At 67.0% G+C, this 56,335-nt stretch carries 50 protein-coding genes and 1 tRNA gene; 18 read left to right on the top strand and 33 right to left on the bottom strand.

The features are described from left to right. Positions 1-235: 235 nt before the first annotated feature. Together HF680_RS11705 and cpdR are read right to left on the bottom strand one after the other, a co-directional pair. Positions 236-310 (bottom strand) — tRNA-Val (locus HF680_RS11705). 136 nt (positions 311-446) lie between these two features. Next, positions 447-803 (bottom strand): cell cycle two-component system response regulator CpdR, encoded by a 357-nt coding sequence (gene cpdR, locus HF680_RS11710; RefSeq protein WP_017506825.1) that lies wholly within the window; start codon positions 801-803, stop codon positions 447-449. A 112-nt stretch (positions 804-915) separates the two neighbouring features. Between cpdR and HF680_RS11715 the strand changes: the two genes are divergently transcribed. Further along, entirely contained in the window at positions 916-1,740 is an 825-nt protein-coding gene (locus HF680_RS11715) for an N-formylglutamate amidohydrolase (RefSeq protein ID WP_185225202.1), read from the top strand. A 258-nt stretch (positions 1,741-1,998) separates the two neighbouring features. Here the strand turns inward: HF680_RS11715 and HF680_RS11720 are convergent, their stop codons facing one another. After that, positions 1,999-2,742 carry a DUF599 domain-containing protein gene (locus tag HF680_RS11720; RefSeq protein ID WP_317134059.1) on the bottom strand — a complete coding sequence of 248 codons (744 nt, stop codon included), beginning with the start codon at positions 2,740-2,742 and terminating at the stop codon, positions 1,999-2,001. A gap of 81 nt (positions 2,743-2,823) precedes the next feature. Here HF680_RS11720 and ppa point away from each other — a divergent pair, with 81 nt between their 5' ends. Both ppa and hslU read left to right on the top strand, forming a co-directional pair. Then, positions 2,824-3,384 carry an inorganic diphosphatase gene (gene ppa / locus HF680_RS11725; RefSeq protein WP_039246191.1) on the top strand — a complete coding sequence of 187 codons (561 nt, stop codon included), beginning with the start codon at positions 2,824-2,826 and terminating at the stop codon, positions 3,382-3,384. 185 nt (positions 3,385-3,569) lie between these two features. Next, entirely contained in the window at positions 3,570-4,871 is a 1,302-nt protein-coding gene (gene hslU, locus HF680_RS11730; RefSeq protein ID WP_185225203.1) for an ATP-dependent protease ATPase subunit HslU, read from the top strand. On the opposite strand, the gene HF680_RS11735 is transcribed toward hslU, so the two are convergent. Continuing rightward, positions 4,861-6,168 carry a YihY/virulence factor BrkB family protein gene (locus HF680_RS11735; protein WP_235968959.1) on the bottom strand — a complete coding sequence of 436 codons (1,308 nt, stop codon included), beginning with the start codon at positions 6,166-6,168 and terminating at the stop codon, positions 4,861-4,863. The two genes, hslU and HF680_RS11735, sit on opposite strands and share 11 nt — an antisense overlap. A 63-nt stretch (positions 6,169-6,231) precedes the next feature. On the opposite strand from HF680_RS11735, the gene prmC reads away from it, so the two are divergent. Continuing rightward, positions 6,232-7,143, top strand: coding sequence for a peptide chain release factor N(5)-glutamine methyltransferase (gene prmC, locus HF680_RS11740; RefSeq protein WP_045811073.1), 912 nt, complete (start codon positions 6,232-6,234; stop codon positions 7,141-7,143). Between the two features lie 393 nt (positions 7,144-7,536). Here the strand turns inward: prmC and HF680_RS11745 are convergent, their stop codons facing one another. Both HF680_RS11745 and clpB read right to left on the bottom strand, forming a co-directional pair. Continuing rightward, on the bottom strand, positions 7,537-7,875 hold the full coding sequence (locus HF680_RS11745) for a GIY-YIG nuclease family protein (protein WP_045811047.1): 339 nt from the start codon (positions 7,873-7,875) through the stop codon (positions 7,537-7,539). 236 nt (positions 7,876-8,111) lie between these two features. Continuing rightward, entirely contained in the window at positions 8,112-10,700 is a 2,589-nt protein-coding gene (clpB, locus tag HF680_RS11750; protein WP_185225204.1) for an ATP-dependent chaperone ClpB, read from the bottom strand. A 173-nt stretch (positions 10,701-10,873) separates the two neighbouring features. On the opposite strand from clpB, the gene HF680_RS11755 reads away from it, so the two are divergent. Then, a complete protein-coding gene (locus HF680_RS11755; protein WP_231576637.1) occupies positions 10,874-11,515 on the top strand; it encodes a LysE family translocator in 642 nt (213 codons plus the stop codon). A 21-nt stretch (positions 11,516-11,536) separates the two neighbouring features. Here HF680_RS11755 and HF680_RS11760 read toward each other — a convergent pair whose 3' ends face one another. Next, on the bottom strand, positions 11,537-13,828 hold the full coding sequence (locus tag HF680_RS11760) for a TonB-dependent receptor domain-containing protein (RefSeq protein WP_205196250.1): 2,292 nt from the start codon (positions 13,826-13,828) through the stop codon (positions 11,537-11,539). Between the two features lie 160 nt (positions 13,829-13,988). Between HF680_RS11760 and HF680_RS11765 the strand changes: the two genes are divergently transcribed. Then, positions 13,989-15,890: a BCCT family transporter gene (locus HF680_RS11765; protein WP_185225205.1), complete on the top strand. Its 1,902-nt coding sequence runs from the start codon at positions 13,989-13,991 to the stop codon at positions 15,888-15,890. A gap of 5 nt (positions 15,891-15,895) precedes the next feature. On the opposite strand, the gene HF680_RS11770 is transcribed toward HF680_RS11765, so the two are convergent. Both HF680_RS11770 and HF680_RS11775 read right to left on the bottom strand, forming a co-directional pair. After that, entirely contained in the window at positions 15,896-17,239 is a 1,344-nt protein-coding gene (locus tag HF680_RS11770) for a S41 family peptidase (RefSeq protein WP_185225206.1), read from the bottom strand. A gap of 28 nt (positions 17,240-17,267) precedes the next feature. Continuing rightward, positions 17,268-17,711, bottom strand: coding sequence for a MarR family winged helix-turn-helix transcriptional regulator (locus tag HF680_RS11775; RefSeq protein WP_235968960.1), 444 nt, complete (start codon positions 17,709-17,711; stop codon positions 17,268-17,270). A gap of 145 nt (positions 17,712-17,856) precedes the next feature. On the opposite strand from HF680_RS11775, the gene HF680_RS11780 reads away from it, so the two are divergent. Both HF680_RS11780 and HF680_RS11785 read left to right on the top strand, forming a co-directional pair. Continuing rightward, entirely contained in the window at positions 17,857-19,509 is a 1,653-nt protein-coding gene (locus HF680_RS11780) for a serine hydrolase (protein ID WP_185225208.1), read from the top strand. A gap of 89 nt (positions 19,510-19,598) precedes the next feature. Then, complete coding sequence (locus HF680_RS11785; protein ID WP_045811051.1) at positions 19,599-20,075, top strand: hypothetical protein; 477 nt, start codon at positions 19,599-19,601, stop codon at positions 20,073-20,075. Here the strand turns inward: HF680_RS11785 and HF680_RS11790 are convergent. From HF680_RS11790 to HF680_RS11805, 4 genes are all read right to left on the bottom strand, one after another. After that, entirely contained in the window at positions 20,072-20,827 is a 756-nt protein-coding gene (locus HF680_RS11790) for a DUF4893 domain-containing protein (protein ID WP_197071047.1), read from the bottom strand. The genes HF680_RS11785 and HF680_RS11790 overlap by 4 nt on opposite strands. Positions 20,828-20,887: 60 nt before the next feature. Continuing rightward, the gene (locus HF680_RS11795; RefSeq protein ID WP_045811053.1) at positions 20,888-21,562 is read right to left on the bottom strand and encodes a DUF4893 domain-containing protein; all 675 of its coding nucleotides are present in this window, start codon (positions 21,560-21,562) and stop codon (positions 20,888-20,890) included. Positions 21,563-21,601: 39 nt separating this feature from the next. Next, positions 21,602-22,909, bottom strand: a complete 1,308-nt coding sequence (locus tag HF680_RS11800) for a hybrid sensor histidine kinase/response regulator (protein ID WP_045811054.1) — start codon at positions 22,907-22,909, stop codon at positions 21,602-21,604. Positions 22,910-22,980: 71 nt separating this feature from the next. Then, on the bottom strand, positions 22,981-24,003 hold the full coding sequence (locus HF680_RS11805) for a DUF4167 domain-containing protein (protein WP_045811055.1): 1,023 nt from the start codon (positions 24,001-24,003) through the stop codon (positions 22,981-22,983). Positions 24,004-24,356: 353 nt separating this feature from the next. Here HF680_RS11805 and HF680_RS11810 point away from each other — a divergent pair, with 353 nt between their 5' ends. Together HF680_RS11810 and HF680_RS11815 are read left to right on the top strand one after the other, a co-directional pair. After that, positions 24,357-25,589: an NAD-dependent epimerase/dehydratase family protein gene (locus tag HF680_RS11810; protein ID WP_045811056.1), complete on the top strand. Its 1,233-nt coding sequence runs from the start codon at positions 24,357-24,359 to the stop codon at positions 25,587-25,589. Between the two features lie 8 nt (positions 25,590-25,597). Continuing rightward, positions 25,598-26,491 (top strand): Rossmann-fold NAD(P)-binding domain-containing protein, encoded by an 894-nt coding sequence (locus tag HF680_RS11815; RefSeq protein WP_185225209.1) that lies wholly within the window; start codon positions 25,598-25,600, stop codon positions 26,489-26,491. A 52-nt stretch (positions 26,492-26,543) separates the two neighbouring features. Here HF680_RS11815 and HF680_RS11820 read toward each other — a convergent pair whose 3' ends face one another. From HF680_RS11820 to HF680_RS11850, 7 genes are all read right to left on the bottom strand, one after another. Beyond that, on the bottom strand, positions 26,544-27,155 hold the full coding sequence (locus HF680_RS11820) for a DUF1134 domain-containing protein (protein ID WP_045811058.1): 612 nt from the start codon (positions 27,153-27,155) through the stop codon (positions 26,544-26,546). 124 nt (positions 27,156-27,279) lie between these two features. Continuing rightward, positions 27,280-28,620 (bottom strand): APC family permease, encoded by a 1,341-nt coding sequence (locus HF680_RS11825; RefSeq protein ID WP_185225210.1) that lies wholly within the window; start codon positions 28,618-28,620, stop codon positions 27,280-27,282. A gap of 44 nt (positions 28,621-28,664) precedes the next feature. Then, a complete protein-coding gene (gene pheT / locus HF680_RS11830; protein WP_185225211.1) occupies positions 28,665-31,088 on the bottom strand; it encodes a phenylalanine--tRNA ligase subunit beta in 2,424 nt (807 codons plus the stop codon). Then, positions 31,085-31,480 carry a hypothetical protein gene (locus HF680_RS11835; protein WP_185225212.1) on the bottom strand — a complete coding sequence of 132 codons (396 nt, stop codon included), beginning with the start codon at positions 31,478-31,480 and terminating at the stop codon, positions 31,085-31,087. The genes pheT and HF680_RS11835 overlap by 4 nt, the downstream gene beginning before the upstream one ends. Continuing rightward, a complete protein-coding gene (locus tag HF680_RS11840) occupies positions 31,477-31,890 on the bottom strand; it encodes a hypothetical protein (RefSeq protein WP_161638246.1) in 414 nt (137 codons plus the stop codon). The genes HF680_RS11835 and HF680_RS11840 overlap by 4 nt, the downstream gene beginning before the upstream one ends. Before the next feature lie 12 nt (positions 31,891-31,902). Beyond that, the gene (gene pheS, locus HF680_RS11845; RefSeq protein WP_091748933.1) at positions 31,903-32,979 is read right to left on the bottom strand and encodes a phenylalanine--tRNA ligase subunit alpha; all 1,077 of its coding nucleotides are present in this window, start codon (positions 32,977-32,979) and stop codon (positions 31,903-31,905) included. 41 nt (positions 32,980-33,020) lie between these two features. Beyond that, positions 33,021-33,995: a polysaccharide deacetylase family protein gene (locus HF680_RS11850; protein WP_045811063.1), complete on the bottom strand. Its 975-nt coding sequence runs from the start codon at positions 33,993-33,995 to the stop codon at positions 33,021-33,023. 168 nt (positions 33,996-34,163) lie between these two features. Here HF680_RS11850 and HF680_RS11855 point away from each other — a divergent pair, with 168 nt between their 5' ends. Further along, positions 34,164-35,759: an ATP-binding protein gene (locus HF680_RS11855; protein WP_045811064.1), complete on the top strand. Its 1,596-nt coding sequence runs from the start codon at positions 34,164-34,166 to the stop codon at positions 35,757-35,759. Between the two features lie 91 nt (positions 35,760-35,850). Here HF680_RS11855 and rplT read toward each other — a convergent pair whose 3' ends face one another. The 5 genes from rplT to HF680_RS11880 all read right to left on the bottom strand — a co-directional run bounded on the left by rplT (position 35,851) and on the right by HF680_RS11880 (position 39,672). Continuing rightward, complete coding sequence (gene rplT, locus HF680_RS11860; RefSeq protein ID WP_017506327.1) at positions 35,851-36,204, bottom strand: 50S ribosomal protein L20; 354 nt, start codon at positions 36,202-36,204, stop codon at positions 35,851-35,853. 110 nt (positions 36,205-36,314) lie between these two features. Next, positions 36,315-36,512 (bottom strand): 50S ribosomal protein L35, encoded by a 198-nt coding sequence (rpmI, locus tag HF680_RS11865; protein ID WP_003166435.1) that lies wholly within the window; start codon positions 36,510-36,512, stop codon positions 36,315-36,317. A 161-nt stretch (positions 36,513-36,673) separates the two neighbouring features. Beyond that, on the bottom strand, positions 36,674-37,978 hold the full coding sequence (locus HF680_RS11870) for an MFS transporter (RefSeq protein ID WP_185225213.1): 1,305 nt from the start codon (positions 37,976-37,978) through the stop codon (positions 36,674-36,676). A gap of 84 nt (positions 37,979-38,062) precedes the next feature. Further along, positions 38,063-38,584 carry a translation initiation factor IF-3 gene (gene infC / locus HF680_RS11875; RefSeq protein WP_026108595.1) on the bottom strand — a complete coding sequence of 174 codons (522 nt, stop codon included), beginning with the start codon at positions 38,582-38,584 and terminating at the stop codon, positions 38,063-38,065. A gap of 125 nt (positions 38,585-38,709) precedes the next feature. Continuing rightward, positions 38,710-39,672: a glycosyltransferase family 9 protein gene (locus HF680_RS11880; RefSeq protein ID WP_185225214.1), complete on the bottom strand. Its 963-nt coding sequence runs from the start codon at positions 39,670-39,672 to the stop codon at positions 38,710-38,712. A gap of 71 nt (positions 39,673-39,743) precedes the next feature. Between HF680_RS11880 and HF680_RS11885 the strand changes: the two genes are divergently transcribed. Next, the gene (locus tag HF680_RS11885) at positions 39,744-40,484 is read left to right on the top strand and encodes an alpha/beta fold hydrolase (RefSeq protein ID WP_185225215.1); all 741 of its coding nucleotides are present in this window, start codon (positions 39,744-39,746) and stop codon (positions 40,482-40,484) included. Position 40,485: 1 nt separating this feature from the next. On the opposite strand, the gene aguB is transcribed toward HF680_RS11885, so the two are convergent. From aguB to HF680_RS11910, 5 genes are all read right to left on the bottom strand, one after another. Then, the gene (gene aguB, locus HF680_RS11890; RefSeq protein WP_185225216.1) at positions 40,486-41,349 is read right to left on the bottom strand and encodes an N-carbamoylputrescine amidase; all 864 of its coding nucleotides are present in this window, start codon (positions 41,347-41,349) and stop codon (positions 40,486-40,488) included. Beyond that, positions 41,346-42,365, bottom strand: coding sequence for an agmatine deiminase family protein (locus HF680_RS11895; RefSeq protein WP_185225217.1), 1,020 nt, complete (start codon positions 42,363-42,365; stop codon positions 41,346-41,348). The genes aguB and HF680_RS11895 overlap by 4 nt, the downstream gene beginning before the upstream one ends. A gap of 133 nt (positions 42,366-42,498) precedes the next feature. Beyond that, complete coding sequence (locus HF680_RS11900; protein ID WP_185225218.1) at positions 42,499-45,012, bottom strand: TonB-dependent receptor; 2,514 nt, start codon at positions 45,010-45,012, stop codon at positions 42,499-42,501. Between the two features lie 172 nt (positions 45,013-45,184). Continuing rightward, complete coding sequence (locus tag HF680_RS11905; RefSeq protein ID WP_185225219.1) at positions 45,185-46,315, bottom strand: capsular biosynthesis protein; 1,131 nt, start codon at positions 46,313-46,315, stop codon at positions 45,185-45,187. A gap of 520 nt (positions 46,316-46,835) precedes the next feature. Further along, complete coding sequence (locus tag HF680_RS11910; RefSeq protein ID WP_185225220.1) at positions 46,836-47,990, bottom strand: OmpA family protein; 1,155 nt, start codon at positions 47,988-47,990, stop codon at positions 46,836-46,838. A gap of 155 nt (positions 47,991-48,145) precedes the next feature. Here HF680_RS11910 and HF680_RS11915 point away from each other — a divergent pair, with 155 nt between their 5' ends. Together HF680_RS11915 and HF680_RS11920 are read left to right on the top strand one after the other, a co-directional pair. Beyond that, positions 48,146-49,054 (top strand): SDR family NAD(P)-dependent oxidoreductase, encoded by a 909-nt coding sequence (locus tag HF680_RS11915; protein WP_185225221.1) that lies wholly within the window; start codon positions 48,146-48,148, stop codon positions 49,052-49,054. 225 nt (positions 49,055-49,279) lie between these two features. Then, entirely contained in the window at positions 49,280-50,482 is a 1,203-nt protein-coding gene (locus tag HF680_RS11920) for an acetyl-CoA C-acyltransferase (protein WP_039246050.1), read from the top strand. A 172-nt stretch (positions 50,483-50,654) separates the two neighbouring features. On the opposite strand, the gene HF680_RS11925 is transcribed toward HF680_RS11920, so the two are convergent. From HF680_RS11925 to HF680_RS11935, 3 genes are read right to left on the bottom strand one after another with little or no spacing between them, the layout of a single operon-like run. Beyond that, positions 50,655-51,218: a demethoxyubiquinone hydroxylase family protein gene (locus HF680_RS11925; protein ID WP_185225222.1), complete on the bottom strand. Its 564-nt coding sequence runs from the start codon at positions 51,216-51,218 to the stop codon at positions 50,655-50,657. A gap of 4 nt (positions 51,219-51,222) precedes the next feature. Beyond that, positions 51,223-51,768, bottom strand: coding sequence for a disulfide bond formation protein B (locus HF680_RS11930; RefSeq protein WP_185225223.1), 546 nt, complete (start codon positions 51,766-51,768; stop codon positions 51,223-51,225). Between the two features lie 39 nt (positions 51,769-51,807). Then, complete coding sequence (locus tag HF680_RS11935; protein ID WP_185225224.1) at positions 51,808-52,383, bottom strand: YqaA family protein; 576 nt, start codon at positions 52,381-52,383, stop codon at positions 51,808-51,810. An 87-nt stretch (positions 52,384-52,470) separates the two neighbouring features. On the opposite strand from HF680_RS11935, the gene HF680_RS11940 reads away from it, so the two are divergent. The 4 genes from HF680_RS11940 (at position 52,471) to HF680_RS11955 (ending at position 56,248) form a co-directional block, all read left to right on the top strand. After that, the gene (locus HF680_RS11940) at positions 52,471-53,115 is read left to right on the top strand and encodes an exopolysaccharide biosynthesis protein (protein ID WP_039246044.1); all 645 of its coding nucleotides are present in this window, start codon (positions 52,471-52,473) and stop codon (positions 53,113-53,115) included. Positions 53,116-53,197: 82 nt separating this feature from the next. Further along, positions 53,198-54,790, top strand: a complete 1,593-nt coding sequence (locus HF680_RS11945; protein ID WP_185225225.1) for a hypothetical protein — start codon at positions 53,198-53,200, stop codon at positions 54,788-54,790. A 159-nt stretch (positions 54,791-54,949) separates the two neighbouring features. Continuing rightward, positions 54,950-56,062, top strand: coding sequence for a 4-hydroxyphenylpyruvate dioxygenase (hppD, locus tag HF680_RS11950; RefSeq protein WP_084140345.1), 1,113 nt, complete (start codon positions 54,950-54,952; stop codon positions 56,060-56,062). Continuing rightward, positions 56,063-56,248 (top strand): hypothetical protein, encoded by a 186-nt coding sequence (locus HF680_RS11955; protein ID WP_039246041.1) that lies wholly within the window; start codon positions 56,063-56,065, stop codon positions 56,246-56,248. Positions 56,249-56,335: the final 87 nt, after the last annotated feature.

Genomic DNA, 56,335 nt, shown 5'->3' on the forward strand with positions numbered 1-56,335 from the left:
TCTGCACCCTGAACGAAGCGGCCCATACCCACCTCCTGCTGACCTCGGGAGAATAAGCTAATTCGCTCGAGCTGGAGGCGTTTTCACACAGCCTCAGTCTGTAGCGGGTGCTGGACGCACCGTCAGCGATTGCCGATCGACAAACTGCTGCCGACACGCCGTCACCACGCCCGAGTTCCTGGGCAGTTTTTGGCCAGCGGCTCTGGCCGAGGACCAGCTAAATCATTGAAGGAAATGGTGGACGCGACAGGGATTGAACCTGTGACCCCCTCGATGTCAACGAGGTGCTCTCCCGCTGAGCTACGCATCCGCCGTAGGGCTCCGAAAAACGTCTTCGGAGCGGGAAGAGCGGTCGTATAGCGGCGAGGCCGGTCGGCATCAAGCCGATTTAGCGGCAAGAATGCGATTTCTCGCCGAACACCGCTCGGCCCAGTCGCAGCGAAGGGTCAGGCGGCGACCATCCGCTCGACCTCATTGACCAGATCGCGCAGGTGGACGGGCTTGGACAACACCTTGGCGTCCGGCGTGGCTTGGGCGGCGGTCAGGGCGACGGCGGCGAAGCCGGTGATGAACATGATGCGCAGCCCGGGCTGGCGGGCGGCGGCGACGCGAGCGACCTCGATCCCGTCAGCGCCCGGCATGACGATGTCGGTCAGCAGCAGGTCGTAGGGACCGTGTTCCAGGGCGTCGATCGCGTCGTCGCCGTTCTCGCAGTCGATGACCTGGTGGCCTGCCCGCTCCAGCGCGCGCGTCAGAAATCCGCGCAGCGAACCGTCGTCTTCGGCCAGGAGAATACGCGCCATTCGAAAAACACCTTTGAAACAGACCGCAAACCTAGAGCCCGAACGGTAAACCGCCGATGAAATTCACCGCTCAGCCGACTTCCTTCCACAGCGAAACGCGCTAAGCGGGGGCATGACCGACGGCGGCGACAGCTTTTCGATCACCGCCCCTGCGGCGGACGCGCCCGCGACGGCGCTGGTGTTCGCCTCGCCCCACTCCGGCGACCTCTATCCCGACGACATGGGCGCCGCGCCGGGTCTGTCGCGCGCCAGCCTGAAAAGCGCCGAGGACGCCCTGGTCGGGCACTTGGTCGCAGAAGGACCGCACAGAGGCGCCGCGCTGATCGAAGGCCGGATCGGCCGGGCCTATGTCGATCTGAACCGCGATCCGTCCGAGTTGGACCCGGCCCTGATCGCGGATCTGAATGGACCGGTCGGGGCCAAGACGGCCGCCGGTTATGGCGTGATCCCCCGCCTGGCCGGCGACGGGACGCCGCTCTATGCGCGCCGGCTGACGCTGGCGGAGGCCAGACACCGCATCGCCAGGGTTCACGCCCCCTATCACCAGGCCCTGGGCGAACGGATGCAGGCGACGCGCGCAACGCACGGACGCGCGGTGCTGGTCGACTGGCATTCGATGCCGGCGCGCGCCGTCGGGGCCGACGTCGTGCTGGGCGACCGTTACGGCTCGGCCTGCAGTGCGCGACTCAGCCGGCGTTTGCGCGATTTGTTCGAGGGCTTGGGCTGGCGCGTGGCGCAGAACCATCCCTACGCCGGCGGCTGGTCGACCCAGAGCTGGGGCCGTCCTGACGAGGGCTATGAGGCCATCCAGATCGAGCTGAGCCGCAAACTCTATCTGGACGAGACGACGCTGGCCACCAACGCGGCGTACGCCAAGACGCAGAAGGCCCTGTCGCGCGTGATCGCCGCCCTGTGCGCAGACGACTGGTCGGCCTGACTGATCGCTGATCAGATCAAAAAAAAGCCGCACCCGAGGGTGCGGCATTAAAAGTCTATAGGGAGGAAACGCCCAGGAAGGGCAAGACGCCCGGAGGCGTCAGAGGTCAACTTAGGTTGCGATGCACAATGGGTCAAGGCCGATGCGCGCCCGGTCGGTCACGCCTTGTTACGCAAATATGGCGGATCGCCTGACAAGACGGCGCTCTTTCGACCAAAGTCGGACGGGCGTTCGATTTCGCAACTGCGAAGGGATGGATCAGTTGTCCAGCAGCCGCCGTGCGTTGCGGATGGCGCGGGCGGCGGGCGAGGCCTCCTGGCGATAGATCAACAGGCCGAATGAGGATGCGACGCCCAGCGCCAGCCACAGCGGTCCGAACAGCCAGGCCGCCGCCGCCAGGGCGAAATAATAGCCGCGCACACCCTGACTGAAGGAACTGAGCGCCGGGTTCAAAAGCTGGCCCGCCGCCTCGCTGAAGGCCTTGCGGTCGGTCTTGGTGTGGATCTCCGGCGCCGCGCCGATCAGCGCCAGAGCGTAGTTCATCTGGCGCAGCGCCCAGATGAAATCCAGAAAACCGCGCGCCAGACAGATCAGCACCAGCGCCAGCTTGGCCTCCAGAATCTTCATCGGCACGTTTTCGGCCCCGACGGCGGCGAACCCCTGGAGCGCGCTTTCGCCGCCGAACAGGATGCCCGCGACCGCCGCGATCAACAGCAGGTTGGTGGAGGCGAAGAAGGAGGCGGAGTTGATCGAATGGCCCATCAGCTGGCTATCGATCAGCTTCATCTCGCGATGCGTCATGGACTGCATCCAGGCCGCCCGGACATGCTCCATGTCCTGGTTCAGCGAGCCGCCCTTCCGGCTGATGAAGGCCAGGATGGGGCTGTATCCCAGCCAGCAGATGAAGAAGAGGGCCAGCGCCGCCCAATCGGTCCAGGTCATGATCCAGATGTCCGCGATGATGCGCCGCGACGCAAGCCCGCCCGCGCGGGCCTTCGCCACAGGTCGCCCTTGCCGTGACGGGCCGGGGAGCCTATCACCCTTCGCCTTTCAAAGTTTCGCAGTCGCAGCAAAGACCCCGCCATGAACCTCGACGCCATTCCCGTCGGCCCGAACGCTCCCTGGGACATCAACGTCATCATCGAAATCCCGCAAGGCGGCCTGCCGGTGAAATACGAGATGGACAAGGAATCGGGGGCCCTGTTCGTCGACCGCTTCCTGCACACGGCCATGTACTATCCGGGCAACTACGGCTTCGTGCCGCACACCCTGTCGGACGACGGCGACCCCTGCGACGTGATCGTGCTGAACCCGACGCCGGTCGTTCCGGGCTGCGTCATCCGTTCGCGCCCCATCGGCGTGCTGAAGATGGTGGACGAAGCCGGCGGCGACGAGAAGATCCTGGCCGTGCCGGTCGACAAGCTGAACCCCTATTACACCGAGATCGCCAGCTATCGTCAGCTGCCCGCCATCCTGATCGAGCAGATCGAGCACTTCTTCACCCGCTACAAGGACCTGGAGAAGGGCAAGTCGGTTAAGGTTGAGGGCTGGGGCGACGCCGGCGAAGCCGCCGACCTGATCGCCAAGGGCATGCAGGCCCACCAGGACAAGCTGGCCAAGAACAAGGCCGCCAACGCCGCCTGATACTAGCGACGAGCGCTTGAAGCCTTAAGGCGTCCTCCGATCGGGGGACGCCTTTTCGCTGGGCGATCTGCTATCGCCGCCGCGCCGAGCCCGGAGGAGGCATAGTCGGCAGCCCCGGCTTCAAAATCACGCTGCGACGCCCCGCCCCTCTCCCGCAACGGTTCGGCCTCTCCTATCTGCGTCGCATGACTGAACTGACCCCCCGCGAGATCGTCTCCGAACTGGATCGCTACATCGTCGGCCAGAACGACGCCAAGCGCGCCGTCGCCGTGGCCCTGCGGAACCGCTGGCGCAGGAAGCGCGTGCCGGCGGACCTGCGCGACGAGGTGACGCCCAAGAACATCCTGATGATCGGCCCCACCGGCGTCGGCAAGACCGAGATCGCGCGCCGGCTGGCGCGGCTGGCCGGCTCGCCTTTCCTGAAGGTCGAGGCCACCAAGTTCACCGAGGTCGGCTATGTCGGCCGCGACGTGGATCAGATCGTGCGCGACCTGGTCGAAAGCGCCCTGATCATGGTGCGCGAGCGCCGGCGCGGCGACGTGCGGGCCAAGGCCGAGGCCGCCGCCGAGGACCGGATTTTGGACGCCCTGGTCGGACCCGGCGCGGGGCCGGCGACGCGCGACAGTTTCCGAAAGAAGCTTCGCGCCGGCGAACTGGACGACAAGGAGATCGAGATCTCGCTGGCCGACACCGCTTCGCCGATCCAGGGGCTGGACATTCCGGGCGGCGGCAACGTCGGCCTGCTGAACCTGTCGGAGATGCTGGGCAAGATGGGCGGCGGGCGCAGCAAGACCGTCAAGCTGGCCGTGCGCGATGCGACGACGCCCCTGATCGCCGAAGAGGGCGACAAGCTGCTGGATCAGGACAGCCTGACGCAGGAGGCGCTGAAACTGGCCGAGAACGAAGGCATCGTCTTCCTCGACGAAATCGACAAGGTGGCGGCTCGTCAGGGCGCGTCCGGCGCGGACGTGTCGCGCGAGGGGGTGCAGCGCGACCTCCTGCCCCTGATCGAAGGCACCACCGTCTCGACCAAATACGGGCCGGTGAAGACCGACCATGTGCTGTTCATTGCCTCGGGCGCCTTCCACGTCGCCAAGCCCTCAGACCTGCTGCCCGAGCTTCAGGGGCGGCTTCCGATCCGGGTCGAGCTGAAGGCCCTGACTCGCGACGACTTCAAGCGCATCCTGACCGAGCCGGAAGCCAATCTGATCCGTCAGAACCAGGCCCTGCTGGCGACCGAGGACGTGACCCTGACCTTCACCGACGATGCGGTCGAGGCGATGGCCGATGCAGCGGTGGCGGCCAACAGCGCGGTCGAGAACATCGGCGCGCGCCGGCTTCAGACCGTGATGGAGCGGGTGCTCGAGGAAACCAGCTTCAAGGCCTCGGACCTGTCGGGCCAGACCGTGACCTTCGACGGCGATGCGGTGCGTGAGAAGATGGACGCCCTGACCAAGGACGTCGATCTGAGCCGCTTCATTCTGTAGCAGTCGGCGCCCCGGCGGCGTGGCGGTTGGGGCGGCGCATGATCCGGTCGGCCATCATCTCCGCATGACGCTGGGTGAAGGCTAGGGCGGCGGGGTTGCCGCGTCGCGGACCGATGCTGTCGGCGACCTTGGCGCCCCGCTCGCCGATCGGCAGGGGCTTGCCGGTTGTCGTGTCCACGGCGGTCTGGTGCTCGATCTCGGCGTTCAGCTCGGCGCCCATCAGGATCACCTGCACCGACAGCCAGGTCCACAGCAGGAAACCCATCATGGCCGCCAGCGGGCCGTAGCTGTCGGTCCGCACGAAGTTGGACAGATACCAGCTGAACAGGAAGGACACGGTCAGGCTGAGGATCGCCGCGAAGATCGCGCCCGGCGTGACCCAGCGCCAGCGCGCGCGCTGACGGCAAGGGCCATAGCGGTAGATGACGGTCAGGGCGGCGACATAGCCGACGAGCAACAGCGGCCAGCGCAGCGGCGCGATCAGGCCCCACTCCTCCTCCAGCCCGAACAGCCGCACCACCACCGGGACGCCGACCACCAGCGCCGAGGTCAGCAGGACCGCAAGGATGGCGCCTACGGTGAAGACCATGCAGATCAGGTTGTAGCGCACGATATTGCGGCGCTCGACCTCATGGTAGGCGACGTTCAGCCCGTAGAACAGCACCTTGACCGCCCCGTTGGCGGTCCACAGCGACAGGGCCAGGGTCCAGGCCAGGGTGAAGGTCAGCTGGCTGTTGGAGTTCTCGGCCAGCCGCTGCATCTCCCCGCCCAGGAACTCGGCGATGCTGTCGGGCAGCAGGGCGTAGAGGAACTGCAGCCGCCCCCACGCGTCGGTCGGATCGGCGAACAGGCCGTAGAGGGTGACGAACGTCCCCAAGAGCGGAAACAGCGACAGCAGGGTGAAGAAGGTCACGCCGCCGGCGACGAAGCCGACCCGGTCGCCGAAGTAGGACCCGCCGGTGCGCCAGACGATGTCGGACCAGCCCTTGTGCGGAATGTGCTCGGGCCGTTTGGCCATGCGGCCGCGACCGGGCTCCTGGGCCTCATAGTCCTCGGGCGTGGGGACCTTGGGCGGCAAGGGTTCGGGGCGGGGGGCGCGCAGCTCGACCCCGACCTTGTGCCCCTGGCTGTAAAGCAGGTGGGCGGCGCCGGCCCCGGCGGCCAGACCTCCGGCGGCGGCGGCCAGGAACTTCCACACCCGGCCGCGCTCGACCGGCCTGGGCGTCCGGGCGAACAGGTTGCGAAGCGGGGCGAGGCGGGAGGGGCGGCGCGCAGTCATCCCGACGCGAACGGTCAAGCTGGCCTGACGTTCCCTGCCGTCGCGCTTGAAATCGGCACCGGGGCGGGCCAATCAACGCCCATGACCGACCCCATCACGCCCAAGTCCGACACCGACGCCCCGACCCTGCTGACCGCCTGGAAGGCGGCGCAGGCCCGGCTGAAGACCGGCCGCATCGACAGCCCCGCCATCGACGCCCGCCTGCTGCTGGAGGCCGCCGCCGGCGCCAGCCGCATGGACATCCTGACCGACCCCTATCGGCCCATCACCGCCGACCAGCTGAGCGCCTATGAGGCCATGGTCGAGCGCCGACTGAAGCGCGAGCCCGTCTCGCGCATCGTCGGCAAGAAAGGCTTCTGGAAGATCATGCTGAACGTCACCCCCGACGTCCTCAGCCCCCGCCCCGATACCGAGACCCTGATGGACGTGTCCATGCTGGCCTTCGGCAAGAACGAGGCCTTCGACGCCATCGACCTGGGCACCGGATCGGGCGCGATCCTGCTGGCGCTTCTGGCCGAGCGCCCGGCCGCGCGCGGGGTCGGCACCGACATCTCGTCCGAGGCCCTGGCGGTGGCCAAGGAGAACGCCGCCAACCTGGACCTGAACGAGCGCGCGACCTTCCTGCGCACCGAATGGGCCGCGGGCTTCGGCGACGCCAGCTTCGACCTGGTGCTGTCCAACCCGCCCTATATCCCGACCGACCATATCGCGACCCTGGACCCGGAGGTCCGCGACCACGACCCGCACCTGGCCCTGGACGGCGGGCCGGACGGATTGCAGGCCTATCGCGATCTGGCGCCCGAGGTGAAACGCATCCTGAAGCCGCTGGGCGTCTTCGCCGTCGAGATCGGCTTCGATCAGGGCCCGCAGGTCAAGGCGCTGTTCGAGGCCGCCGGCTTCACCGACGTCAAGATCATCAAGGACCTGGGCGAACGCGACCGCGTCGTCACCAACGGCCCGGACCCGCGCACCAATCCCATCCCGCAGGACTGACTGAGATCAGACGGTCGGCGGACAAAAACACCGTCTAATTCGTCTAATTCGTCTGAATTGCCCCTCCCCGGCCGTGCACTGCGTCCCCTGCGGACGAACCGAGACAGGATCGCACGGTTTTGGGAGCGTGGGCAGGAGGATGACGCTGGCGGGCGGCAGGGTGTTGAAATCGTTGACGGGACCCATCTCGATTAAGACGGCTACCTCTTCTTTCGTCATCCTCCGGCCAGCCGCGCCTTCGCGGCGCAGACCGGGGGACCCAGCGGCGCCGAAGGCGATCCATCCGACTCGTGATGTTTCGACACCGCGTCCGCGACAGGTTCGCGCTCACGCGCGCCGCTGGGTCCCCCGGTCTCCCCTCGCTTTCGCGAGGGCGCCGGAGGATGACGAAAGTTAATCTTCAACCGGCGGTCGCCAGTTCGGATCGTTCACCGGAAACCAGTCGTCGGCCAAATCCCGCCATTCCGGGTTTTCCGCCTCGATCAGCTTCAGCTTCCAGTCCCGCAGCCACTTCTTGATCCGCTTCTCGCGCGCGATGGCCTCGACCACCCAGGCGTGCCGCTCAAACCAGACCAGCCGCGAGCATCCATGCGCAGCGGAGAAGCCGTCGAACACGCCGCTGCGATGCTTCCAGACCCGCGCCTCCAGGTTCGCCGTCATGCCGGTATAGAGCGTGCCGTTGCGCCCGCTGGCCATGATGTAGGTCGCGATGAACGTCCGATGCGTCGGCATCCGCACAACCTATGCCATACGCCCTCTTTCGTCATCCAGCACGCCGCTCTCTCCTTTCGTCATCCTCCGGGCCGCGCAGCGGAACCGGGGGACCCAGCGGCGCGCGAGAGCGCGACCCTGTCGCGGACGTGCCTTCCTGCATCGTGCGGCGGAAAGATTTCGCCTGACGGCGCCGCTGGGTCCCCCGGTCTGCGCCGCGAAGACGCGGCTTGCCGGAGGATGACGAAAGGATGGTCCTAATGCACCCGCATCTTACCGATCTCCAGCCCGCCCTCGCCCGCTGTTACCGCGATCACCCCGCCGTCCTCGATCTCGCCGGCCAGGAGTTTGCGCGCGATAGGGTCGACCAGATCCTTCTGGATGACGCGTTTCAGGGGTCGCGCGCCGTAGGCGGGGTCGTAGCCGCGGTCGGCGAGCCAGGCCAGGGCGCTGTCGTCCAAGTCCAGGGTCAGGCGGCGGTCGGCCAGCAGCTTCTCGAAGCGTGACAGCTGGATGCGGACGATGCCGCCCATCTGGTCGCGACCCAGGCGGTGGAACAGGATGATCTCGTCGATCCGGTTCAGGAACTCGGGCCGGAAGTGGGCGCGCACGGCGTCCATGACGAAGGGGCGCACGGCCTCCACATCGTCCCCCTCGCCCTGATCGGCCAGATACTGGCTGCCCAGGTTGGAGGTCATGATGATCAGGGTGTTCCTGAAATCGATGGTGCGACCCTGCCCGTCCGTCAGGCGGCCGTCGTCGAGCACCTGCAACAGCACGTTGAAGACGTCGGGGTGGGCCTTTTCGACCTCGTCGAACAGGACGACCTGATAGGGGCGACGACGCACGGCCTCGGTCAGGGCGCCGCCCTCGTCATAGCCGACATAGCCGGGAGGGGCGCCGATCAGGCGCGAGACGCTGTGTTTCTCCATATATTCCGACATATCCAGGCGGGTGATGGCCGCCTCGTCGTCGAACAGGAAGTCGGCCAGCGCTTTGGTCAGTTCGGTCTTGCCCACGCCGGTCGGGCCCAGGAACAGGAAGCTGCCCAGCGGACGGTTGGGGTCGTTCAGGCCGGCGCGGGCGCGGCGCACGGCGTCGGACACGGCGGCCAAAGCCTCGTCCTGACCCACGACGCGACCGCCGAGCGCGGTCTCCATCTGGAGCAGTTTCTCGCGTTCGCCCTCCAGCATCTTGTCGACGGGCACGCCGGTCCAGCGGCTGACGACGGCGGCGATCTGTTCGGCGTCGACGACCTCGGGCGTCAGGGGGCCCTTGCCGCTGGTCTCGTTGGCCTCGGCTTCTTCGAGCTGCTTTTCGATCTGGGGGATCTGGCCATAGGCGATCTCTGACGCCCGGCCCAAATCGCCGGCGCGCTGGGCGTTGGCGAGTTCCAGGCGCAGGCGGTCCAGGGTTTCACGCAGTTGCGCGCCTTGGCCGACCTTGTCCTTTTCGGCCTTCCACTGGGTGGTCAGGTCGTCGGACTGGCCTTCCAGATCGGCGATCTCGTCCTCCAGCTTTTCCAGACGGTGTTGGGAGGCTTGGTCGGTCTCCTTCTTCAGGGCCTCGCGTTCGATCTTGAGCTGCACCAGGCGGCGATCGATCTCGTCCAGGGCCTCGGGCTTGGAATCCACGGCCATGCGCACGCGGCTGGCGGCCTCGTCGATCAGGTCGATGGCCTTGTCCGGCAGGAAGCGGTCGGTGATGTAGCGGTTGGACAAAGTGGCTGCGGCCACAATCGCGCTGTCAGAAATGCGCACTCCGTGGTGGACCTCGTACTTCTCCTTCAGGCCACGCAGGATGGAGACGGTGTCCTCCACCGTCGGCTCCTCGACCATGACCGGCTGGAAGCGGCGGGCCAGGGCGGCGTCCTTTTCGACGTGCTTTCTGTATTCATCCAGGGTCGTTGCGCCCACGCAATGCAACTCGCCGCGCGCCAGCGCGGGCTTCAGCAGGTTGGACGCATCCATCGCCCCGTCGCCCTTTCCGGCGCCGACCAGGGTGTGCATCTCGTCGATGAACAGGATGATGCCGCCTTCGGCTGCAGAGACCTCGGACAGGACGGATTTCAGACGCTCCTCGAACTCGCCGCGGTATTTCGCGCCGGCGATAAGGCTGCCCATGTCCAGCGCCATGACGGTCTTGTCGCGCAGGGACTCGGGCACGTCGCCGTTGACGATGCGCAGGGCCAGGCCCTCGACGATGGCGGTCTTGCCGACGCCGGGCTCGCCGATCAGGACGGGGTTGTTCTTGGTGCGCCTAGCCAAGACCTGGATGGTGCGGCGGATCTCTTCGTCGCGGCCGATGACCGGGTCGATCTTGCCGTCGCGGGCGGCCAGGGTCAGGTCGCGGGCGTAGCGTTTCAGGGCGTCATAGCCGTCTTCGGCGCCGGCGCTGTCGGCGGTCTTGCCCTTCCTCACCTCGGCGATGGCGGCCTCCAGCTTGTCGGCCGTGACGCCCGAGGCCTTCAGCACCTCGGCGGCGACCCCGCCTTCCTTGGCCAGCGCGGCCAGCAGCCGTTCGGTGGTGACGAAGGCGTCGCCGGCGGTCTTGGAGGCTTCCTCGGCGGCGGCGAAGACGCGCGCGGTGTCGCCGTCCAGATAGAGCTGGCCCGAGCCGCCGGTGACCTGGGTGCGCTTCTTCAGCGCGGTTTCGACATCGGCCTCGGCGCGTCGGGCGTCGCCGCCGGCGGCGGTGATCAGATTGCGGGCCAGGCCGTCGCGCTCCTCAAGCAGCACCTTGAGCAGATGCTCGGGCGCGAACTGCTGGTGACGGCGGGCGAGCGCCAGCGACTGGGCGGATTGGACGGCCTGTTTGGCGCGGTCGGAATAGAGTTCGAGATTCATGGTGTCGGTCCCCTCGGGAGGCGGATGGATTTCAGCGCACCCTCTGCTAAGCAGCACGCCGTTGAGATCGAGGTGGGTGTGACGATCGGGTCACACAAGGGGTCCGCAAGGCGGCTTTCGGGGCTGTCCGTTTCGCCGCCGCGCGCCTAGGCTCGGGCGAACAGGAGCGCGTCGTGATCGCCCATTCCGCCTGGCCCGTCGATCCCGCCGTCGTCGGCCCCTTTCTGATCGCCGTGGGGCTGATCGAGCTGACGCCGGGGCCGAACATGGGCTGGCTGGCGCTGGTCGCCCTAGCGCGGGGACGGCTGGCCGGGTTCGCGGCGGTAGCGGGGGTGACCCTGGGGCTGGCGGTGTGGATGCTGGCGGCCGCCTATGGGCTGACGGAGGTCTTTTCCGTCTGGCCGCCGCTGTATCAGGGCCTGCGCTGGGCGGGCGTGCTGTTTCTGCTGTGGCTGGCGTGGGAAGCCTGGCGCGCGCCGACGATCGAGGCGGCGCCCACGCCGGACGCGCGCTCGCTGCGCGGCCTGTTCGTGCGCGGCCTGATGGGCAATCTGCTGAACCCCAAGGCCGCGGTCTTCTATGTGGCGCTGCTGCCGACCTTCATGCGGCCCGACTACGGCGCGCCGCTGAGCCAGGCCCTGACGCTGGGGAGCCTGCATCTGGCGGTCGCCGTCCTGGTGCACAGTTTGATCGTGATCGGTGGCGCGGGCGCGGCGCGGCTGGCGCCCCGGATGCAGGGTCGCGCCCTGCGCATGATGATGGCCGGCGGCCTGGTCGTGGTCGCCGCCTGGCTGGCCTGGGAGACGCGGACCTGAGCCCGCGTCCCCGTCAGGCCGTCAGCCCCCGGTCGGGCCGGTCGAGAAGTCGAACTGCTCCGGCTGGCGGCGCGGACCGCCGAAGTTCCAGGTCAGGCCGATGTAGAAGGCCCGCAGCTTGATGTCCTGCTCCGAGCGTTCGCGGAACTGCGGCGTCTCGTAGATGGTCGTAGTGTTGAAGGTGTTGAACAGGTCCCGTGCGGTGAAGTTGAACGACAGCTGCTCGCTCAGCTTTCTGCGATAGCCCAGATTGACCATGCCGCCGGCCTCGCGCCGGCCCTGCGCCAACAGGCTGTCGCCCTGCCAGAAGCTGGAGACCTGGACGAAGTCCTTGGCTGTCGGCTGCCAGTTCAGGCTGAGACGGCCGCTGGCCAGGGTCGCTTCGCGGTCGCCGCCGCCGACGACAGCGCCCGGGTCGATCTCCTGACGGAAGACGTTGACGCTGGCGCTGTAGCGCAGGGTCGGATGCAGACGCCCGTTCGCCGTCGCCTCCACGCCCAGGTCGCGACGCGAGCCCAGGTTTTCCGGACGGGTCAGGAAGACGCCGCCTCCGATGTCGGAGGCCACGTCGGTGAAGGCCTTGTCGGTGTTCCGCAGATAGGCGGTGGCCTGATAGAAGCTCTGGCCTTTTCGCATCTGCCACATGGCCTCGAAGCTGTCGGTCTCCTGCGGCTCCAGATCCGGATTGCCCGAGCGGACGTTCAGCGGGTCCTGATAGACGACGAAAGGATTCAGCTGGCTGGGCTGGGGCCGCTGGATGCGGCGCGAATAGCTGGCGCGCAGGGTCTGTTCGGGCGTCAGCTGATACTGGACGTGGGCGGTCGGATAGGCGCGGAAATAGTCCTGGGATGCCGAGGCGCCGCCGGTCAGATCCTTGATCTCGATGTCCGCCTGTTCCAGCCGCAGCCCCAGCTGGGCCGACAGCTTCTCGCCCAGCGGCCGCTCATAGGTGGTGTAGAGGGCATGCACCGTCTGGGTCGCTTCGAAGCGGTTGTTCAGGGCCGGGACCGGCGCCAGGGCCGCCTGCGAGGGACCGCGCAGGAACTCGGCGTCCTGCTCGGGCCGCTGGGCGTTCAGCTCATAGCCCAGGCGCAGCTTGCCGCCGTCGGACATCGGGCGAGTGTAGGCGCTGGTGAAGCCCCAGGTGACCTGATCGACCTCCGTGTTGGTCCGTTCGTACAGGGCCGCACCCGCCGGGGTCAGGAAGGTGGTCAGGGTCTGGCTGGTGGTGTCGTTGGCGTTGGAATCGTAGCGCAGCTCGTTGGACCACTCGTGGCCGTCGCCGTCGAAGCGGCGCAGCACACGCGCCGTGGCGCCCCAGTTGTTGAAGCTGAAATCGGAATCGCCGACCCGACGATAGGCGCTGGTCACCGCGCCGGCGGCGTTGCGGGTTTCATAAAGGCCGTCGCCCGACCCTGTGCCGTCGAAGGCCACGCCGCGCAGTTCGCCGGTCAGCTGGGTCTTGTCGTCCAGCTTGTATTCGGCGGTGAAGCGGGCGAAGGCGCCGTTCTGCTCGGACTCGACCGGCTGTTCGACGGTCGTGGTCGAAACCACCGCGCCGGTGACCGGGTCCAGCTGTTCGCGGACGCGGTTGAAGGTCAGTTCTGTCGGATCAGAGCGATAGCTGGCGTCGCCCGACAGGGTCAGGCGATCCTTCTGGTACGAGCCGCTGAGGCCCGCGTTCCAGCGTCCGTTGTCGCCGACGTTGACGCGCAGCGAGCCGGTCGTCTGGGTGCCCGGCTTGGGCGCCGTGGGCTTTGTGATCAGGTTGATGACCCCGCCCGAACCCTCGGGGCTATAGGCGGCGGACGGATTGGTCATGACCTCGATGCGGGCGTACTGGCTGGCCGGCAGCTGGATCAGGGCCTGGCCGCGACCGGGACCGGTCAGGATGCCCGACGGGCGGCCGTCGACCAGGATAGTGACATTGGCGTCGCCGCGAAGCGACACATTGCCCTCCGGGTCCACGTCCACCGACGGCACGTTGCGCAGCGCGTCGGCCAGACTGCCCGTCGTCGCCTGAAGGTCGTTGGCCAGGCTGTAGCTGACCGAGTCGATCGAGGTGCGCACGTCATTGGCGCGGGCGTTGACGACCACGTCGCCGACGCTGGCGGGCTGCTGTTGCTGGGCCGGTTCGGCCGTCTGAGTGCGCGGCGCGGGCGTCTGCGCCGTCGTCGCCGGGGTCTGGGCGGCCGGCTGGCTGGTCGTGGCGGGCGGCGGGGTTTGAGACGGCGTCTGGTTCTGGGCCAGAGCGGCGCCGGGCAGGGCGACGGCGGCCGCACCCAGCATGAGAACGAGTTTGGAAGAGGTCATGCCCCGGCGATCCTGAAAGAGTGCGCGGGCGTCTGTTTGCGCCCGTCGATAAGGCTGACTATCGGCGTTACTTTGAATCGCAAAGTTACATCTTCTTCATCGAGACGGCGCGGTTGTGGCCAAGCTGGGAACTGTCAGCTTCGCCATACGCTTTGACCCGATGCTGACCACGAAGATGAACCCCCGCGTGTTCTGGGGCGCGAGCGCCATCATCGCGCTGCTGCTCCTCGTCGCCATCGTCGCGCCGGGAGAATCCGACCGCCTGTTCCAGAGCGTTCAGGCCTGGGTGATCGACACCTTCGGCTGGCTCTATATCGCCTCGGTCGCCGCCTTCGTGGGGCTGGTGCTGGTGCTGGCGATCGGCCCGACCGGCGCGCTGAAGCTGGGGCCGGACGACGCCGAGCCAGACTTTCCCTATCTGTCCTGGCTGGCCATGCTGTTCGCCGCCGGCATGGGGATCGGCCTGATGTATTTCGGCGTCGCTGAGCCGATCCAGCACTATATCAATCCGCCCGAAGGCGCCGGCCGCACCTTCGACGCCGCGCGTCAGGCCATGGGCATCACCTTCTTCCACTATGGGGCGCATGCCTGGTCGATCTATGCGCTGGTGGGCCTCAGCCTGGCCTTCTTCGCGCACCGCAAGGGTCTGCCGCTGACGCTGAGGTCGGGGCTGTCGCCCTTGCTGGGCAGGCGCGTCAACGGGCGCATCGGCGATGCGGTCGACATCTTCGCCATCTGGGGCACGGCGTTCGGCATCGCCACGTCTCTGGGTTTCGGCGTGTCGCAGATGAACAGCGGCCTGACCTATCTGCTGGGCATTCCCAACACCGCCTGGGTTCAGGTCGGGCTGATCGTCGTGGTCATGGCGGCGGCGACCGCCTCGGTCATGAGCGGGGTCGGCAAGGGGGTGCGCCGTCTGTCGGAGCTGAACCTGGTTCTGGCGGTGCTGCTGATGCTGTTCGTGCTGGTGGTCGGGCCGACCGGCTTTTTGTTCAAGGCATTGGTCCAGAACTTCGGCTTCTATCTCAGCCATTTCGTCGAGCGAACCTTCACCCTCTACGCCTATGAGCCGCGCGCCTGGATGGCGGACTGGACCCTGTTCTACTGGGCCTGGTGGATCGCCTGGTCGCCGTTCGTGGGGATGTTCATCGCCCGGATCTCGCGCGGGCGAACGGTGCGGGAGTTCCTGCTGAACGTTCTGCTGGCGCCGGCCGGCTTCACCTTCCTGTGGATGACCGTTTTCGGCAATACGGCGATCAGCCTGGACATGGGGCAGGCGGCGGGCGCGATTTCCAACGCCGTCTCGGCCAACCTGTCGACCGCCCTGTTCTACTTCCTGGAGCAGCTGCCGGGCGCAGCCTTTACCTCGGGTCTGGCCATCCTGCTGGTGGCGGTCTTCTTCGTCACCTCGGCCGATTCCGGCGCCCTGGTGATCGACACCATCGCCTCTGGCGGCGCCGAAGACACGCCGCGCTGGCAGCGGATTTTTTGGTGCCTGCTGCTGGGCCTGGTCGCCGCGACCCTGTTGCTGGCGGGCGGGCTGGGCGCGCTGCAGGCGGCGACCCTGGCCGCCGCCCTGCCCTTCGTCCTGATCATGATCCTGCTGTCGATAGGCCTGGTGCGCCAGATGAACGCCGACGTCGCGGGCCGCAGCCTCGAGACCGAAGGCGCGCCCCTGGCGCAACAGCTGAAACGCATCCTGGCCCCGGCCAGCCGCAACGACATCGACGATGAGATCGAGCGCCACGGCCTGCCCGCGCTGGAAACGGTTCACGCCGCCATGGAGGCCGAGGCGGCGGAGTCCGAGATCGGGCGTGACGACGGCGTCGCCTGGCTGACGGTCAAGCAGGGCGAGCGCACCTTCATCTATCGCCTGGGCGCCCGCTCGCGTCCGCGTCCCGCCGTGACCCAGCGCGAGACGCCCGAAGGCCGCCGCCTGCTGGAATGGCGACTGACCGCCCAGACCGGCCAAGGCGAACGCCCCCACGACATCACCGGCTTCACCCGCGACCAGATCGTCGCCGACGTGCTGGAAAAGCTGCAACGCTGGCGACTGGCCTAAGGACCTCAGGTCCTTGGGATGATGCGCGGCGCGGGCTCGTCCTTCCACCACAGTTGCATGGCGCCGTCCTTGAAGCCGATGCGCAGGACGTCGAGACCCTCGACCGCAAACAGGCCGTCTGCGGTCAGCGCTTGCAGCTTGCGCGGCGCGGGCCACAGCGGGTGGCCGGGCCGGGCGACGACCAGGGCGCCGTCCTGCATCGTGACCACGTAGTTGCGATAGGCGCCGGGCGCGGATTGCAGCAGGGCGGCGTCGGTCACGGGCGGGTTCAGGCGCGCCTCGACCGCAGTCAGGGCCCAGGCGTAGTCCGTCTTGGCGGCGTCGGACGTCGTCGTCGACAGCAAGCCGCGCAGGGCCTCGGCCTGGGCGGCGTCCAGCGCCTGGACGGAGGAAGTCGGGGTGTCCGGCGCCACGCCGACGCCCTCCCAGTTGCCGCCGCTGACCGCGTGAACGGGCCGGCCGACCGACAGGCTGAGCATAAAGCCCGGCGCGATGGGGAAGAAGTCATTGTTGTTGGCGGCGCCCGCCGTCTTGGCTCCCACCAGCCGGCCGAGTTTGAACTGCTGAACGTCATAAGCGAAGGATTCCGCCGCAGAGGCCGAGGCCTGGTCGATCAGCACATACAGGGGCGTACCGGTCAGTCGCCCGGCGGGCAGATTGTCGAGCGCGCGCGTCTGCACGGGCTCCTGCCCGGCCTTCAGGAAGGTGATTTCCAGCGTCCCGGCCTTTAGGAAGTGGCTGACCAGATACTGGACCGCCTCGGACGCTCCGCCGCTATTTCCCCGCAGGTCGATTATGACCGCGTCGCCGCCCTTCAGGAACCGCATGGCGTCGTCATAGGCGCGGCCCGTTTCGTCCGAGACCCAATAGCAGGCGTCGATCTTCAGATAGCGGACGTTGCCGGGCAGGATTTCCAAGGCGCTGAGACCGTGGTTGTCGCGACGGGCGGCGGCGGCGTCGATCTCTGAAAGGGCTTGGGTCGCGTCGGCGCCGGCCGAGGCGGCGGCGAAGCGATCAGGCGCATATTCCAGATAGACGTGACCGTCCTGGCTGGCGTCGCGCAGGTCGCCGCTGATCAGCCCCGCCAATTCCTTTGGCGAGGACACCTCATAGCGCCCGGAGGCCTGGGCGGCGTCGAGCCGGGCGAGGATCGCCGGCGCCCGGTCGGGAAAGACGTAGGAGGACTGAACCGCCTGTCGGATCGCGCTCAGGACCGCCGCCCGCTGGGCTGCGGACAGTTCGGTTTGGGCGGCGGCCGCGACGGGCTGCCGGGCCTGGGCATGAGCGACGCCTTGGCCGCCCATCAGGGCGAGCGCCATCGCAGCGGCGGAAAGCAGCTTGGAACGCATGATAGATTCCGTTGGAGAGGTTAAGGGTTTAGGGCGCGGACTGCGTTTTTGCAGCCGCCTGTATGCGTTGGCGGAAGGGTTGATCCGTCAGGGCGGCGATGGCCTCCTTGACCACGCCGGAGAGGGGCGCCGACAGCTCTTGGTCCAGCGTCTCGGCCGCCTGGTTCACCGCCGACCATTGACGTTGCAGACGCGGGATCATCGCTTCGGTCTTGGCGGTCAGCATCACGATCCGCTCGCGCGCGACGGCGCCGGGCTTCAGCAGAACCAGCTCGTCTTTGACCATCTGGGTCACGGTTTGGCTGACGGCCGAATGGCTGATGCCGATCTGCTGCGCGATGGTCTTGATCGACTGCCCGCCGTCGCGCATCAGAACGCGCAGGATCGGCGTGTAGCGGGGACGCCAATGCAGGCCAGAGGCCGCATAGGCCGCCTCGACCTCTCCGTCCAGAAGATCGATCAGATGGCGCAAGAGCGTTCCGAGGGTGGGCGATGCAGACAACATGAGGACTTATATATATAAGTGCTTATATTTATCGTCAATCTCCTTTTGTCAGCAGCGCTTGGCCTTGGGCTGGCGGGGCGCTAGCGTCCGGCGGTCTTCGCTGGAGTTCGCCATGTCCCTTCGTTTGTCGCGCCGCACCCTGTTCGCTTCCGGAGGCGCGGTGGCGCTGGCGGCGGGGCCGGTGCTCGCCCAAACGACAGCTCAGAGCGCGCCGGCGAACGATGATGCGTCGCTGGCGGCGGCGGTGGACGCCTATGTGGCCAAGTGCATGGCGGCCTGGCCGGATCAGCCGGCGCTGGGCGTCGCGGTGGTCAAGGACGGGGCGACCGTTCTGGCGCGCGGTTATGGCGTCAAGGTTCAAGGCAAGCCCGCGCGGGCCGATGAGCACACCCTGTTCGCCATCGCCTCCAACACCAAGAATGTCACCGCCGCCGCCCTGGCCATCCTGGTCGACGAGGGCAAGGTGAAGTGGGACGCGCCGGTTCGGACCTATCTGCCCGGCTTCACCCTGTCCGATCCCTATATCGGCGCGCACATCACGGTGCGCGATACGCTGAGCCACCGGGCCGGATTCGGTCTGGGCGCCGGCGACCTGCTGTTCTGGCCCAACTCGGACCGCACCCGCGCCGAGGTGCTGGCCCAGGCCGCCTTCGTGCCGATCGAGGACGGATTCCGGGCGCGCTACCACTACTGCAACCTGATGTTCGTGGTGGCAGGCGCGGTGCTTGAGGCCGTGTCGGGGATGAGCTGGGAGGCCTTCATCCAGACGCGCATCCTGGACAAGGTCGGGATGACCGAAACCGTGCCGCTGGCGCGTCTGGCCGATGCGTCCAGGTCCGCCCTGCCCCACGGCCGGGTCGGGCCGCCGCTGCGCTATCAAGGCGCGATGACCCAGATCGCCAAGTCCATCGTCGAGGTGTGGAACTGGGATTCGGCGGCGGCGGCAGGCGGCATCTGCACCACCCCGACCGACTGGGCCAAATGGATCGCCTTGCGGCTGAACGACGGCAAGCTGCCCGACGGGACGCGGCTGTATTCCGAGGATGCGGCGCGCGAGATGTATCGCCCCAACATCATCGTTGGATCCTCGGCCGGACCAACGGCGGAACTGCCCAACCGATCCATCGCCTCGACCTACGCCATGGGTCTGCAGGTTCAGGACTATCGCGGCGAGCGGATCGCCAGCCACGGCGGCGGCTCGCCCGGCGGGATTTCCGCCACGGTGCTGATCCCCGGCCGCAAGACCGGCTTTAGCGTCTTCTCCAACGCCGAGGAGAGCTTCCTGCTGCGCGCCTTGAGGTCTGGCATCACCGACATCTGCATGGGCAAGGTCGATGTGGACTGGATCGCGGACTCCAAGACGCTGGAGGTCCAGGGCAATGCAAAATCCATCGCCGCCGCGGCCGATATCGACGCCAAACAGGCGGCGGGCGCGCCCCCGTCCATGCCGCTGGACGCCTACGCCGGGACCTGGCGTGATCCGTGGTACGGCGACATCGTCATTGCGCCCAAGACCGAGGGGCGCGGTCGCAATCGCAAGAGCGGCCTGTGGCTGAGTTTCACCCACACGCCCGCCCTGCAAGGCTGGCTGGAGCCGTATGACGGCGAGACCTTCCGCACACGTTTCCCGGACAAGCGCGAGGAGGACGCCTTCGTCACCTTCTCGATCCTGACCGCCAAGCCGGCGACCGCGACGGTGAAGGGGGTCAGCCCCGACATCGACTTCAGCTATGACTATCAGGACCTGAGACTGACGCGGGTTTGACCTCGGACGACCCTGTGACCCAGGGTCGCAAACCGGAACAGCCCCGGCGTCCTGACGCTGTCTTCCCATCAATCGAAAGGGAGACCGTCATGTCAAAGACCCCAAACCCGCGCGCGCTGGATCGCGATGAGGCGGATATGGTCGAACAGACGAAGGCGCTGGCCGAGCGTTCGCCGGCGGAGCTGCGAGATCTGATCGGGCGGCTGCGCGCGCGGCGCGATCGGGTTCAGCGCCAGATCCGGACGCGCGTTCGTGCGGGAAAGAGCGGCCCGGATGCGGGCGCGCGTGAAAAGAAGGCGCTGCTGACCGAGGCCATCGCCCGCGTCGCCAATGAGATGGACCGGCGCAAATCCGGCTCTAAATCCGGCGGGGCATCCGCGACGGCGACCGACAATCTGCGCGAGGCCGTCCGTCGCAAGGCCGAAAGCCCGAGCTGGACCGGGCCGGAGGATCGCACCGCCGATCTGGGACCCAGCGAAACGCCGAACACCAAGATCGCCCCGTCAGGCGCGCTTCACGCCGAGGGCATGCGCGCCGCGATCGCCCGCTCGACCGGCGCGCGCTAGCCGGTGATCTCCAGCAGCTCCAGCTTGGCCTCTTGCTTGGGCCACGGCAGGACCAGGCGCCAGCGGTTCTGGCCGATGCGTTCGATGACGCCGACCTGATCGCGTTCGGCCTTGTCGCCATAGGCGGGGAAGGTCTTCTCGTCGGCGCCCCAGGCCTGGGCGCCGACATAGACGGCGCGGCGGTCGGTGTCGGGATAGATCAGGCCGCGCGTGCGCTGCGATCCCGTCGTCTTGGTCAGGACCAGATCGCCGCCGGGCGTCAGCGCGACCGAACAGGCGAACCAGGGATATTCCACATAGGCCAGTCCCTGGCCCTCGACACGGCGACCCATCTTGATGGTGCGGCAGCGATAGGTTCCGGGGCCGGGTTGGTTGCGGCCCGTCTGGGCGGCGTTGGGATCGGCGAGCGGCCCCAGAGCCTCGACCTGACGCGAGAAGCCGCCGTCTTCGGCCTCGGCGCGGGCCATGCGCCAAGCCTGATCCAGCCGGCCAAGTAGGCTGGCGTCGGCGGCCTTCGCGACCTGACGCCAGTCGTCGGTTCCGCCCTGCATGCCGCCTGCGGGCGTCGCGGGCTGCTGCGGCGTTGTTCCTGAAGCGGGCGTGGCGGGATCGGCCGGAGAGGCGTGGGCCGCCGGAGAAGCGGGAGCGGCCGGCGTCGCGGGAGAAGCCGGGCTTGCGGGACGGTCGTCGCCACAGGCCGCCAGGGCTGTCGTGGTCATCAGGGCCAGAACGGCCAGAGGGGTGCGGCGCATCAGCGTCTCCATCGGTTGCCCTGACCGAACGTGACAGGGCGCCCGAGGTTCAGGCGAACCTTAGCCGCGCGGCGCCGGGACCAGCTCGATCAGGTCCAGATTCGATTCGGTGTTGGGCCACGGAAGGACCAGCCGCCAGCGCGCCTCGCCGATGCGTTGCAGGATGGCGACCAGATCGCGGTCGGGATTTCGGCCATAGGTGTTGGCGGCGGGCTCCTGCGCCAAGGCCAGTGAGCCGAGCATCACCATATGGCGGTCGTCTTCGGGGAAGAGCAGACCGGAGGGGCGCTGCGAGCCGGTCAGCTTGGAGAACTTCAGGCCTTTCGGCGTCTGTTCGATGCGGCAGGCGAACCAGCCATAGACGACATAGCCCAGCCCGTCCTCGCCCCCCTGGGTACCCAGTTTGACGGTGCGGCAGCGATAGTCGCCGGGCGGCGGGGCGACGCCGGGACGGTCGGCCTTGGGGTCGATCAGATCGCCCAGGCTGTTCAGATCGCCGGAGCCGCGCTGACGCTTGGCCTGTTGCAGGGCCAAGGTCCAGGCGGCGTCGACGCGGCGATAGCGATCCCGGTCGCCGGAGGTGATGACGCCGCGCCAGTCCATCAGCGCGCCCGATGCGCCGGACGGCGGCGGGGGCGGCGGCGGCGGCGTCGAAGCGCAGGCGGCGACGGCGCACACGACGGCCAGCGGCGCCAGACGACGCGTCAGCGAGCGGAACGGGATGAAAGGGGACATCGACGCTTCCCTTGGGGCGACCAGGCGAACTTGAGCCTCTTAGGCCCTCTCGCGACCGTCGGCGTCAACCTCCGGGCCGCCCAGGGCCGTATTCAGGGCCGTATTCAGCGCCGCAGCCAGGGCCGCCAGATCCAGCGGCTTGGCCAGCCAGGCGTCGAAGCCGGCGGCGCGGCCGCGCGCCCGGTCCGGCGCCGAGACGGCCGCCGTCAGCGCCAGGACCGGCACATGGCGCGTCAGGGGGTCGACGTCCAGCCGCGCCTTGACCTCATAGCCGTCCATGTCCGGCAGGCCGATGTCGAGCAGGATGATGTCGGGTCTGAGCGCGCGCGCCAGATCCAGCCCCTCCGGCCCCGTCGTCGCGGCATGCAGGGTCAGGCCCAGCCCGCTCGCCGCCTGGCGCATCAGGGCGATGTTGGCGGGATTGTCCTCGATGTAGAGCACCACCGCCTGACGCGATGACGCCAGACCCGGCGCGGGGGCTGCCGGCAGGCTGAGCGAGAAGACGGCGCCCGCGCCGGGGTTGCGCGCCATAGTCAGGGCGCCGCCCATCCGCTCGGTCAACCGCTGGACCGAGGCGACGCCAAGGGCGGTGCCGCCTCTGGCGTCGCGACCATCCAGCGGGCGGAACGGTCGGTCGTCGCCCGCGCCGGCCGGGATCATCCCGGCGTCATGGATGGCGATGACGATCCGGTCCTCAGCGCGCGACATCTCCATGCGCACCGTGCCTCCGCTGGGCGAATGGCGCAGGGCGTTCTCGACCAATCGGCGCAGGATGCGGCGAATCTGGCCCGGGTCGGCCATGACGCACAGGCCGTGGGCAGGCGGCGGACAGGCCAGCGTCACCCCCGCCTCTCGCGCCTGCGCCTCCAGCCCATCGCAGACCTGGCGCAGCGCCAGACGCAGATCCACGCGGTGCAACGAAGGCGAACCGCCGCCGTCGCCGCTCATGAAGGCTTCAGTTTCCTCGATCACAGCCAACAGGACGCCGGCCGCGGCCTCGATCTGACGCACGAACTGAGCCTGGCGCGCGGTCAGAGGGTCGGCCTGGTCGTTGGCGCGCAGCAACTGGGCGAAGCCCATGATCGTGGTCAGGGGGTTGCGCAGTTCTCGCCCCAGGGCCTGCATGATCTCGTCCCGCGTCCGCAGCTCGGCGGTCAGACGGTCGACCTCGCCCTCGGCCGTCGTCAGGGCGCGGCGCAGGCCTTCGGCCTGCTGGACGGCGCGGGCTTCGAGCCGGGCGTTCTCACGACGCAGGCGCTCGGCGACCCCGTGCGCCTGAAGCCAGAGCCAGATCCCGGCGCAGGTCCCCGCCAGCGCCAGGGACAAGACAAGCAAGACGAAATCCATGACGCCCCTCCGACGCGCCATATTGACGCGTTAGAGTTGCATTCAGGTAAACGTGCCCGCCTAGGTTGTTATCAGTCTTCGCTGGCCGCGGCGGCTTCGGGCTTGCGGCGCGGCGCACGGCGACGCGGGGCCGCCTCGCCTTCGGCCTGCTCGACCGGACCCGACGATGCCGGCGCGCGCGTCAGAAAGCCCGGCAGGGCGGTCGGGGCGTCGCCCTCGTCCGCCGCGACAGCGGCGGCGGTGCGGCGCGGACGGCGTGCGGGCCGTTCGTCGGCGGCCGGCGCCTCGACGCTCGGCGTTTCAGCGACAGGGGCTTCAGCGGTGGGCGCTTCGCTGACGGCTTCGGCGCGCTCGGCCTCGGCATAGGCAGGAGCTACGCCCTCAGCACCGTCTTGGGAGCCGTCCTGATTATCGAAGCGGCGATTACGTTCCTCGCGGCGACGCTCCCAGCGTTCGCGGCGGCTTTCGCGACGACCGCCGCCCTCGCCCTCGGCGCGGACCTCGTCGCCCTCGCGCGGCTCGCGCGGCTCGCGGGGTTCGCGAGACTGCTGACCGTCGCGGTTCTCGTCACGGTCACGATCGCGGTTCTGATCGCGGTCGCGGTCGCGGTTGTCACGATCCCGGTCCCGGTCGCGATTGTAGTCGCGGTCGCGGTTCTGATCGCGGTTCTGGTTCTGCTCGGCGCGTTCGGCGGCCTCTGCGGCCTGACGGTCGGCGGCCTGCTGGGCGGCGACGAAGGCGGCGGCCTGAGCGCCGGATTCGTCCTCGAAGTCGATGTCGAAGCCCTGGTTGGACTGTTCGCGCGCGGCGATGTCCGAGAAGGACCGCTGCGGCTGGAGCGCGCGCAGGACCCGGTAATAGTGCTCGGCGTGCTGCTGATAGTTTTCGGCCAGCACCCGGTCGCCGCTGGAGGCCGCATCGCGGGCCAGCTGCTGATAGCGCTCGTACACCGTCTGGGCGTTGCCCCGGACCTTGATGTTCTCGGGGCCTTGCGAATCCCACGAACGATTCGGATTGGCGTTGTTGGCGTTATTGGCGCCCGCCTTGTTCCGATTGCGTCCGCGCTGACGCTTCATGCCCTTGAAATCTCTCATTCGCGCTACCGTGTGCAGGGGCGGACCAAAGCCTGAAGGCCGGTTCCGTCCGTTTCGTGGTTCCGTCTCGCTCGGGGCCGATCCCCGATTGTCGAACTGTCGGAATGCCTTGTCGCCCGCATGGTGCGCCGGTCCTTTGGGGACCGACCGTCATGGCCGGCTCAAGCCGCGAACAGCCGGGTATGCGCCCGTAAAGCTGCGATTGAGTGGGAGACGGCAGAGACTTAACCCGAGTGGGCGGCCTTTCCAAGCAATATTCGTCAATGCGTCGCACCGAACCCTGCACAGCGCCGCTTTGCCAAGCCCGCCGGCTGGGCTAGGCATGACCTTTGAGACGACGACGAGGCGATCCCATGCGCGTGCTGGTTCTGGGCGGCGACGGTTTTTGCGGCTGGCCCACGGCCCTGCATCTGTCGGCCGAAGGGTGGGACGTGACCATCGTCGACAACCTGAGCCGCCGCAACATCGACAACGAGCTGGAGGTCCAGTCCCTGACGCCGATCCGCACCATGGGCGAGCGGATCAAGGCGTGGAAAGACGTGTCCGGCCGCGACATCGGCTTCGTCAACATGACGGTGGGCAAGGAGTTTGACCGCCTGGTCGCCCTGATCCGCGACCTCGCCCCCGACAGCGTGGTGCATTTCGCCGAGCAGCGGGCCGCCCCCTATTCGATGAAGTCGGCGCGGCACAAGCTGTACACCGTCGACAACAACATCAACGCCACCAACCATCTGCTGGCCGCCATCGTCGAAAGCGGCCTGGACGTTCACCTGGCGCACCTGGGGACAATGGGCGTCTATGGCTACGGCACGGCGGGTCTTCGTATCCCCGAGGGTTATCTGAAGGTGACGGTGGAGACCGACAACGGTCCCGCCGAGCAGGAAATCCTGTTCCCGCCCAATCCTGGCAGCATCTATCACATGACCAAGACGCAGGACGCCCTGCTGTTCCAATTCTATGCCCGCAACGACAATCTGCGCATCACCGACCTGCACCAGGGCATCGTCTGGGGCACCCAGACCGAACAGACCAAACAGGACGAACGACTGATCAACCGCTTCGATTATGACGGCGATTACGGCACGGTGCTGAACCGCTTTCTGATGCAGGCGGCGGTCGGTTATCCGCTGACGGTGCATGGATCGGGCGGCCAGACGCGGGCCTTCATCCATATTCAGGACACGGTGCGCTGCGTCGAGCTGGCGCTAAAGAACCCGCCCAAGCGGGGCGACCGGGTCAAGATCCTGAACCAAATGACCGAGAGCCGCCGCGTGCGCGATCTGGCAGGCATGATCGCCGACAAGACCGGCGCCGAAGTCCACAATGTCGCCAATCCGCGTCAGGAGGCCGACGAGAACGATCTGGTCGTCGCCAACGATCAGTTCCGCGATCTGGGGCTGAAGCCGATCACCCTGGCGCAGGGTCTGATGGACGAGGTGACGGACATCGCCCGCCGCTATGCCGACCGGGCCGATCTGGGTCGGGTGCCGTGCGTCTCCGCCTGGAACCAACGCCGGGCGGAGGCGCTGGAAAATGAGGCGCGACCGGCAGTCAACGCGCCGCCTTCCCAAGTTCTGACGGCCTGAGTTTCGTAATGCCTATCGCCTCCCCTTCCCTCGATCTGCTGCTCTTCGGCGGCGGCTATCTGGGGCGGGCGGCGGCGCTGGAGGCCATACGGCGCGGCGGACGCGCGACCGCCACGTCGCGCGACCCCGAGCGGCGCCGCGCCCTGGCGGCCGACGGGATCATGGCCATCGATCCCGGCGATACGGCGGCCCTGAAGACGGCGCTGGAGGCGGCGACCGCCGTGCTGATCACCGCCGCGCCGGACGCGCAGGGGTGCCCCGGTCTGCGGGCCCTGGGTCCGTTGGCGGGCGACGCCTGGCCCGACTGGATCGGTTATGTCTCCTCCACCTCCGTCTATGGCGACCGCGCCGGCGGATGGGTGTTCGAGGACGGGCCGCTGAACGCCGCCAATCTGGAGGGCGCACGCCGCGTCCGGGCCGAACGCGACTGGCTGGATGGGGCGCAGGGGATGGGGCTGACGGTCCAGATCTTCCGCCTGCCCGGTTTTTACGGACCGGGGCGCAGCGTGGTCGAGCGGCTGAGGGAAGGCACGGCGAAACTGGTCAGAAAGCCCGGCCAGGTCTTCAATCGCATCCATGTGGACGACATCGTCTCGGGCCTGTTCGCCTCGATGGCGCGGCCGCGACCGGGCGCCGCCTACAATCTGACCGACGACGAACCGTCGCCGGCCGACGTGGTGATGGAATGGGCGGCGGGTCGGATGGGCCTGCCCCGCCCGCCCCAGGTCGACTGGACCGACGACAGCGTCAGCGAGGCGATGCGCCGCTTCTATCTGGACTCCAAGCGCGTCTCGAACGCCCTGGCCAAGGCCGAGTTGGGCTGGCGGCCCGTCTATCCCAGTTGGCGCGAGGGGCTGGCGACGCTGATGGATGCGCCGCCGCCGCTGCGATTGGTGAGCTAGGGCGCAGTCACGCGCTCAAGCCGCGAGCGACCGCGTCGCGAGCCTAGCGCGCTCAGAACGGCAACAGATTGCGCTGGCGGCTGTAGCTCATGGTGCCGACGTTGGCGCCCAGGCGCAGGCCGACGCCGGTGCGGATGGGGGCCAGGACGATGCCGTCAGCGCGCTGATAGTTTACGCCCAGGCCGGCGACCAGATAGGCCGAGCCCTCGATGCCGGGATAGCGGCGATAGATCATGTCGGGGTGGTACAGGCCGTAAACCAGGGTGAAGACGCGGCTTGCGTTGCCGCCCCAGTCCCAGCCCACCGACGCGCCCTGCCAGAACACTTCCTGAGAGGCCGACAGGTCCTTCATGTGCAGGGCGCCGCGGCCGTAACGGGCGCCGACGACCACGGCGCCGGAGCCTTCCTCGCCTGCGATATAGGCGGTCGGACGGTCGCCCTGGTCGGCGAAGACCCGCTCGATCGCGCCGCCCACGACCTCAGCCGCGATGCCCAGCTCGCGCGAGCCGGCCGCCACCAGTTCGTCGAAGCTGTAGGCCTGGGCCGTCTGGTCCGAGCGGATCGGATAGTTCGGATCGCGCGGCGGCGCCGAGGCGCAGGCGCCCAGCGACGAGGCGCCGGCGGCGGTGGCGAGGCCCGAAAGGATCAGTTGGCGGCGATGCATGGAGGGCGCTCCGAAAGGCGACGAGAGGACGGCCGGCTGGCGCGCCGGTCTTCGTTGCACCGTCCCCGACCTTTGCGGCAGCCTTGCGGCTTCAAGGTTAACGGGGTCTTACCGGGCGCGCCGATCAGGCCGTAGCGCGCTTTCGCCGGACCAGCAGCCAGGCCAGGCCGATCAGGACCGCCAGCATTCCGAAGGCCTTTCCAGCCGTCAAAGGATCCTCGACCACGAAGATCACGAACAGGGTCGTATTGATCGCCAAGGCGACTATGGCCGGCAGGGGGTAGAGCGGCATCTTCCACGGCCGCTCCAGATTGGGCTCGCGCACGCGCAGAACGATGACGGCGGCGTTTACCAGCACGCTCATCAGCGCCAGCAGCGACGTCGAGAAAGTCAGCAGGGTCTCGTAGACCCCGATGGTCGCCAGCAGCCCGCCGGCCAGCACGGTCGCGATCAGGGCCAGACGCGGCGTGCCGTTTGCGGCGACCCGGGTCAGGGCGGATATCTGATACTCGCGCGCCATGGCGAACAGGACGCGCGGGAACACCATGACCATCGCATTGATGATCGTCACCAGCGACACCAGCGAGATGGCCGTGACGATAGGGCCGGCGACATCGCCGAACACTCGACCGGCCGCATCCGCCGCGACGAGGTTCGAGCCGGCCATCTCGGCCGGCGTCAGGACGTTCAGATAGGCCAGGTTGGCCAGCACATAGATCACCGTCACCACGGCGATGCCCGAGAAGGTGGCCCGCGCGATCGTCCGGCCCGGATCGACGACCTCTTCGCAGAAATAGGAGGCGCTGTTCCAGCCGTAGTAGGTGCCAGAGATCGCCCGCAGGGCCATGACGATGCCACCGAAGGTCAGGGCCGCCGCCGTCGCTGGCGCGATCTCGGTCGCGACGGGCGCGCCGCGCGGCGCCAGGAACAGGCCGATGATCAGCACGGTGAACAGGGCCGCCTTGACCGCGCTGCCGATCTCCTGCGACCGGCCGCCGACCTTGGTGCCCAGCCATTGGACGCTGCCCACTACGACCACGATCAACAGGGCGAGGACGCCGATCGGCACGCTGGTCGCGACGCCCAACCGATGCAGATATTCGCCGAAGACCACGGCGATGAAGGCGATGCCGCCCATATTGCCCAACCAGTCGCAAACGCCGACGGCGAGGCCGGTCAACGACCCGAAGGCGCGCCGTGCGAAGATATAGGGGCCGCCCGTCTTGCGGATCGAGGCGGCCAGTTCGACCGTCGACATGGCGTCGATCCAGGCGACCAGACCCGCGACACACCACAGGGCGATGATGATCGTGGGGTTCTGAACCCCCTCGGCGACGACGCCCGGCGTGCGCAATATACCCTGACCGATGACGCCGCCGACCACGACGGCGACGCCGAAGGTCACGCCCAGGACGCGCAGCAGATGGCCGCGATCCGGTTGGGCCGCCTGAGGTTCCGTCGTCATCGCCTATGTTCCCCCGCGCCGCCCGAAAGGCGGCGCTGCGCCCCTCAAGCCCGCAGCTTTCCGCCCTGCTTTTCTACCGCCGCCACGACCTTGGCGGTCAGGGCCTCGATCTCGGCTTCGGTCAGGGTGGCTTCGCGCGGTTGGACCACGACTTCCAGCGCCACGGACTTGAAGCCCTCGTCCACGCCCTTGCCGCGATAGACGTCGAAGACCCGCACGTCGGCGATCAGGGCCTTATCGGCGCCCGTCGCGGCCCGGACCAGGTCGCCCACCGGCTTGGCGTCTTCGACCACGAAGGCGAAGTCGCGCGTCAGGGGCATGAAGGCCGACAGGTCCGTCGACCCCCGCGCCTTGCCGCTCTTGCCGCGCGGTTCCGGCACATTGTCCAGCACGATCTCGAAAGCCAGGATCGGACCGTCGGCGTCCAGCGCCTTCAGGACGCGCGGATGCAGTTCGCCGAACTCGACCATCACATTCTTGGGACCCAGTTGCAGCCGGGCCGAACGGCCGGGGTGCCACCAGTCGCGGTTTTGGCCCTGGACCAGCTGCAGCGAGGCGACCGGGGCGCCGATCTCTTCCAGCAAGGTGGTCAGGTCGCCCTTGAGCGTGAACAGGGCGTCCTCGCCGGCGCCGGCCCAGTGACGGGCGGCGTGCGGGGCGACCAGGCCGGCGATGACCGTGCGCTGATCCGCCGGACCGTCGCCCAGATAGATGGGGCCGATCTCGAACAGGGCGGCGTCGGCGAAACCACGAGCGGCGTTCCTCGCCGCCGCCTGGATCAGGTTCGGCAGGGCCGAGGGCCGCATGCAGTCCAGATCGGCCGCGATCGGGTTCTCCAGCACCAGCCGATCATCCCCGCCGCCGAACAGAGCAGCGGTCGATTGTTTGGTGAAGGACCAGGTGACGGCCTCGGCATAGCCCAACGCCGCCAGCGCCCGACGCGCGGTGCGGACGCGGGCCTGGCGCGGGCTCAGCACCCCGCCGGCGGGGCGGGCGACCTCGGGCAGGGGCGTATCGGGCAAGCTGTCGAAGCCCTCGATGCGCGCAACCTCTTCCACCAGATCGGCCGGACCTTCGACGTCGCGACGCCACGACGGCGGGGTGACGATCCAGGGCTCGGCCTGACCGGCGGGCGCGGCCTGAACCAGGAAACCGAGCTGGCCCAGGATGGTGCCGATCCGGTCATCGGCCAGGTCCATGCCGCTGAGCCGCTTCACATAGGCAGGGTCAAAGGCGAAGGGCGCCGGGCTGGCCGGCGGTTCGCCGACGAAGACGATGTCCGACGGCTCGCCGCCGCACAGGTCCAGGATCAGGCGCGTGGCCAGTTCCAGACCCGGCGTGACCGAGACCGGATCGACGCCGCGCGCGAACCGGTACTGGGCGTCGGAGTGGATGCCCCGCGCACGGCCGGTCTGGGCGATGACCAGCGGGTCGAACCAGGCGCTTTCCAGGAAGACGTCGGTGGTGGTCTCGTCGCAGCCAGTGCTCTCGCCGCCAATGACGCCGCCCAGACCGATGGGCCGCTCGCCCCCGGCGTCGGCGATGACGCAGTCGGCTGCGGACGCGGCATAGGTTTTGCCGTCCAGGGCGATCAGATGTTCGTGCTCGCCGGTTGCGGCCGAAACCTGCCCCGCTCGCACCACGACCTCCGTTCCCGACAGCTTGGCGACGTCATAGACGTGCAGCGGCCGGGCGCGGTCATAGGCGATCAGATTGGTCACATCGACCAGACGGTTGATCGAGCGCAGGCCGATGGCCGTCAGACGCTTCTGCAGCCAGGCCGGCGACGGGCCGTTCTTGACGCCGCGAATGACGCGACCGGCGAAGACCGGGCACATCTCGGGCGCGTCCAGCCGCACGCTGATCGGCGAGGGGAAGCCCCCGCGCACCACGGCGATGTCGAAATGCTTCAGCTTGCCGACGCTGGCGGCGGCCAGATCGCGGGCGATGCCGGCCACGCCCAGCCAGTCGGGCCGGTTCGGCGTGACCTCGAAATCGATGACCGGCTCGGCGCCGAACAGGCCGGCGACCGGCGTGCCGACGGGGATTTCCGGCGGCAGTTCCTGAATGCCGTCGCTCTCGTCCGACAGTTCAAGCTCGGAGGCCGAGCACAGCATGCCGTTCGACACCACGCCACGCACCGGCTTCTCGACCAGGGTCACGCCCAGACCCGGCACATAGGCGCCGACGGGGGCGTAGATGGTGGTCAGGCCCGCCCGCGCGTTCGGCGCGCCGCAGACGATCTCTTTCATCCCATCGACCGTTTCGACCTGGCAGACCTGCAACCGGTCGGCGTTGGGATGTCGCTCGGCCGAGACGATCTTGGCCACGGTGAAGGGCGCCAGTTTGGCGGCGGGGTCGAGCACTTCCTCGACCTCCAGCCCGGCCATCGTCATCGCCTCGGCGATCTGCTGAACATCCGCCTCGGTCTCGAGGTGGTCCTTCAGCCAGGACAGGGTGAACTTCATGCCGCCGGTCCCGCCACCGTCGGAACAGCCGCCAGTTGCTCTAGAATCTCGGCGGCTCCAGTGAAGCCCACATTGTAGAACTCGCAGCCCACGAAGGTGCAGTCATGCATCGGGATGGTGCCCAGCGCCTTGTCCCCCATCGGCTGAAGCAGAAGATTTTTCATACCGCCGCGGGAGTCGCCGAAGTTCGTCTCATCGAACGTCGTGCCGGGTCCGACCAAAACGATCGCCGGGCCATCCAGCCGGCAACCGGTGAAGGTGCGCCCCACGACCGCGCCCTTGTCACGGCAATGCTGATAAAGATCGTGCAGGTTCAGATCGACGTTCTCGAACCTGGTCTGGGTCAGGTCGCGCGCAAGATTGACGGGACGGTTGATCGGAAGCCGGCTCATGCTTGCACCGCTCGTGCGCTGAGAAGGTCGGCCTCGATCTGCTCAAGCAGATCCGGGGCGCCGGTGAAGCCCACCTGAACGAAGCGGCAGCGAACAAAGCGGCAGTTGGACATGCCCACGACGCCCGCGATCATATCGCCCATCGGCTGAAGCAGCAGCGTGCGGGGGTTGGTCGCCACGCCCATGTTGCAGCTGTCGAACGTCGTGCCGTTCATGACAGCCATGACCGCCGGTCCTTCGATTAGACAGTTCGTGAACGTCTTGTCCTCGATGAATGTCTTGCCCGCGTTCATATGATGAACGGCCAACGACGGCAGCCAGACGGCTTCCTTTTCGAAGGTCGTGCGGGCCACCAGTTCTCGGCCGAACTTTTCTTCGGCCGACATCGGCGTTTCAGTTTGATCGGTCATCTTGAAACTCGTTCAGCTCAGGCCCGAGGCCGGGTTGGGGGCGGCGAAGGCCGAGAAGCCGTAGTGGGACAGCCAGCGGGTGTCGGCGTCGAACATGGGGCGCAGGTCGGGCACGCCGTATTTCAGCATGGCCAGGCGATCGACCCCCATGCCGAAGGCGAAGCCCTGATATTCATCGGGGTCGATGCCGCAGTTCCTGAGCACATTGGGATGCACCATCCCGCAGCCCAGGATCTCCAGCCAGTCGTCGCCGGTGTTGAACACCAGTTTCCCGCCAGAGCGATCGCAGCGGATGTCCATTTCGGCCGACGGTTCGGTGAAGGGGAAGTGGTGCGGACGGAAGCGCGCCTGGACCGCGTCCAGTTCGAAGAAGCGGGCGATGAAGGTCTGAAGCGTGGTCTTCAGGTGGCCCATGTGAATGTCACGGTCGATCACCAGACCCTCGATCTGGTGGAACATCGGCGTGTGGGTGGCGTCGGAGTCCTTGCGGAAGGTCCGGCCGGGCGCAACGATGCGGATCGGCGGCTTCTGGCTCATCATGGTGCGGACCTGCACCGGGCTGGTGTGGGTGCGCAGCACCTTGCGCTCGCCCGTCTCGGGGTCCGGCTTCAGGAAGAAGGTGTCGTGCATTTCCCGCGCCGGATGTTTGGGCGGGAAGTTCAGGGCGGTGAAGTTGTGGAAGTCGTCCTCGATGTCGGGACCTTCGGCCACGGCGAAGCCCATCTCGGCGAACAGGGCGATCATCTCGTCCATCACCTGCATGGTGGGATGAACCCCGCCCTTCCTGCGCGGACGCGCCGGCAGGGTCAGGTCGATGCGTTCCGACAGAAGGCGGGCGTCTAGTTCGGCGGCTTCCAGCGCGGTCTTCTTCGCGGCGATGGCGGCGGCGACGCGGTCACGCAGACCGTTGATCATCGGCCCCTGTTCGCGGCGTTCGTCGGGGCTCATGGCGCCCATGCCCTTCAGCAGGCCGGAGACGGAGCCGGACTTGCCCAGGGCGGCGACGCGCACCTCTTCCAGGGCGGCGACGGTTTCCGCGCCGCCAATGGCGTTGATCAGGTCGAGTTCGAGTGTGGCGAGATCGGTCATTTGCGCTGTGCCTTAGCGTTCTCGCGCGCGTTCGTCACCCTTCAAGGGGCCGATGCGATGGCCTGAAGTTCCGACGCCGGCGCCTTGTTGGCCGCAACGATCCAGGCGGGCGGTTCCGGCTCCCAGCGGATGGGCCGGCCGTCGGTCTGCATCCAGCGATGCAGCCAGGAGATTCCGTTGGCGCGGACATAGGTGTCAGGGTGCTGATAGATCGGATCGGCCAGCGCCTCTTCCAGCGGCACGAAGCGATAGCCGCGCGCCAGATAAAGGGCGTGGATCTGCGGATACCAGGCCTGGTTCAGGGTGTTGGCGTGCAGCAGCAGCACCTGCGCCGGTTCACGCCCGCCCGCCACCTCGGCGCTGTAGGGTTCGAAGAAATCCAGCACCGTCGCCATATGCGCCACATAGGCCTGACCGATGCGCTGCATCAGCGCCTGATCGCCGATCTGCTCGGCCTTGCGATAGACGTCGGCGAACATCCAGTCGTTGTTGTCGAGGGTCACAGGCGCGACCGTATAGCCGCGCTGGGCCAGGCCGGCGGCGATGGCGTCGTGCTTCGCCTGCGTCTCGCCGGTGAACAGATAGGGGTGGCGGAACCAACGCAGGGTCTTGCCGCGCGCCTCAAGCGCCTGCCGAACGATCGGCGCCCCGGCGTCCACGTCGGCCAGATAGGCCTCAACCGTCGTCGCGTGGATGTTCAGATGGGTGTTGGTGTGGTTGCCCAGGTCCAGACCAGCGTCCAGCCAGACGTTCAGCACGCGCGGCAGGATCGTGGCGCGCTCGGCCTCGCACACCTTGCCCGCGTTGACGAAGGCTGTGCCGTGCGTATCCAGCGGCTTCAGCATGGCGACGAAATCCTGGGTGATCGTCATCAGGCGGGCCGGATCGCACAGGGTCGCCGCATCGGTCTGGAACGGCAGGTCGTCGAAGGTCACGGCGACGCGTCGGTCCTGCGCGGCGGCGGGAGTGACAAGAACGAGGGCGGCAACCAGGCCGCAGATCAGGGTGCGCATCATGCGGCAAGGCTATCGAAGCCGCGGCCGCGAGGGAATATGCGGCGCGACAGCGACTTTCCATCCGCCCACGGATCGACTGTCGAAAACCCGCCGCGAAAGGTTCATGAACGGCAAAGCTGGCGTTAAATATCACCGTCTAATCAGGCCTCCGGACTAGCGAGGACCTTGATGCCGCTGATCGGTGATTTCGTCGACTTGATCGCGCCCGTGGCGCCATCCACGCCGGGCGCAGATGTGTTCGAGCGCTTCCAGACCGAGCCGAACACCCTGGCCCTGGCTGTCGTCGACGACGATGGCCGACCCCTCGGCATCATTGAACGCAACGCCTTCACCCTGAGGATGGCGGCCGAGTTCGGACGCGCCCTGTATGCCCGCAGGCCCGCCGAAAGCCTGATGGACCGCAATGCGCCGGTGGCGGAAGCGGCGACCAGCGCCGAGGCCTTCTTCCAGGCTTACGGGGCCGCCGAACTGGGCGCCCTGCTGACCGGCTTCATCGTGGTGGCGGGCGGCCGCTACGTCGGCGTCGGCACAGCGTTGCAGGTGGTTCAGGCGGGCGCGGCCCTGCACCGCCAGCGGGCCGAGGAAATGAGCGCCCTGGCCCGCGACCTGGCGCTGGCCGAGGCCGAGGCCGTCGCCTCCAGCCGGGCCAAGTCCGAGTTTCTGGCGGTGATGAGCCACGAGATCCGCACGCCCCTGAACGGGGTGCTGGGCGTCGCGGCCCTGATGGACAAGAAGCTGGAGCAGGAAGAGCTGCGCCCCTACGTCCGCACCGTGATCGATTCGGGCCAGAGCCTGCTACGGCTGCTGACCGACGCGCTGGACATGTCACGCGCCTCGGCCGGCATGCTGACGCTGGAGGAAGAGCCGCTGGACCTGTCGGCCGTCGCCTTCGACATCGACGCCCTGTGGCGCGCGCGGGCCGACGAGAAATCGCTCGGTCTGACCATCCGCACAGACCTGGCCGTTCCCTGCGTTCAGGCCGACGGGATGCGGCTGAAGCAGCTGTTGAACAACCTGATCGGCAATGCGCTGAAGTTCACCCTGAAAGGCGAGGTCGTCGCCCTGATCGAAAGCCACGCCGACGGCGAGGTGATCTTCACCGTGGACGACAGCGGCCCCGGCGTGCCCGAGGCGGCGGCCGCGACCATCTTTGATCCCTTCAACACCGGAAAGGCCGGGCGTGAGGGCGCGGGCGCGGGCCTGGGCCTGGCCATCTGCCGACAGATCGCCGAACGGATGGGCGGCGCGATCTCGCTGGGCGCCTCGCCCCAGGGCGGCGCGCGCTTTCAGGTGCGCCTGCCGTTGCGCGTCGCGACCGAGAGCGCGGCGCCCGCCCCCGCCATGGCCGAGCCGACCCCGCACGACACCCTGCATGTGCTGGTGGTGGACGACAACGCCACCAACCGCTTCGTCGCCGGCAAGCTGCTGGAGACGTTCGGCTGCACCTGCGAGATGGCCGAGAACGGGCGGGAGGCGGTGGACGCCGTAATGGCCCGTCCGTTCGACCTGGCCCTGATGGACATCAAGATGCCGGTGATGGACGGGGTCGCCGCGACGCGGGCTATCCGCGCCCTGCCCGATCCGGCCGGCGCCCTGCCGATCCTGGCCCTGACGGCGAACGCCGACGAGCGCGACGAGCTGGACTATATCGCCGCCGGCATGAACGGCGTGGCGCAAAAGCCGATCCAGCCCGACGCCCTGCTGAACGCCATCCGCATGGTGCTGGCGCAGAGCCAGGCATCGCAGGTCCTCAAGGCAGCCTGAAGCGAAGAACGCCCGCCCCGGAAACCGGAGCGGGCGTCATTCTTGTTGCGCTACGCTCGCGACGCGATCGCTCGCGGCTTGAGCGCGGCCCTTAAGCCAGGGCGGCGCGGACCTTGTCGGCGACGGCCTTGAAGCCGGTCGCGTCAGCGGCGATCGCGGCCAGAACCTTGCGGTCCAGTTCGATGCCGGCCTTGTTCAGGCCGTTGATGAACTGGCTGTAGGTGAAGCCTTCCAGACGGGCGGCGGCGTTGATGCGCTGAATCCACAGGGCGCGGAAGTTGCGCTTCTTGGCGCGACGGTCGCGATAGGCGTATTGCCCGGCGCGGTCGACGGCGGCCTTGGCCGTACGGATGGTATTCTTGCGGCGGCCGGAGAAGCCCTTGGCCTGCTCCAGAACCTTCTTGTGCTTGGCGTGCGAGGTTACGCCACGTTTAACGCGAGCCATGATGTTTTTCCCTTCGGGAAGTCCCTATCGCGCGCCGCGCGGCGGCTTGCTGCTTGAGGGACTGTGGTTCAAATTCAGTGCGAAAAGATCGTCTGCGTGCAGTGCGCCGATCAGGCGTACGGCATGTAGGATTTGATCTTCTTGGCGTCGGCGTCGGCCATGACCGAGGTGCCGCGGTTCTGGCGGATGTATTTCGAGTTGTGGCTGATCAAGCGGTGACGCTTGCCCGCAACGCCGGCCTTAACCTTGCCAGTGGCCGTGAATTTGAAGCGCTTCTTGGCGCCCGACTTCGTCTTCAGTTTCGGCATTTCAGTCTCCTTTTTGGAGGGCGACCGGCCCTTGGACTGCTTGAGCCCGTGGGAGGTATCTCTCCAGAGTTTAAGAACCGCCCAGGCATGCCTGTTCGCCTGGCGGTTCGGTACGCGAAGGCGCGGCTTCTACGTGAAGAGCGCCGCCATTGCAAGACGAGTCAGGCCGGGGTTTTGACGCCGCCCTCGCTGCTGCGAATGACGCGTCCAGCGTTGATCGCCATCAGGGCCGCCGGGAGGGTCAGCAGCGCCCCGATCACGAAGGGCCAGTCATGCCCCAGCCCCGAGAACAGCGCGCCCGCGATCATCGGCCCGAAGATGCGCGCCACCGAGCTGGAGGCCATGTTCAGGCCCAGCATGGCCCCCTGCCGATCCGGCGGCGAGGCGCGGCTGATCATGGCCGAGATGTTGGGCATGGCCAGCGACATGCCGCACGCGCCGATCGCCATCACGATCGGGATGATCCAGCCCTGGACGACCGGGATCGTCAGGGCGCCCAGCTCGAGCCGCGTCGCGGGAAACCACGCGACCGGCGCCAGCACCTGCAACACCAGCGAGGTTCCAAACAGCAGCATGCCGGTGGCCAGCACGCGCGATTCGCCGAACCGCCGCGCCAGCCGCCCGGCGAAGAACCCCTGATTCAGCGTCGAGACGATGCCCACGATCATGAAGCTGAGCCCCACCTCGCGCGCCCCCCAATGATAGCGGCTCTCGGACCACAGGCCGAACACGCTCTCCATCGCCGAAAACCCGGCCATATAGATCAGGGTCACGACCAGCACGCGCGACACCACCGCGTTGTCGCGCGCCGCCTTCAGCCCCGCCAGGAAGGCTGGCCGTGGGGCGGCGGGATCGGCCTTGGCCCGGCTCTCCCGCAGGAAGACGACGACGCCGACCGCCGCGACCGCCGCCAACGCCGCCGCCAGGAAGATCGGCAGCTGATAGCCCAGCCGCCCCAGTTGCGGCTGCGTCAGCAATCCGCCCAGCCCTGGCCCGACGATGAAGCCCAGGCCGAACGCGGCGCCGATCAGACCCATCCGCCCGGCCCTCTGCTCGGGCGGGGTCACATCGGCCACATACCCCTGAACCGTCGAGATATTGCCCGCGCCCAGGCCGGTGAACAGCCTGACCGCGATCGCCAGCCAGATGTTGGGCACGAAGGCCAGCATCAGATAGCCCAGCGCATTGGCGATCAGGGTCATCAACAGCACGGGCTTTCGTCCGATCCGGTCCGACAGCCGCCCCCAGAACGGCTCGGCGAAGAACTGCCCCAGCGAATAGGCCGAGAACATCAACGTGATCTGCCATGCCTCGGCCTTCAGGCTCTGGGCGAAGAACGGCAGCAACGGCACCACCAGCCCGAACCCGACCAGGTTGATGAACACCGTCGCAAACAGCACAGCCAGCGCCGGTGTTTTCAGCTTGGGCGGTTGGGTGCGCGCAGCGACCGTATCGGCGTTCGTCATCGCCTACGCTTAGCCGTTTCTCCAGCAAAGAAAAACGCCCCGGTCGCGGGACCAGGGCGTTTGGTTTTCAGCGATGGATCGCGATCAGCGCGGAGCCAGGATCATGATCATCTGGCGGCCTTCCATCTTGGGCGCGAACTCGACCTTGGCGATTTCGTCGAAGTCGGCCTGGACCTTGTTCAGCAACTTCATGCCCAGTTCGGGGTGCGCCATTTCGCGGCCGCGGAAGCGCAGGGTGACCTTGACCTTGTCGCCCTCGTCGAAGAAGCGGTGCATGGCCTTGGCCTTCACCTCGTAGTCGTGGGTGTCGATGTTCGGACGGAGTTTGATCTCCTTCAGCTCGACGACCTTCTGGCGCTTACGCTGCTCGGCCTTCTTCTTCTGCTCCTGGAAACGGTGCTTGCCGTAATCGAGGATCTTGGCCACCGGCGGCTCGGAGGTGGAGACGATCTCGACCAGGTCCATCCCGGCTTCCTCGGCGGCTTCCAGAGCGGCGGAAGTGGGCATGACGCCCTGTTTTTCGCCGTTCTGGTCGATGAGCAGAACGCGAGGGGCGCGGATATCCTGGTTCATACGCGGCCCGTCTTTCACGGGTGGCGCTTGCATGGGACGGCGAATGGGCGTCGTTTCCTTATGTGGTCAGAGAAGGCGTATGTCGTGATGAGCGAATGCACGCGGCGATCGCCACGTTCCCCTCAAGGCCGGCAATATGCTCCGCGAGCCCCGATTTTTCAAGGGTTCGCAGGCGTTTCGCCGATATAGGCGTCATGTAGCGCCAACACTGCGTCGAAGACGTGATCCACCGTGAGATCCTCGATCGGCGCGAACTGGCCGCGGGTCTCGTTGGACGCTGCGGTTCGCGTCTTGGGGCCCCACGGTCCATACAGCCACCACTCCGTCGGACCGAACAGGCCCAGGGTCGGACGGCCCAGCGCGGCCGAGACGTGCATCAGGCCGGAGTCGTTGCCGACGAACAGATCGGCCCGATCAATGGCGGCGGCAGAGGCCATGATGTCGCCCTTGCCGACAAAATCGATTCCACGCGGCCCTGCAGCTTCCAAGGCCGGGGTCGCGGGCGGCCGGTCGCCCGATCCGCCCACCGGCATAAAGCGCCAGCCATCAAAGCGCGGCTCGGCCTTCAGCTTTTCGACCAGCGCGCCCCAGCGATCGGCGGGCCAGCTCTTGCCCGGTTGGTGCGCGATGGGCGCAAGCGCAATGATCCGACCGGGACCGGCGCCGCCCGCCAACTGCGGATCGATCACGGCTGCGGCCTCGGCCCGCGCCTGATCGTCCAGGAAGATTTCGGGGTCCAGCGGCGTCGGCGACCCCATCAGGCGCGACACCATCTCGACCTTGCGCAGGCCGGTTTCCCACGAGCGGTTATAGACGATGCGCCGCTTCGCCGGGATCAGATAGCTGAGCGCCGAACCCCGGATGTCGATCACCAGATCCCAGCGCGTGCCGACGACCTGTTTCCACAGATCGAGCCAGTGGCCGGACAGCTTCTTCTTGTCGAGCACGATGGTGCGCACCACGCCGGGCGCATTGCGGAAGAAGGGCGCAGGCGGCCGGCCGCAGGCGACGGTGATCTCGGCCCCCGGGACCTGACGCGCGATCTCGCGGATCACGCCCGACGAAATGACGCAGTCGCCGATGCGGTTGGAGGTGACGAACAGGACCTGGGGTGCGGACATGGGTCTGTGTTCCGCCATCGCGCGTCGCGGTCAAGGGTGACGACGGCGGAAAGTCCGGGCAGAACGGCGCCATGACCGACATCCAGCACCTGTCCCGCCCCGATGGCGAAACTTTGGCCTTCAAACGCGTCGAAGGCGACGGCCCGACCGTGATCTGGGTCGGCGGCTTTCGTTCGGACATGGAGGGGACCAAGGCCCTGGCCCTGGACGTCGCCGCGCGCGAACGCGGCTGGAACTTCGTGCGCTACGATCACTTCGCCCATGGCCAGTCATCAGGCGACTGGAGACAGGCCACTATCGGCCGCTGGCGCGAGGACGCCGTCGCCCTGATCGACAGCCTGTCGGGGCCGGTCATTCCGGTTGGATCGTCGATGGGCGGCTGGGTCTCGCTGCTGGCGACGCTGGCGCGACCGGATCGGATCAAGGGCCTGGTGCTGGTCAATCCGGCCCAGGACTTCACCGAACGGCTGATGTGGCCCGGCCTGGCGGACCACGAGCGGCAGGCCATCCTGCGCGAGGGCGAAACCCTGATCGTCGAGGAGGGTCTGGGCGAATATGTCCTGACGCGGCGCATGTTCGAGGAAGCGCGCGACTGGCTGCTGCTGGACGGCGCGATCGACATCGCCGCGCCGGTTCATGTCCTGCAAGGCCGCGCCGACGACGTCGTGCCATGGCGACATCAGGTCGAACTGGTCGAACGGCTGACCGGCGGCGACGTGCGCCTGGACCTGATCGAGGGCGGCGATCACCGGCTTTCGACGCCGGCGGACCTCGACCGACTGGTCGCGGCGGTCGAGGCTATGCGGGGCTAGGTCAGCCCTTACCCGTCAGCGCCCCATACAGGTCCGTCCGGCGATCGCGGAAGAAGCCCCAGGCCGCGCGATATTTGTCCAGTTCGTCCAGATCGAAGCGGTGCACCAGCACCCCTTCCTCCTCGGCGCCCAGTTGCTCAACCAGTTCGCCCTGCTGGTCGGCGATAAAGGAATGGCCGTAGAAGGTCTGGCCGACCTCGGTCACGCGCTCATGGCCGATCCGGTTGGCGCCGACGACCGGCACGGCGTTCGACACCGCATGGCCCTGCATGGCGCGCCGCCACGGCTCGGCCGTATGCAGGGTCGCGTCATGCGGCTCGGTGCCGATGGCGGTCGGATACATCAGCACATCGGCGCCCATCAGCATCATCGCCCGCGCCGCTTCCGGGAACCACTGGTCCCAGCAGATGCCGACCCCGACCTTGCCGAAGCGCGTCTTCCAGACCTTGAAGCCCGTGTCGCCCGGCCGGAAATAGTATTTCTCCTGATAGCCGGGGCCGTCGGGAATATGGCTCTTGCGATAGACGCCCAGCGCCTCGCCGTCGGCGTCCAGCATGACCAGCGAGTTATAATACTGCGGCCCGTCCTTCTCGAAGATCGAGACCGGAATGGCCACGCCCAAGTCCTTGGCCACCGGCGCCATGGCCACAACACACGGATGCTCGCGCCACTCATAAGCCTGGCTGAACCAGTGCTCTTCCTGCGACACGCAGAAATAGGGCCCCTGGAACAGCTCCGACGGCAGGATCACCTGCGCGCCCCGCCCCGCCGCCTCGCGCACGAGGGCGATGGTCTTGTCGATGTTCGCCTGCATGTCCTCGCCGTACGAGGTCTGGATGCCGGCGACGGTGAGGGTGCGGGTCATGCGGGCTCCTGCTGGGAGATGCAGTGGAACGAGCCGCCGCCGGTCAGGATGGCGTTGGACGGCAGCGGGATGATCTCGCGATCGGGGAAGGCGTCCTTCAACGCCTGACAGGCCATGTCGGCCGCACGCGCATCGCCATAGGTGGGAACGATCACCGCGCCGTTGGCGATCAGGAAGTTCATGTGGCTGGCCGGGATCGGGCGTTCGTCCTCGTCAAACACCAGGCCCGGCGACGGGATGCGCACCACCTTCAGCCGCCGGCCCGCCGCATCGGTCACGGCGGCCAGATCGCGCGCCGTCGCGTCATAGACGTCGGCGTTGACATCGTTCGTCCCCCAGGCGACCGGGCAGGCGACAACCCCCGGCGCGACGAACCGCGCCAGATTATCGACGTGCCCATCAGTGTGGTCGTTCAACAAACCGTCGCCCAGCCACACCACCACCTTGGCGCCGACCGCCTTCTCCAGCGCCGCCGCCGCGACGGTCTCATCCTGGTTCCAGGCCGGATTGCGGTTCGGGTTCAGCAGGCATTGGCGCGTGGTCAGCACGGTCCCCTCCCCGTCGTGATCCAGCGACCCGCCCTCCATGACAAAGTCGTTCCAGGTCAGGTCCACGCCCGCATGTCGGCCGATCTGGCCCGCGACTAGGTCGTCGCCCGGCATGTCGTATTTCCCGCCCCAGCCGTTGAATTTGAAGGCGGCGGCCGTCCTGGATCCCGCGCCGAAGATCGGCCCGGTGTCGCGTAGCCAGACGTCGCCGAACTCGCCGGGAACGACCTCGACATTGGCCACGCCCGCAAAGCGCGCCTGGGCGTCGGCCAGGACCTCGGCCTTGCCGACCATCAGCTTGACCTGCTCGCGCCCCGGTCCGGCCAGGGCCCGCACCAGACCCTCGACCTCGTCCTGCGCCTGCTCCAGCGCCTCGAACCAATATTCCGCATGGCTGGGCCAGCCCACCCACATGGCGCGGTGCGGCGCCCATTCGGCGGGGATGGCGGCAGCAGTCGGATCGGTCATGCGGGCGTCCTCAACAAGGGCCGAACTGGGAGCCGCGCCATATGGCCCCAAGCGCCCCCGACTTCAACGTCAGCCACGAAAAAGGGCGGCCCCCGAACGGACCGCCCTTCGTCGTTTCAGTCTGGCTTAAGCCTTAGAAGGCGTAGCGCAGGGTCGCCATCATGGTGCGCGGCGCGCCGACGCCGGCGAACGAGCGGCTATAACCCAGCTGGCCAGGGGTGCCCGACGCGCGGGTGCCCAGGGTGCTGTAGTACTGCTCGTCGAACAGGTTGGTGACGTTGAACTGCAGATAGGTGCCTTCGAAGCCCAGCGGAGCAAAGTCGAATCGGGCGTCCAGATCGACCACGGTGTAGGCGTCGACCTTCAGATCGTTGACGTCGGTGACCCAACGCTCGCCGGTGTACTTGCCCTGAATGCCCGCCGAGAAGACGTCGTTGAACTGGTACGACGCACGCAGCGAATACATCTGCTCAGGGGTTTCGACCTGTTTCTTGCCCTTGGTCTGCAGACGGTTGCCCGCACGGTCATAGACATAGTCGTCCTGCAGTTCGCTATCCAGGAACGAGGCCGAACCGTACAGGCTCAGCGCCTGGATCGGCGACCAACCCACCGAGATTTCAACACCCTTGGATTCAACCGAACCAACGTTGCGATCGACGAACTGGTCCAGGTCCGGCTCGAAGGTGCTGACAATGCGGTTGTCGAACTGGTTGAAGAAGCCCGACGCTTGGGCAATCAGGGTGCCGGACGTGTAGCGGTAGCCGAAATCGACGTTCTTGGACGTCTCCGGCTGCACCGTCGGGTTGCCGATCGAACCATCGGCCAGACGCGTCGTCGCATACAGGCTGTCCGTGCGCGGGGCCGACAGCGATTCCGAGTAGCTGGCGTATATCGATTGGGCGCCGCCGAACTTGTAGGTCGCGCCGACGTTGGGCAGCACGTCGTCGTACTTCACCGTGCGTTGGAACGGCGTGATGTACTGGGTGGTCCCGCGTCCTGCAAAGGTCACATTGCCGTTGGCCAGCGTCGCGTTCGGCACTTCGGACGTGCAGAGCACGTTCGAAGAGGCGTTCTGGGTATAGCAGAACTGGTTCAGTTCACGCTTGAAGAAGGGCGCACGAACGCCAAGGTTGATCGTCAGTGCCTCGTCCAGGAAACGACCGATGTATTCGACCGAAAACTGGTTCAGTTCGGCATAGGACAGCCGGTCACGCGAACGCAGGGCGAAACCATCCAGGTTCACGACCCGGTTTCCTTCTTCCTTCAGGCCGCCGAACTCATCGACGAAGCTCGGGTTGGTCGGGTTGGAGAAGTCGATGCGACCGAACAGGCCTGTCTGGCGGTGGCGACCCCAGTCCAGCGCATAGGCGGCGCGCAGGCGGTGATGGTCATTCAGATCCCAGATCAGCGAGCTGTTCAGCGTATAGCGCTGGGTGTGAGTGTTGGAAGGCGACATGACGCGAACGCGGTCCAGGATGTCGCCGTCGCCATTCAGGTCGACGCCGCCCGTCGTACGGGTGCCACGCAGCAACAGGTCGTTCTCGGCCAGCACCGTTTGTTGCGAGCCGCCATTGGCCAGTGTGTAGGAGAACGAGGGATCGATCGTCAGGATCAGGCCGTCAGCCAAGGTGAAGCGCGACTGACCGCGGATGTTGCCGGTGTTGGACGGGTTGATACGCAGACCCCAGTAGTTGGCGCCGTTGCTGTCCAAATCCGCCGCTCCCGGACGAACCGTCGGTGCAGTGTAGGTGCGATCGAAATCGACGCCCCAGCGGAACGGGCTGGTTTCAACGTCGCTGACGCAGACCTGGGTGCGCGCAACGTCGCAGAAGCCGGTTGCGGTGGCCAGGTTCGGGCCATTGTAGTTGTTGTTGCGGTTTTCATTCCAGTGCGCGGCCAGCGACAGGAAGTCGCCGTTGTCGCCCAGCGGCTGATAGATGCGGGCGTTGTACTGGGTCTTCTCAAGTTCACCGATGCCTTTGAACTTGTCATACTTCTGGTGCGAAGCGGCGAACCAGGCCGAGGTGCCCCACGGACCGACTGCTCCGGTGTCGATCAAGCCCATGATGCGATTGTAGCTGAAGTCGCCCAACGAACCTTGCAGCCAGCCGCCGAAATCGGCAGCCGGGCGGCGCGTGACGTAGTTGATGGTGCCGCCGGTCGCCGAGGCGGTGGGGCTATCGACGTCGGTCGAGCCCGTGTTGATCGAGGCGCGTTCGATCAGCTCCGGGTCCAATTGTTGGTTGGTGTAGGTGGCGTAGTTGCCGGTGTCGTTCAGCGGGATGCCGTCAAACGTCAACGACACGCGGTTGCCGTCGAAGCCGCGCAGACGGATGTTGCCGCCCGACGAACCATAGGGGTCGGCGTTGGTGAAGCTGAGACCCGGGGTCAGATTGAGGGTCTGAAGGATCGTTTGGCCGGCCGACTGGGTCGCGATGAATTCCTGACCAATGGTGTTGCGCGTCTTGGCGACAGTCTCGGCGGTTGCAAGACCTTCAATGGTGCGCTGTCCGCGAACCCCGGTGACGACGACTTCGCCAACTTCGGTCGCTTCGGTGCCGGTCGATTGGGCGGAGGCGGCGCCGGCGAAGGCCAGCGAGCCGGCAAGGGCGGTAGTCGCCCAAATCAGGCTTTTACGAGTAATCATTACATCTATCCCCAGATGGACGGCGCCGATGGCCTATGGGCGGCAGACGTCCATCGCCTGTCGCAATCCAGCCCCCTCTAGGGCCGATGTTGAAATCTTGGGCGACAGTTATGTAACAGCAATGTGACAGAGGTGGAGGGTGGTCTGGGCGCCACACCCTGCGACGGCTGAGCTAGGCTGACGCCCGCTCAAAAATGTCCGCGACGCCGTTCGCCGTCGGCACGATGGCGTGCGGCTCATGATAGTTGCCGTTCACCTGGCTTTGGGCGATCACGTGCGCACGGAAGCGTGTGAACAGGTCGCTATCCGGCGCCTCCGGCGCGCGCCAGAAATCATCCAGCGGCTTCTGATCGGTCAATCCCTCGAAATCGAAGAAGGCGTCTCCCAGCACCTTGACCGGCGTATGGAAACCCAGCGCCGACAAGGCGGCGCTGGAGTTGTTGACCACCATGCCTTGCGAGGCGCGGCACAGGGCCGCAAGGTTGCCGCCATCGATGAAATCGACACGGCCGGCGACGCCATACCGCTCAGCAAGACGCAGCGTAATGGCGCGCAGATTGACCAGGCCGGGATCAAGCGGATGGTTCTTCACGACCAGACGCGTCTTCGGCAGCGCCTTGGCGGCGAAACTGGCGATCACCGCCGTGAGGAAGGCGCGGTTGTCGCAATAGCGCGAATAGCGCAGCAGCTGCGCGTCGCCCTCGCGCTGCAGACACGCGATGAAGAAGTCGCCCCTGGCCTTTATGACGTCGGCGTCACAGTTTTCAGCCCGTCTGAACGCCAGGCTCAAATAGCGCCGGATGTGACCGAGGCACTGGTCGAGCGGCGAGAACACGTAAGGCGCCGTGTAGTTCGGGAACAGGGCTTTTCCCGCTACCTGCACCGTATGGTAGGCGCTGATATTGGCGACGTGATGCGGCAGGATTTTTCCGACCGTAAAGGGTTCGGGCAGCAGCGGCGCAGGCTCGGGATAGCCGCCCTTGAAGCGCGGCAGGGCGCTCGAACCATTGACGCCGTTTCGCTCGACCGTGATCCAGTCGGGACGGAAATAGCCGTTTTCCAAAACCCAGACGCGCGCTTGCAAACGGTCGGACGCCGCTAGGACCGCTCGGTTGTACTCTCCGGCCTCGCCAAACAGGATTATGTCGGTGAACGCCGAGGCGAACTCGATCAACCCTTCGGTCCATGCCTTCGCCGTGTCCTTGAACACAATGCCCCCGGACCGACGCCAGTTCATCGCGTCGCCGGCATTGAAGATCATGCGGTTCACATTGGCGCCCCGCGCCTCAAGAACCGAGGCCATCACCGCACCGAATCGCCCAAACGGCGCCGAAACGATCAGGAAGCGACGACCCGCCAAGGCGGTCGGACCGAACTTTCTTTTGGCCGGGAAAGCGGAAATCGTCGCCGAGTGCGAAGGCCGCGACGCCTGCAATCTCGGACGGACCTCGGGACGCACCGCATCGCCGCGAAGCCGATATCTGCGCCGACGTCTTGCCGACAGAAGTCTGGAGGATGATCGCAAATCCACCATCACGCCTATCCTCTATCCGCCACCGAGGCGTGCATTGCTGCGCTCCGGTTGCGACCGAGATGTCTGTGATTACGGATCATCGCCATGCTTGTGTCCCGCAGTTTGGACGCGATCAATTGAAATCGCTCAAGTCCCGGGGATTTTGAAACGCAGGACGGTTGGCGTTGCTTTACGGCACCAAAACCGCCGCCGCCCAAAGGGCGACGGCGGCATGATGTTGTCAAATCGACGAACTTCATGACCTCGGGAGCGCCGGGCCGGATGAACCGCACCGGCGCGCCTTCGGGTCTTAGAAGTTAATGTCGATGGTCGCGCGGCGGTTGAGCGGTTCGCGCACACCGTCGGCGGTCGGCTTGGCCAGGTTGGTTTCGCCCTTGCCGTCGAGGGCGATCACGCCGCCGTTGACGCCTTGAGCAACCAGGGCGTCCGCGACGGTGCGCGAACGACGGTTGGACAGACCCAGGTTATAGGCGGCCGAACCCGAGGTGTCGGTGTAGCCGACGATCAGGACGCGCGTCGGACGACCCGACTTGGCGTAGTTGGCGGCCTGCGTCACCACCGAACGGGCTTCCGCAGTCAGGTCCGAGCGATCCCAGTCGAAGTAGACGACGAACTGGCGAGGCATCGGGGTCTGAGCGACCGGCGGCGGGGGCGGCGGGGGCGGAGGAGGCGGCGGCGGGGGCGGAGGCGGCGGAGGCGGCGGCGGCGGAGCGTCTTCCGCACCGAAGCTGTAGCGCAGACCCAGGGTCACGGTGTGCGACTGATCGTAGTCGCCGTCCCATTCGCCGAACTGCGTGGCGCCCACGCCCGTGCCGACCGTCGTCGAGGCGAAGTTGGCGTCGCCCGTCAGGTAGCGGTAGGTCAGGTCGATGTTGGCGCGGTCGCCCACGGCCCAAGCCAGACCGGCGATCGCCTGAGCAGCGAACTTGGTCGAGGTGTCGTCCGCGGTGAAGACGGCGCCGCGGTTGGCGCGCAAGTTGCCGGTGATGTCCGTCTTGACGTGGTTCACACCAGCGCCAAGGCCGACGAAAGGACGGATACCCCAAGCTTCGTAACCGAAGTCGTAGATGATGTTCGCCATCAGGGTCATCGATTCGATGTCGCCTTCAGGAGAGAAGCAACCGCCCGTCGCAGGGGTGAAGTTGCAGACGCCCTGAGTGCCCGAAACGGCCCGAACGGTGCCGACGTCGCCCGAGCGATAGCCGCCTTCGAGTTCCGCACGCCAGTTGGGGTTGAAACGATAACCGAGGCGAGCGAACGCCGCCCAGCCATCGTTCACTTCGTAGTTCCAGTTGGCATTGGTAGTCGACGATTCGGCGTTGATCTCGTCGATCCATTGATAACCGGCGTCGATCGCCCCGTACCAACCATTGGGTTCTGCCGATGCGGCTCCGGCTGCGAACAGCCCAGCTGCGGCGACAGAGGCGAGAAGTTTGAGCTTCATAGCTTCCTCACTGTGTGAATGCGCGAAGCTGCACAATAGCACAGCATTCACGGGACCGAACGGCGTGGCTGGCGCACGGTTCCGCGCTTGAGCTACGATTGTGTCGACTGTGGCGCCGTTTCAACACATTGGGCGCCTGCGAAAGGAGACGGATTATGGCGATGCGGTTTGACGGACAGGTGGCGATTGTAACGGGGGCCGGCGGCGGCTTGGGGCGCGAACACGCTCTGGCTCTGGCGGCGCGCGGGGCCAAGGTGGTGGTCAACGACCTGGGTGGCGCCCGCGACGGTTCGGGCGGCTCGGCGACGGCGGCGGAATCGGTCGTCGCCGAAATCGAGGCGGCCGGCGGCGAGGCCATGGCCAATGCGGCCTCGGTGACGGACTTCGCCGCAGTCCAGGCCATGGTCGATCAGGCCATGACCAAATGGGGCCGGATCGACATCCTGGTGAACAACGCCGGCGTCCTGCGCGACAAGACCTTCGCCAAGATGGAGATCGAGGACTTCCGCTTCGTCGTCGACGTTCACCTGATGGGGGCGGTCAACTGCACCAAGGCCGTGTGGGAGATCATGCGCGGGCAGAACTACGGCCGGATCGTGATGACGACCTCGTCGTCTGGCCTGTACGGCAACTTCGGCCAGTCGAACTATGGCGCGGCCAAGATGGCGCTGGTCGGCCTGATGCAGACCCTGTCGATCGAGGGGGCCAAGAACGACATCCGCGTCAACTGCCTGGCGCCCACCGCCCACACCCGCATGACCGAGGATCTGGGCGCCGCCCTGCCGCTGGAGGCGCTGTCCCCGGCCTTGGTCACGCCGGGCCTGCTTTATCTGGTCAGCAAAGATGCGCCGAGCCGCGCCATCCTGGCCGCCGGCGCCGGCGGATTCGAGCGCGCCTATGTCACCCTGACGCAAGGCGACTTCGTCACCGGCGACGATGCGCCAGAACAGATCGCCGCCCGCTTCAACGCCATCTCGGACCGCGCGGGCGAGATTGTGCCGGACATGGGCGCCGCCCAGGGCATGATCGAACTGACCAAGGCGCAGAAGGCGCACGGCGGCTGACCAAATAAGGCGCCTTGCGTTGACGCGACGTGAGGCGCCTAACTTGGCTTCAGAGGAAACCGGCCTCAAGCAGCGCGAACGCGCGTAGGCCAAACAGGAACGGCCTCAAGCAGCGCCAAGCGCGATAGGCCAAACAGGAACGGCCTCAAGCAGCGCCAAGCGCGATAGGCCAAACAAGAATGGGCTCAAGTAGCCCGAAGGGCGATAGCCCCAGGAGGAAAGCCCATGCGCGAAGCCGTCATCGTCTCCACCGCCCGTACGCCCATCGGGCGCGCCTACCGCGGCGCCTTCAACGACACCCAGGCGCAGCAGCTCGGCGCCCATGCGGTCAAGCACGCGGTCCAGCGCGCCGGGGTCGATCCGGCCGAGATCGAGGACGTGATCATGGGCGCGGCCCTGCAGCAGGGTTCGACCGGCACCAACGTCGCGCGCCAGATCGCGCTCGCCGCCGGCCTGCCCTCCTCCGTTCCCGGCATGAGCCTGGACCGTCAGTGCGCCTCGGGCCTGATGGGCATCGCCACGGCGGCGAAACAGGTCGTCTTCGATCAGCAGAAGATGGCGGTCGGCGGCGGGCTGGAAAGCATCTCCCTGGTCCAGAACCAGAATATGAACCTGTACCGGATGAAGGACGAGGCCCTGCTGAAGCTGTCGCCCCACATCTATATGTCGATGCTGGAGACGGCCGAGGTGGTGTCGCGCCGCTACGGCGTCAGCCGCGACCGCCAGGACGAATATGCGCTGAAATCCCAGCAGCGCACCGCCGCCGCTCAGGACGCCGGTCGCTTCGACGCCGAGATCGTGCCCATGACCACCACGATGCTGGTCATGGACAAGGCCACCGGCCAGACCTCATCGAAAGAGGTCACCCTGTCCAAGGACGAGGGCAACCGTCCCGACACGACGCTGGAAGGGCTGAAGGCGCTGAAGCCCGTTTTCGGGGGCGGCGAGGAGATCCAGACGGGTGAATTCATCACCGCCGGCAACGCCTCGCAGCTGTCGGACGGCGCCTCGGCCTGCGTCGTCATGGAGGCCGGCGAGGCGGTGAAGCGCAATCTGCAACCGCTCGGCGCCTATCGCGGCATGGCGGTCGCCGGCTGTGAGCCGGACGAAATGGGCATCGGCCCGGTCTATGCCGTGCCCAAACTGCTGAAGCGCCACGGCCTGACGATGGACGACATCGGCATCTGGGAGCTGAACGAGGCCTTTGCCGCCCAAGTCCTGTATTGCCAGGACACGCTGGGCATTCCCGACGACCGCCTGAACGTCTCGGGCGGCGCCATCTCCATCGGCCACCCCTACGGCATGTCCGGCGCCCGCATGACCGGCCACGTCCTGATCGAGGGCAAGCGTCGCGGCGCCAAATACGGCGTCGTCACCATGTGCATCGGCGGCGGCATGGGGGCTGCGGGATTGTTCGAGATCTTCTGATTTCGTCATCCTCCGGGCCGCGAAGCGGAACCGGGGGACCCAGCGGCGCCGAAGGCGATCAGTCCATCGCACCAGGCTGAAAACCGCGCCTTTACAGGTTCGCGCTCACGCGCGCCGCTGGGTCCCCCGGTCTGCGCCGCTGCGCGGCTTGCCGGAGGATGACGAAAGAAGGCTAAACCCGTTCGCTGATCTTGATCGCCGCCTTGCAGCCGACCTTGATCACGCCGGACAGCAGCCGATACGCCGGCGCTTCGCGGCTGCCGTGTTCGATGGCGTGGTCATGGTGGGCCAGTTCCTCGTCGCGGAACTGCTTCAACTCAGCGGCAAGAGCCGGATCGCGGTCGCCGATCTCGGCGATCTGGTCGGCATAGTGTTTCTCGATCACGCTCTCGACCGCCTCGGTGCAGGCGTGCGCCGCCTTTTCACCCATCAGGGCCGTGCCGGCGCCCAGGGCCGAGGCAGCGATGCGCCACAAGGGCGTCATGACCGTGGGCCGCACCCGCCGCTCGTTCAGCAGCCGCTCGAAGCGCGCCAGATGCACCGCCTCCTGGTCCTGCATCTCCGACAGGTCGCGGGCGATGCCGTCACGCCCCTTTCGCCCTTCGAACACCGCCTTCTGGGCGCGATAGATCAGGACGGCCGCATATTCCCCGGCGTGGTCGACGCGCAGGATTTCGTCCATCCGCGCCTTGTCTGCGCCTTGGCCGGGACGAGGGAGGGGAATGGAATGGCTCATCGCATCAGGCCTTTTCGATCCGGGGCGCGCGGGCGTCCTTGGGACGTTTCGCCGCCAACAGGCTGAACACCGCAAGCGCCGAGGCGATGACCGCGTTCCATCCTGCCATCGACAAACCCAGCCAGCTCCAGGCCACATCGCCGCAGCCGATCACCTTGGTCACCGGCCCCGTGCCCATGGCCAAGGCCGTCAGACTGTCCATATCGACCGAGCCGCCGACGGACGAACAGGTCGCAGGCAGGGCCCACCATTTATATTCGCCGCCCATGTGGAAGATGGCCGTAATGGCGCCCGTGGCGAACACGGCCGCCAGCAGGAAGGCGGCGATGCGCGGCGTGCCCCGGCGTCCGCCGCTGAACAGGGTCCAGCCCGTGGCCAGCACCGCGACGACGACCGCTCCCCAATAGACCTCGCGCTGCTTCAGACACAGGTTGCAGGGCGCAAGGCCGCCGAACCGTTCGAACGCATGGGCCGCGCCCAGCATGGCCAGCGACGCGGCCAGGGCGAAGGCGGTCCACCAACGGGTCAGAAGGCGATAGACATCGATCATCTTGAAACGGTCTTACCCCGCCCCGAACGCGCCGTCGACTTACAGAAGCTTCAGGACGACGATCAGCCCGACCAGCGGGACCAGGCCGATCACGCTCCACATCGCCAGCCGCTTTTCCACCTGCGCCAGCATGGCCGGCCCCCAGCGCTGCAGGATCCACGCCTCCAGGAAGAACCGTCCGCCCCGCGTCACGACCGACGCGGCGATGAAGATCGGAAAGCTGAACGCCGCCAAGCCCGAGGCGATGGTCACCAGCTTGTAGGGAATGGGCGTCAGCCCCTTGATCAATATGACCCACAGCCCCCACTGATCGAACCAGGCGCGGAACTGCTCCAGCCCGTCCGAGTGTCCCAGCACCCGCATGATCGCCAGGCCCAGATCGGTCAGGAAATAGCCGATCGCGTAACCGAGAATCCCGCCCAGCACCGACGCCACAGTGCAGATCGCAGCGTAGACATACGCCTTCTGCGGCCGCGCCAGGATCATGGGCGCCAGCATCACATCGGGCGGGATCGGAAAGAACGAACTCTCAGCGAAGGAGACGACCGCCAGGGCCTTGGTCGCATGGCGGCTGCGCGCCAGGTCGAAGACGCGGTCATAGAGTTTGCGCAGCATGGCGATCCTTAAGGCGGCACGGCGCGTTAGCACCCCTGCGGCGTTGCGTCATCCTCGGCCGTCACGTCCACCTGCTAGAGCGCCTGAATGACGACCCCCGCCTCTTCCCCATCCACGGTCCAGCAGGACGACGTCAGCCATAATGTCACCCGCCTGCTGCGGCGGCTGGCCGACGACGGCGGCGACGCGGGCCTGACCCTGCACGAGATCCGCGACCGGTTGGACGAGCGCGCCTATGGGCTGTTGATCCTGCTGCTCTCCATCCCCTGCCTGGTGCCGGGCCTTTACGGCGTGCCGCAGGTGGTCGGGCTGATCGTCATCCTGCTGGCCGGCCAGATGCTGGTCGGGCGCGAGGAACCCTGGCTGCCGCGCTGGTTCCTGAACCTGCGGTGCAAGGGATCCTGGCTGAAGGCCATGGCCGATTTCGCCGAAACCAAACTGGGCTGGATCGACCGGCTGTCGCGCCCCCGCCTGCGCCGCTTCGCCGATGGCCCGGGCGAAAAGCTGGCCGCCGTCTTCATGATCCTGGCGACCGTGACCATCGTCATGCCTCTGACCAACACCATCCCGTCGATCGCCCTGGCCCTGCTGTCGGTCGGCCTGATCCAGCGCGACGGCCTGTTCGTCCTCGCCGGCTGCGCCGTCACCACCGTCTGGCTGACCCTTCTGGGCGCGCTCGGGACAGGCCTTCTGATGGGCGCCGAATGGGCCACGCGCTGGCTGCCGGGCTGACGCAACCGTAAGGTACCGGTCGTCAAATCGCCTCAGTTGTTTTAGTCAGTATGCTCACGCTTGGCGGTGGGGGCCCGAAGACTTGACCTCGAAACTGATCGGCCTCGTCGCCGCACTCGGCCTCGCTTTCGCAGCCGCCGCCCCCGCCTCTGCTCAACAGGCCGCCAAGATCGAGGCGCGCACCGCGCCGGGCGGCGTTCTGGTGACCTGGAAGCTGGCCCAGCCGACCACCGAGGTCGCCTTCCTTGATCAGAACACCGTCCGCACGCTCTGGAAGATGCAAACGTCCGGCCCGTCCCTGTCGGACGGCGTCGTGACGTCCGACCAGCCGTTCGATGCCTTCGACATCCTGATCGCGCCTGACGCGGCTGAGGTGGACCGCGTCTATATCGGCCTGGTGCGGGTGGGGTCGGGCCAGAGCCTTTATGGACCCGCGCTGGCGCTGAAGGACATGGACGCCGAACTGACCGTCAGAGCGGCCGCAGGTGAAACCGTCACGCCCCAATCCAACGCGATCCAAAGCTACGTCTATGTCGGACCGACCTCGGCCGTGACGCATGACGACGGCGGCGTGGTCGTCGTCGGGGACACCGTTCCCGCATCCCTGCGCACCGCGATGAGCGAAGGCTTTCTCGCTGCCCAGGGTTTCTATGGCGCTCGCCTCGGCCGCGACCTGCCCTATGCGCCGACCCTGATCGTCACCACTGACAGTCCCGGTCCGACGACATATCGGGGCGATGTGACCGACAACGGCGTCATCTCCCTGCGCTTTCATGGCTCGGACTGGTCCGCGCCCCCGCCCGATGTGATCGAACAGCTGTCCACCTTCGTTTGGCACGAGACGTTGCACCTGTGGAACAGCCATGCGGTGACGACCAAGGACGGCGCCAGCGCGCCTTGGCTGCATGAGGGCGGGGCCGAATACGGCGCATTGGTCGCCGCCCTGTCCACGGGAACGATCGACGAGGCCCAGTTGAAGACCTCGCTGGCGCGACGGCTGAACGGTTGTCGCGCCGCCTTGGGCGACCGCCCTGACGCGGAACAGCGCCTGCGCACCGGAAACGCCATCTACCACTGCGGCGTCGTCCTGCAGTGGATCGCGGACCTGGAGAGCCGCCGCGCCTCCGACGGCCGCACGGACATCTTCGACATCTGGAAGGCCATGCTTCAGGCCGGTCGCGCGGGAGACGGCTATGGGGTGGCGGACTTCCGCAGTCGCCTGACGCCAGACACTGCTGTCGCCGTCCTGCTGGACGGTCCGGGTCCGGAACGCTGGACCGGCATACAGACCCGCCTCTCCGCGCTGGGCGTCACCCTGGTCAATCGGCCAAGCCCGCGCGACCTTCGCCAGGCCGCTCTGTTCCACATGGTCGATCAGAACTGCGGCGGCGAGGGCGGCTTTTCCATCGACAACGGCCGGATCAAGCTGGACTCCGGCGACCGATGCGGCGCCCTGTCCGGCGATCCCGTCGTCGTCGCGATCGAAGATCTGGACCCGATGTCGAACGGTCAGGGCGTCTTCCAGGCCGTCCAGGCCCGTTGCGCCGAAAACCTGCCCATCCGCTACACCCTGGCGGACGGCAAGACGGTCGAGGCGGTCTGCAAGGCCCCGCTTCGGGCCCCCGATCTCTGGGCCGTGGATGCGATGCCGGACCTCAGGGCGCGACGCACCTGAGTTCTTGATAATTTGGCTTTAACGTTACTCGCACGCTCGCCCGTCATCACGACCCCCTGGCTTCGTCTTGGCTCCGTCGTCTTCTGTGACTAGGTTCCGCGCCAATCGGCGGCCCCTTTCGGTTAAGCCCGCCTCAAAAATCCGTGCGGGAGACGCGCCATGAACGACATGACCCAGGCCCAAGATCTGGCCACGCCACAGCAGATCGACCAGGAAAACCCCCTCGGCGTCGACGGTTTCGAGTTCGTCGAATTCACCGGCCCCGAGCCCGAGGCGATGATTTCGCGCCTGGAGCTGATGGGCTTCACCCAGACGCACGTGAATCCCAAGACTGACGTGGTGCGCCTGAAACAGGGCGACATCAGCTTCCTGGTCCAACGCTCGCCCAAGGGTCAGGCCGCCGACTTCGCCAGGGATCACGGCCCGTCCGCCAACGGCATGGCCTTCCGCACCACCGACGCCAAGGCCGCCTATGAGGGCGCGCTGGCCCGCGGCGCCGTCGCCGCGACGGACGCCGCCGGCGGCGCGCTAGGCGACGACTACCCCTACATCCTGCAAGGCATTGGCGGCTCGCTGCTCTATGTCATCGACCAGTACGGCGACGCCGGCTCGCTCTATGACGCCTGGGACGAGATCGAAGGCTGGGAAGAGGCCGAGCGCAAGAACTCGATGGGCCTGGAGATCCTGGACCACCTGACCCACAACGTCCGTCGCGGCCAGATGCGCACCTGGTCGGGCTTCTACAACTCGATCTTCAACTTCGAAGAGCAGAAGTATTTCGACATCAAGGGCAAGGCGACGGGCCTGTTCTCCCAGGCCATGATCGCGCCCGACCGCGCCATCCGCATCCCGCTGAACGAAAGCCAGGACGAGAACTCCCAGATCGAGGAGTTCATTCGTCGCTACAACGGCGAAGGCATCCAGCACATCGCCCTGACGACCGAGAACATCTTCGAGACGGTCGAAGCGATGAAGGAACGCGGCGTCGCCTTCCAGGACACGATCGAAACCTATTTCGAACTGATCGACAAACGCCTGCCCAACCATGGCGAGGACGTGGAGCGGATGCGCAAGAACCGCATCCTGATCGACGGGTCGGACGAGGAAGGCCTGCTGCTGCAGATCTTCACCCAGGACACTTTCGGCCCGATCTTCTTCGAGATCATCCAGCGCAAGGGCAACGAAGGCTTCGGCAACGGCAACTTCCAGGCTCTTTTCGACTCGATCGAACTGGACCAGATCCGTCGCGGCGTCATTAAGGTCGACGCCTGAATGAAGATGCGGCCGCCGACCTGGCTGCCCTGGCTCGGCCCGGTCCTGGCGGCCGGCGCCGGGGCCCTGGCCGGCGAAGTCTGGCTGGGCGGCGGCTTCTGGATGGTCCTGATCGCAGCCCTCCTCTGCGGCTTCGCCCCCATCGTCGGCTATCAGGTGTGGAAAAGGCTGCACCACCGGGGGTGAGGCGGGCCAGACATCGGCCCTCTACGGGGAGGGGGTTTTTACTCCGAGTGCACAGGCCTTTTGGTGGACAACTGCAAGAAAGTTTGG

This window comes from Brevundimonas huaxiensis, from assembly GCF_014218725.1.
Classification (GTDB): Bacteria; Pseudomonadota; Alphaproteobacteria; order Caulobacterales; family Caulobacteraceae; genus Brevundimonas; species Brevundimonas huaxiensis.

What these genes read in the sequence shown, in the direction of transcription:
- HF680_RS11770 (WP_185225206.1), bottom strand. Translation starts at nt 17,239, where the DNA reads ATGCGTTCCAAGCTGCTTTCCGCCGCTGCGATGGCGCTCGCCCTGATG.
- cpdR (WP_017506825.1), bottom strand. Translation starts at nt 803, where the DNA reads ATGGCGCGTATTCTCCTGGCCGAAGACGACGGTTCGCTGCGCGGATTT.
- HF680_RS11910 (WP_185225220.1), bottom strand. Translation starts at nt 47,990, where the DNA reads ATGAAGCTCAAACTTCTCGCCTCTGTCGCCGCAGCTGGGCTGTTCGCA.
- HF680_RS11885 (WP_185225215.1), top strand. Translation starts at nt 39,744, where the DNA reads ATGACCGACATCCAGCACCTGTCCCGCCCCGATGGCGAAACTTTGGCC.
- HF680_RS11810 (WP_045811056.1), top strand. Translation starts at nt 24,357, where the DNA reads ATGCGCGTGCTGGTTCTGGGCGGCGACGGTTTTTGCGGCTGGCCCACG.
- aguB (WP_185225216.1), bottom strand. Translation starts at nt 41,349, where the DNA reads ATGACCCGCACCCTCACCGTCGCCGGCATCCAGACCTCGTACGGCGAG.
- HF680_RS11955 (WP_039246041.1), top strand. Translation starts at nt 56,063, where the DNA reads ATGAAGATGCGGCCGCCGACCTGGCTGCCCTGGCTCGGCCCGGTCCTG.
- HF680_RS11850 (WP_045811063.1), bottom strand. Translation starts at nt 33,995, where the DNA reads ATGATGCGCACCCTGATCTGCGGCCTGGTTGCCGCCCTCGTTCTTGTC.
- HF680_RS11905 (WP_185225219.1), bottom strand. Translation starts at nt 46,315, where the DNA reads ATGGCCTCGGTTCTTGAGGCGCGGGGCGCCAATGTGAACCGCATGATC.
- HF680_RS11795 (WP_045811053.1), bottom strand. Translation starts at nt 21,562, where the DNA reads ATGTCCCCTTTCATCCCGTTCCGCTCGCTGACGCGTCGTCTGGCGCCG.
- HF680_RS11815 (WP_185225209.1), top strand. Translation starts at nt 25,598, where the DNA reads ATGCCTATCGCCTCCCCTTCCCTCGATCTGCTGCTCTTCGGCGGCGGC.
- hppD (WP_084140345.1), top strand. Translation starts at nt 54,950, where the DNA reads ATGAACGACATGACCCAGGCCCAAGATCTGGCCACGCCACAGCAGATC.
- HF680_RS11825 (WP_185225210.1), bottom strand. Translation starts at nt 28,620, where the DNA reads ATGACGACGGAACCTCAGGCGGCCCAACCGGATCGCGGCCATCTGCTG.
- HF680_RS11760 (WP_205196250.1), bottom strand. Translation starts at nt 13,828, where the DNA reads ATGACCTCTTCCAAACTCGTTCTCATGCTGGGTGCGGCCGCCGTCGCC.
- infC (WP_026108595.1), bottom strand. Translation starts at nt 38,584, where the DNA reads ATGCAAGCGCCACCCGTGAAAGACGGGCCGCGTATGAACCAGGATATC.
- HF680_RS11835 (WP_185225212.1), bottom strand. Translation starts at nt 31,480, where the DNA reads ATGAGCCGGCTTCCGATCAACCGTCCCGTCAATCTTGCGCGCGACCTG.
- hslU (WP_185225203.1), top strand. Translation starts at nt 3,570, where the DNA reads ATGACTGAACTGACCCCCCGCGAGATCGTCTCCGAACTGGATCGCTAC.
- rpmI (WP_003166435.1), bottom strand. Translation starts at nt 36,512, where the DNA reads ATGCCGAAACTGAAGACGAAGTCGGGCGCCAAGAAGCGCTTCAAATTC.
- HF680_RS11925 (WP_185225222.1), bottom strand. Translation starts at nt 51,218, where the DNA reads ATGAGCCATTCCATTCCCCTCCCTCGTCCCGGCCAAGGCGCAGACAAG.
- ppa (WP_039246191.1), top strand. Translation starts at nt 2,824, where the DNA reads ATGAACCTCGACGCCATTCCCGTCGGCCCGAACGCTCCCTGGGACATC.
- HF680_RS11800 (WP_045811054.1), bottom strand. Translation starts at nt 22,909, where the DNA reads ATGGATTTCGTCTTGCTTGTCTTGTCCCTGGCGCTGGCGGGGACCTGC.
- prmC (WP_045811073.1), top strand. Translation starts at nt 6,232, where the DNA reads ATGACCGACCCCATCACGCCCAAGTCCGACACCGACGCCCCGACCCTG.
- HF680_RS11855 (WP_045811064.1), top strand. Translation starts at nt 34,164, where the DNA reads ATGCCGCTGATCGGTGATTTCGTCGACTTGATCGCGCCCGTGGCGCCA.
- HF680_RS11820 (WP_045811058.1), bottom strand. Translation starts at nt 27,155, where the DNA reads ATGCATCGCCGCCAACTGATCCTTTCGGGCCTCGCCACCGCCGCCGGC.
- HF680_RS11715 (WP_185225202.1), top strand. Translation starts at nt 916, where the DNA reads ATGACCGACGGCGGCGACAGCTTTTCGATCACCGCCCCTGCGGCGGAC.
- pheT (WP_185225211.1), bottom strand. Translation starts at nt 31,088, where the DNA reads ATGAAGTTCACCCTGTCCTGGCTGAAGGACCACCTCGAGACCGAGGCG.
- HF680_RS11765 (WP_185225205.1), top strand. Translation starts at nt 13,989, where the DNA reads ATGCTGACCACGAAGATGAACCCCCGCGTGTTCTGGGGCGCGAGCGCC.
- HF680_RS11915 (WP_185225221.1), top strand. Translation starts at nt 48,146, where the DNA reads ATGGCGATGCGGTTTGACGGACAGGTGGCGATTGTAACGGGGGCCGGC.
- HF680_RS11935 (WP_185225224.1), bottom strand. Translation starts at nt 52,383, where the DNA reads ATGCTGCGCAAACTCTATGACCGCGTCTTCGACCTGGCGCGCAGCCGC.
- HF680_RS11880 (WP_185225214.1), bottom strand. Translation starts at nt 39,672, where the DNA reads ATGTCCGCACCCCAGGTCCTGTTCGTCACCTCCAACCGCATCGGCGAC.
- rplT (WP_017506327.1), bottom strand. Translation starts at nt 36,204, where the DNA reads ATGGCTCGCGTTAAACGTGGCGTAACCTCGCACGCCAAGCACAAGAAG.
- HF680_RS11785 (WP_045811051.1), top strand. Translation starts at nt 19,599, where the DNA reads ATGTCAAAGACCCCAAACCCGCGCGCGCTGGATCGCGATGAGGCGGAT.
- HF680_RS11920 (WP_039246050.1), top strand. Translation starts at nt 49,280, where the DNA reads ATGCGCGAAGCCGTCATCGTCTCCACCGCCCGTACGCCCATCGGGCGC.
- HF680_RS11790 (WP_197071047.1), bottom strand. Translation starts at nt 20,827, where the DNA reads ATGCGCCGCACCCCTCTGGCCGTTCTGGCCCTGATGACCACGACAGCC.
- HF680_RS11870 (WP_185225213.1), bottom strand. Translation starts at nt 37,978, where the DNA reads ATGACGAACGCCGATACGGTCGCTGCGCGCACCCAACCGCCCAAGCTG.
- HF680_RS11940 (WP_039246044.1), top strand. Translation starts at nt 52,471, where the DNA reads ATGACGACCCCCGCCTCTTCCCCATCCACGGTCCAGCAGGACGACGTC.
- HF680_RS11805 (WP_045811055.1), bottom strand. Translation starts at nt 24,003, where the DNA reads ATGAGAGATTTCAAGGGCATGAAGCGTCAGCGCGGACGCAATCGGAAC.
- HF680_RS11895 (WP_185225217.1), bottom strand. Translation starts at nt 42,365, where the DNA reads ATGACCGATCCGACTGCTGCCGCCATCCCCGCCGAATGGGCGCCGCAC.
- HF680_RS11745 (WP_045811047.1), bottom strand. Translation starts at nt 7,875, where the DNA reads ATGCCGACGCATCGGACGTTCATCGCGACCTACATCATGGCCAGCGGG.
- HF680_RS11900 (WP_185225218.1), bottom strand. Translation starts at nt 45,012, where the DNA reads ATGATTACTCGTAAAAGCCTGATTTGGGCGACTACCGCCCTTGCCGGC.
- HF680_RS11780 (WP_185225208.1), top strand. Translation starts at nt 17,857, where the DNA reads ATGTCCCTTCGTTTGTCGCGCCGCACCCTGTTCGCTTCCGGAGGCGCG.
- clpB (WP_185225204.1), bottom strand. Translation starts at nt 10,700, where the DNA reads ATGAATCTCGAACTCTATTCCGACCGCGCCAAACAGGCCGTCCAATCC.
- pheS (WP_091748933.1), bottom strand. Translation starts at nt 32,979, where the DNA reads ATGACCGATCTCGCCACACTCGAACTCGACCTGATCAACGCCATTGGC.
- HF680_RS11840 (WP_161638246.1), bottom strand. Translation starts at nt 31,890, where the DNA reads ATGACCGATCAAACTGAAACGCCGATGTCGGCCGAAGAAAAGTTCGGC.
- HF680_RS11930 (WP_185225223.1), bottom strand. Translation starts at nt 51,768, where the DNA reads ATGATCGATGTCTATCGCCTTCTGACCCGTTGGTGGACCGCCTTCGCC.